Raw genomic sequence first — 46553 nt, 5'->3', positions numbered from 1 at the left:
GGAGAGGAGGGAGGGGAGGAGGAGGTAGTTTGCGGAGGGGAGGAGGGAGAGGAGGAGGATACGGTGGAGGAGACAGGTGGGGGGGTATAAATGCGCTGTTCGAGTTGGTCGAGTTGTTGGAGGAGGATTTGGGTATTTTCCGGGCGATCGCGGTATAATCTCGCCATCAGTTGTTCTAAAAAGGCAATTAAGTCCGGGTGGATATTCTCAGTTTGTTCTTGCCATTGCAGTTGGGAGGTATAGGGATCATACATATCCAGGGGATGTTTCCCGGTGAGGAGATGCACAAAGGTGCGGCCTAGGGCGAAAAAGTCGGACTGGGGGACAGTGTGGCCGTTTTCTTGTTCAATAGGGGCATATCCTCTGGAAAATAAGACCGTTCCCCGTTCGTTTTGACTGGCTAAAAAGGTGGCGGTAATTTCTTTGACCGTGCCAAAGTCAATGAGGGCTAACTGTCCATCGGGACGTAACATGATGTTGGAGGGTTTGATGTCCCGATGAAAGAAGTTCTTTTGGTGGACTTCTTGTAAGATATTCACTAATTGCCGTAACCATTTGAGGGCGAGTTTTTGGCTAATAGGTCGATTCCCCCGTTTCTCTAGCCATTCTTCGAGGTTTTCCCCTTCAATTTTCTCCATGACGATACAGTGTACCGGGTCGGGGGTATCTCTGGGGGTGTAAGTGAAATATCCTTCTGCATCGACGTTGGGGATACCGGGATGGTTGAGTTGTTGGAGGACTTCGGCTTCTTGTTTGAAAAGCGCGATCGCTTTATCATTATTCAACGTCAACACCTTCAACACCTCCGCCACCCCATCCTCCTCCACTTCATAGGTCGTCGCAAACCCCCCAGTCCCCAACGGTTGCACCACCCGAAACTGTCCTTCAATCAATAACTCTGAACCACAGGCTTGACAAAAAATCGTATTATCCGGATTGGTGGGGTTTGAACAGTTGGGGTTGATACAATAACTCATGGGGAAAAAGAGTTTATAGTTGATGGTTGAGCGTTGATAGTTGATAGTTTAACCACAAAGACACAAAGGACACAAAGGGGAGATGGGAGTCGGGAGTCGGGAGTCGGGAGTCGGGAGATGGGGGAGATAGGGGAGATGGGGAGTAACAACTGTTTACTGTTCCCAGTTCCGGAGTTCCCTGTTCCCTTTGTCACAAACAACAAACCACAAACAACAAACCACAAACAACAAAATTACTCATTCCCCTTAACCCCTTTCCCAAAAAACTTGGGGGGTTCTTTCAGGGTGTAGATCATATCCGCTTCTGCAATGGCTTTGCGGACATAAGCGGGGGTTTGTAGGAGTCCTAAGAGACTAATCCCATCTATGAGTTTAAACCCTCCTGTCGTCTTTTCTGCCAATAATGCGTCGATTTCTTCGGGTTCAGGACGGGTATTGATGGAAGTATCGGACGCTAACGCAAACCCCCACGGGACTGCATAGGTGGGAACAGGGGACGCATAGGAGGTAACATGGGGAAATACAGTGCGCAGCGTTTTCACTAAACGGGCATGAAGTTGAATTTCTGCAATAGCTGTGGGGCCCGCTTGCACTACAAAAAAGCCGCCTGATGCTAATACTCCTTTAATTTGCTGAAAATACTCTTGGGTAAATAACTGAAATGACGGGCCTTCCTCAATGGGGTCTGATAAGTCCGAGATAATAATATCCCATTTCTCTTTTGTGTCTGCCAAATATTGCAACGCATCCCCAATGACCAATTCTAACCGAGAATCCTCAAAGGCCCCTTGGTGCATTTCTGGGAGGTGTTCCTTACACGCATCCACGACTTCCCCATCAATATCTACCATCACGACTCGTTCGATGGTCGTCCAGCGCAGAATTTCCCGGACGGTGGCCCCTTCTCCTCCCCCTAAAATTAAAGCGGTTTTCGGGGCTTGGTGGGCTATCATGGCAGGGTGAACGAGGGGTTCATGGTAGAGAAATTCATCCCCGGTACAAGATTGCCATTTCCCGTCTAAAACTAAGGCTTTCCCATAGGCCCCTGTCTCCACAATATACATTTCTTGAAATTGGGTGCGCTTATAGGCTAAAAGCCGCTTAATCCCGTGTTCATAGACATCCCAAGGTGTAATATATTCTTTAATCCACGCATCGGCTTTTACTTCACTTCCGGCCATGGTTCACCCTCCTCAACAATGAAAAGTCTTGTCTCATTCAGAATTATTGCATTACGGGGATAGGTTAGGACAGCGCGATCGCTGGAAAACTCCAAGATGAGAAGATTCTCTCTGTCAAGACTCGGAGTGACGGGGGTTTCCCCCAACGCAGTCATTTTTTTGTTAAATTATATTAAAGTCTTGATTCAAATGGGCAAAGTTATGCAACAGACTCCAACCTCTCCCCCCGATTGGGAAATTAAATTGCTTTATGATGGGGAATGTCCCCTCTGTGTCCGAGAAGTGAACTTTTTACAACGACGGGATGCAGGCCGAGGTAGCGTGAAATTTATTGATATTAGTGACGATAGTTACACTCCAGAGGACAACGCAGGAATTGATTTTGCGGCGGCCATGGGACGCATTCATGGAATATTGCCCGATGGCTCAATTGTACGAGATTTAGAGGTATTTCGGCGCGTTTATGAGATTTTGGGGATGGGTTGGGTGTATGGGGTGACTCGTGTTCCGGTATTCGGGACTATTGCCGATCAATTTTATAAGATTTGGGCTAAATTACGCCTCAAATTAACGGGAAGACCGGACTTAGAGACCATTATTGCCCAACGAGAGGAACGGTTAGCTCAGTCTTCTGCGGCCAGATGTCGATAAACGCTGGAGTAATTATTCCCTCCCTACTTAGAAGTCATAGTCCAAACACCATCCCATTCTCCTTCAGGTGGGGCCATAAGGAAATGCTGACAGCGATTAATATACAAATAAGCCGCCTTATCCTTGGGATTGAGTTCTAAAATAGTCGCAAAATACGGAATAGCTAAGGCAAAATTCTTCTTCAAATAATAATCCCGTCCTTTGCCATAGAGTTCGATAATTTGTTCGGTTTGCGGGGGAATTTCCGCATTAACTTGCTCAACTAACTCATACACCCCAACAGGTTGCGTTTTCCCTTTCACGCGGATGCGGTCTAATTCTCGGACAATGATATGTTCGGAACATTGGCGATAGGTGTTCTCGCTGATGACAATATCACACCCATATTGCTTACTTGCTCCCTCTAAACGGGAACTCAAGTTCACCCCATCCCCAATGGCGGTAAACTCCATCCGCTTACTTGACCCAATATTCCCACTAATCACATAATCGGAGTTTAAACCAATGCCAATGCGAATGGCCTCTTTGCCATCTAAAGCGCGTTTGGCGTTAAATTCCCGTAAGCGGTGACGCATATCGAGCGCACTTTGCACTGACTTCCAAGCGTGGTCTTTCAGGGGGAAAGGAGTCCCAAACACCGCCATGATGGCATCCCCAATATATTTATCGAGAATGCCTTTATGAGCAAAAATTGCTTCCACCATGCTCTCAAAATACTCGTTGAGCATCCCCACCACTTCTTCCGCTTGCAGTTTCTCGGTTAAGCTGGTGTAACTGCGGATGTCGGAGAATAAGACAGAGACTTCCCGACGTTCTCCCCCTAACTCTAAATCACCTTTTTCTAATAACTGTTCCGCTAACTCTTGGTTCATGTAGCGGTACATGGTGCTTTTGAGCCGTTTTTCGTCGCTGATGTCGTCCATCACGACTAGGGCCCCGTAAACGTTGGTAATATCCGCCGCATCGGAGATGGAGTTAATGGAGAGGTTGACGCTGTGTTCTTCTCCGGCTGCGGAGATAATGGTTTGGTCGGGGTAATATTGCTCTCGTTCTTTTTTATCACGGGGATGTAGGGCGCGATCGAACCATTCAGAAAATTCCCCTTTCTTCGCTGCGTCGGTTTTGTCGGTGATATCTTTACTTTTGATTTCCACCAACTCACTCATCATCTGCCCTTCGATGGGGTTGGACTCATCAAACCCTAACAAGTCTTTGGCTTTTTCATTGGCGGCCAAAATAACCCCGTTTTTATCGGTGGAGATCACCCCATTGGTGAGACTGCGCAAGATATCACGCTGCATTTGCTCTTGCTGCTTCACCTTGGCGAATAATTTGGCGTTTTGGAGGGCTACACCCGCTTGGATGTTAAACGCCTTCATAAATTCTTGGTCGCTGCGGTTGAAGCTGGCTTTCCAGCGTTCGGGGGCTTGCGGCCAGGTTTCGGGGTCGTATTCGGGATGTTCGCCTTTTTTCAGTTTATTAACTAACTGTGTCACTCCGATGAGATGGCCGTCGGAGTTATAGACGGGCATACAGAGCAAGCTACAAGTCCGATAACCTGTTCTTTGGTCGGTTTCTTTCGATTTACTAGAGTCGGGGTGGTCGTAGAGGTCAAAGCCAATATTAAGGGTTTGTCCGGTTTCTCCCACTCGCCCTGCGTATCCGACTCCCATGGGGACGCGCAGTTCTAAGTTTTCGCCGTTGTCGAGGGGGATTTTGGTCCAGAGGTCGTTTTTGTCGTGGTCGATGAGCCAGAGGGTACTGCGATCGGCGTTCATGAGCTTTTTCGCCGCATCCATCACCGTTTTTAAGGTCGCGTCGAGGTCGAGGTTGCCGCGACTGAGGGAGTTGGTGGCTTCGATTAAGGCGTTGGCGGCCCGTTGCCGTTGGGTGGCTTTGTAGAAAGACCGAGAGGACTCTAACAGCAGACGAATGGAGGGGGCGAAGTTTTCAAAAACTTCTAGGTCTTCGGAGGTGAACCCGTCATGGGTGATCCGTTCATTGAGGGTGGCGTTGGGATCATAGTTGGGTTTGAGTTTATTGATGAGTTGTACAACGGCCACCAGTTCCCCTTCTTCGCTGAGGAGGGGTAAGGCCAACATGGTGTAGGTGCGGTAGTTGTTGCGCTTGTCGAATTTTTTGGCGGCTTCCGATCGCGGGTCTTCATAAAAATCAAAGGGAATATTGACAACGCGCTTAAATTGTGCTACCTCTCCCGCAATCCCTTTCCCTACGGGGATACGAATTTCAATGGGTTTGCCGTCGCTGCCTTTGGCGACAATGGACCAGAGTTCGTCTTGGTCATCGTCTAATAGGTAAATGGTGGTACGATCTGCGGCGAGGAGTTCCCCGGTTTTCAGGGTAATCGACCGCAACATCTCATCTAAAATGGCATCAAACCCTTGGCTGTCTAAGACACTATCGAGGAGTCCTAGGGTTTGATTGACGACCTTGAGCTTGTCTTCAACATCGTTAACGACATCTTGAAAGCTCTCTTTACTCAGAGGGGCCAGAAAGTTAGAAAATGTTCCTTTGGCCGAGACTAATGCACTAGATGAGCCGTTGGGTTTCGCGCCATTTTTTTCCGTCCCATTTTGGGGGTTGTCTTGCTGAGTGGAGACATCAATGGTTTGGCCGGTGTAGTCCCTTTGGGTAGAGTTAGGAGATGCAGCAGTCATATCGCTTTACAAAGTTTGAGGTTCTCTTACGTAAGAGGTGGGTTGGGCTGGGAACAGATACGTCTATCTTAACGATTTCGTCTCAGGTAGAAAAAACTTTTGTGAACACCATAGCAATTTTCCTTAGTTTATGGTCTTATTTCTTTTTTTTCATTAATCTCCCATTAATAAAAGTTTATGTTTTGGGGATGGGGGTGTCGGGTGTCGGGTGTCGGGTGTCGGGAGATGGGGGAGTTGAGAGTTGAGAGTGGATAGTTGACGGTTGAACCACAAAGACACAACCACAAAGACACAAAGGACACAAAGGGGAGATGGGAGTGGGGAGTCGGGAGTGGGGAGTTGGGGGAGATAGAGGAGATGGGGGAGATGGGGGAGAACAAAGAACCAACTATTCCCTGTTCCGGAGTTCCCTTGTTTACAAACAACCAATTACCAATTACCCATTAGCCATTCCCCAATCTTCGATTTGACGCTTGGGTGAGGAGGGATTCGGCGAAAGCGATCGCATCTTGAGCCGAATGACCGCCGGCCAGTTGGGCTAGTTCGTTTCTGCGGCTTTCATGGTGTTTTAAGGGGGTGACTCGCACAAGGGTTCTCGGTTCAGGGTGGAGTTGGGTTTGCCCATTTTGCCCCGTTGGGGAGTCCGGAGTGGGATCATCAATGACTTCTTTATCCACCCGAAAATGGGTGTCCGCGAGGGCGGCGATGAGGGGTTGGTGGGTGACACAGAGGATTTGATGGGGGGTGCTGAGTTGGTGCAGTTTTTCGGCGATGGCCTGGGCGACTTTTCCTGAGACTCCGGTGTCAATTTCGTCAAATATCAGGGTTTTCTGACTTGTTGGGAATTCGGTGTCGGAAAAACAGGCTTTGAGAGCCAGTAAGAAACGGCTCATTTCTCCCCCAGAGGCGGTTTCTGAGAGGGGTTGTAAGGGTTCGCCGGGGTTGGGACTCCAGTAGAATTCTACCCGGTCTGCGCCGCTATTGGTGGGGGGAATGGGGGTGAGGCGACATTCAAATTGGACTTTTTCGAGGGCGAGGGGTTTGAGGGCTTGGATCAGTTGGTGTTCTAGGGTTTTGGCGGCGCGTTTGCGCTGTTTGCTGAGGGCTTGACAGGCTTGGGTGAGTCGGGTTTGTTGGTGGTGGTAGAGGTCTTCGAGGTAGTCTAGGGATTGTTCGCTGTCGGTGAGTTCGGCTAGTTCGGCTTGGAGGTTTTGGTAATGAGCGATCGCATCTTTTAATTCCGGCCCGTATTTCCGACAGAGTTGTTTTAAACTACGGATGCGCTCTTCGACTTCCGTTAACCGTTCGGGGTCCGATTCGAGATTGTCTCCGTAGCGGTTAATTTGTTGTCCTGCTTCCACCACTTGCGCGATCGCACCTTGGATCATTTCTAACAAGGGTTCAAGTTGCCCATCATACTGGGTCATATCCGCCAACAGGTTTTCTGCTTCCCCTAGTAAGTCAGCAATGGCGGTATTTTCTTCACTTTGATACAACAACTGATAGGCTTGATAACTGAGGTTTTGTAACTCGACGACATGGGAGAGGCGATCGCGTTCTTGTTCTAACTCCGTTAACTCGTCAGGATCATCTAACTCTGCCCCGTCCAACTCTTGAATTTGAAAATTGAGTAAATCCAACCGTTGCCAGCGTTCCTGTTCCGACTGTCTCCGCTTCTCTAAGGCTTCCTGAGCCGCTTTAAACTCCCCATAGGCTTCTAGTACCGTTGCCTTGGTTGCCAGGAGCTTCTCGCCCCCGTAAGCGTCCAGATATTCCCGTTGTAGATGGGGGACGAGTAACTGCATGGTTTGGCCTTGGGCGGTAATTTCCACGAGGCGATCGCGCAATTGCCCCATAATTTTCCGATTCACTAAAACCCCATTGACGCGAGAGCGCGATCTCAGATTCCCCTGTTTCGTCACCATCTCCCGACTACAAATGACACTAGCCTCATCAAGTAAATCAATTTCCTGGTCTCTCAGCCAACGGGCAATAGCCTCATTTAACTGAAACGTCGCCTCCACCACCGCCCGCGCTTTCCCCGTGCGAATAAAACGGCTACTGGCCTTCCCCCCTAACGCAATATCAATGGCATCCAATACAATTGATTTCCCAGCCCCCGTCTCCCCCGTTAACACCGTCAACCCCGAACTTAACTCCAATTCCAACTGATCAATCAACGCAAAATTTTCAATCCGCAAGGACAGCAGCATAGAGTCCCCCTCGCCATATAAGATTCATCTTTCTATATAGCAGGTTTTGGGGGGTTTGCGGGAGTTGGGAGTTGGGAGTTGGGAGTTGGGAGTTGGGAGTTGGGAGATAGGGGAGATGGGGGAGATGGGGGAGATGGAGAAAACAGAAAATATCTTATTACCTGTTCCCTATTCCCTATTCCCTGTTCCCTATTCCCTGTTTTCTTGTTTACAAAGAACAAACAACCAATAACTGAGAGACTCTTGTTACAATACTTAATGAAATATAAAAATGTCTATTTTTTGACTAAACCTGAAATAGCAGCAAGCCATTGAGCAGGAGAGAAAATCGTGATAACAGCTAACGCCCCAGGGGAAAAGCGCACCGCTAAAGAAAAAGGCCAAGTGTCTAAGAAAGCGGCTTTAAATGCAGACATTCTCACCGATAAGGAAATCGGGCATTATGACCCCGATTTAATCATGTCTTACTACCGACGGAGACCCTTGCGGGTGTTGAGTCGTTTAGTCTCGATTATCTTTCCCTTCCTCTCCTTTGCGTTGGGACTCTGGTGGGATAAATTCCAAGGCAAAATCCAGAAAAATGAACAGAAACGGGCCATCCAACTGCGGGAGGTTTTAACAGAACTCGGCCCCACCTACATCAAAATTGGACAAGCCCTATCGACTCGTCCTGACCTTGTTCCTAATTTGTACATGGATGAGTTGTCGGAATTGCAAGACCAACTCCCGCCCTTCCCCAATGACGTAGCGTTTCAGTTTATTGCAGAGGAGTTAGGAGAACGTCCAGAAAACTTATATGCAGAACTGACTGCTGATCCCGTGGCCGCCGCGTCTTTAGGTCAAGTCTATAAAGGGAAACTCAAAACCGGGGAAGATGTTGCGGTGAAAGTCCAACGGCCTGACTTAATCCGCCGCATTACCTTAGATATTTTTATTATGCGGTCTCTGGCCGGGTGGGCGCAAAATAATATTAAACGAGTTAGTAGTGATGTTCTCGCCATTGTGGATGAGTTCGCAGCGCGGATTTTTGAGGAGATGGACTATGTACAAGAGGGACGCAATGCGGAGGAGTTTGCCCAACTCTATAACTATTTACCCGAAATTTATGTGCCTTGTATTTACTGGGAATACACGGAACGACGGGTTTTGACCATGGAATGGGTTGAGGGGACGAAACTCACCAAACCGGAAAAAATTCAAGCACAAGGCATTGAGGCCACCCATTTAGTAGAGGTGGGGGTGTCTTGTTCTCTGCGGCAATTACTGGAACACGGATTTTTCCACGCTGATCCCCACCCCGGAAACCTGTTAGCGACTCCCGATGGACGGTTAGTCTATTTGGATTTTGGGATGATGAGTCGCATTAAACCCTATCAACGCTATGGGTTAATTGAAGCGGTGGTGCATTTGGTCAATCGGGATTTTGAGGCGTTGGCCCAAGATTATATTAAGTTGGAGTTTTTAGACCCGGATACGGATGTAAGACCGATTATCCCGGCTTTGTCCAATGTGTTTAATAATGCTTTGGGGGCGAGTGTTGCGGAGTTAAACTTTAAGAGTATTACCGACCAGATGTCGGAAATTATGTACGAGTTCCCGTTTCGTGTTCCGGCGTATTATGCTTTAATTATCCGGTCTCTGGTAACGTTGGAGGGGATTGCGATTGGGATTGACCCCAATTTTAAGGTTCTCAGTAAAGCCTATCCTTACATTGCTAAACGCTTGCTGACTGATCCTTCTCCTGAATTGCGGTCTTCGTTGCGGGATTTATTGTTCCGAGATGGCCAGTTTCGTTGGAATCGTTTAGAGAATTTACTTCGTAATGCTAAGGACTCGGAAGATTATGATTTTGAAAAAGCGGTGAATCAAGCGATCGAGTTCCTTTTTTCGGAACGAGGGGCGTTTATTCGGGAGAAGTTAACCGATGAAGTGGTGAAAGCGATTGATGTCTATGGACGACAAACCTTTCATAATTTCTCTAGTTCTGTCCGTCAACGAGTGGGGATGGAAGCGGGGACTCCTCCCAGTGATTTACCTCAAAATACCTCGAATGAAACGGTGGAACATCTCCGCAATATCATTAATATTCTTCAAGAGACGGATGGTTTTGATCCTATGACGATTTTACCCCTTGTTCCTCAGTTGCTTTCTAAACCGGAAACCCAGCAAATGGGGCAAAAAATTGCCAATGGTCTGGCGCAACGCTTGGCAGCCCGTCTGATTCGTAATATGTTGTTAGAGGCGGAAAATCGGCAAAATAATAATGGGAATGGCAAAGGCCGGGTGATTCCTGCTCCTCAATTATCGCTTCCCCAACCAGCGGCCTTCCGGTAATCGGTATTTTTACTGATTTTCTAGGGAAGAAAGAGGTAAAAGTTCATTTTTCAAGAATTGAGCTATTTAGCAGTTGAAAGTTAATAATGCTATGGTAGTGAGGAAAGGGTATCGTGATCCCTTTCTTTTTATTTTTGGAAAAACTTAAATTTCCATTTACGCTATTTTAGGTTGCTCTTATTGTTTAATTCGCTTTCTCTAAAAGTCAATTGTAGAAATCTTGACTCTTGTCAATGCCAAAAATTCTTATTATTGAAGATAATAGTACGCTAAGAAACCTTCTTTTGGATGTACTACAAGAAAATAATTTTGCAGTGATTGAAGCCAATGATGGACTGGAAGGGATTACCAAAGCGAGTCTGCATCGTCCCGATTTAATTATCTGTGATGTGATGATGCCCAATTTGGATGGGTATGGAGTTCTTGAAGAACTACAAAAACATTCTGAAACGGCAACGATTCCTTTTATTTTTTTAACGGCCAAAGAAACTCAAGATTCCCTCCGGTATGGGATGGAACTGGGGGCTGATGATTATTTAACGAAACCGTTTGCGATTGAGGATTTGTTAAAGGCGATTAATACTCGTTTAGCCAAAAAACAACATTTTCATAAGCTCTCTCAGCAAAAATTAGATGAACTGCGTCAAAGTTTGATTTCTTCTTTGCCTCATGAGTTACTCACCCCTTTACACGGGATTTTAGGGTTTACGGAAGTTCTCAAGTTATCGGCCAATTCTTTAGGGTCTTCGGAGGTGATGGACATTGCCAATGAGATTGAATTATCGGCTCAACGTCTCCAACATTTAGTCCAAAATTTTTTACTGTTGGCCCGTCTCGAACTCGCTCAACAAAATACAGCGTTACGAGAGGAGTTTTTGACGGGAACAACGATGAGTTTATGGGAAATTATGTCGAGTTCTGCCAAGGAACGGTCTCAGTTTTATGAGCGTCCTGATGAGATTAAGATTGAATTAGAGGATGTGTTGCTCACGTTGGGAGATCAGTGGTTACAAAAAATAGCGACTGAGTTGATTGATAACGCGCTCAAGTTTTCAGATGCGGGGACTCTTGTTGAGGTGAGGGGGGAGGTACAGGGGGATCGGTTTGTGTTGTCAGTTTGCGATCGCGGTTTCGGGATGACTGCCGAACAGGTGGCGAATATTGGGGCATATATGCAGTTTGAGCGCAAGTTATACGAGCAACAGGGGTCAGGGTTAGGATTAAGTTTAGTCCAGCGATTAACGGAATTAGCAGGGGGGAACTTTTCTCTTGAAAGTACCCCCAAACAAGGGACAGAAGTTACCCTGTCTCTCCCATTGGGTGATTCGGATAATTTCCTGCTATAACCAACAGGGGAAACGCCCTCCGGCTGAATGCTTAGGTCTATCAACCCGTTTTAACGGGTTTCACTTATTAGCCTTGGGTTTTAACCCAAGGCAGATAAAGGTCGCATTACCTGAATACTGACCTAAGACCCTTCTTCAAGTCGTCGTTGCCACTCTTGATCAATTTTGTCCGATTGCTCTAATTCTTGCTCAATTAAATCTCGTTCGGTGGAGTAGGCTAAATCTTGCTCCCCAATGATTTTTTGTTGGGCAAATTGTCGGGCATGACTCATTTTTTGCTGGAGTTCCGGGCTAGGAGGTGCAATTTGATCCGCCCATTCTTCCCGTTGGGCATTCCGTTGATTGAGTTTTTCATTGCGGTTTTGAATCCAGAAGTAGCGAATTAAGGGAATGCCTAAAAAGGCGATGCCATAGGCCAGTAAAATCCAATAAATGGAGGCTACAAAGGCGACAAATCCGCCAATCTGTGCGGCAATGGTCCCATCTCGTAACAGCGATCCCAAAATTAAGGCCCCTGTAATATTCACCGCACCGAGGCCAATGGCCCCCATAATTTGCCCACTTCCTGCATGACTAAAGCGGTAAGGAATCTCCCGTAAATAATTGGGGATAGGTTGTTTTTGTTGTTTGTTAGCCGTAACTTGTAAGTCGGGGAAATAATAGACAATTTCTCCGGTGTCTGTAACTTCTGGATAACCGTTAAAGCGGGTTAAAACGGGTAACATATAGTTTTCTTCTTCGGCGGAAATGCGGTCAATTTGATCCATATAAGGGGCAATTTGTTCGGCAATTACGGCCCCTTGATTGTTGCGAATGACGGCCCCAATGGTTTGCCACCGTCTCTCGTCTAAGTCTGCGTTGGGGTTGCCGTCTCCAAAGAGGAAGGAAAACACCGCTTCAAGAAAGTTCATGTCCTTCTTGTTGCTTTGGCGTTTTTGCTGACGAGAGTGGGAGTAGTCTCGGTAACTATATCCGGGATCAAATATCCAAAAGAAGTCTGGCCAAAAGAAGAAACGGGGGAAGAAGAAAAAGCCGCCTCCTCCTGAATCTCCCCCTCCTTCGTTGTCATCACTGGAGGATTGCAGGGCAATGATGATGATGAAAATGGCGACAAAGATTAAAACAATGGAGACAATGAGAAAAATCCCGAAAGAAATACGAATGAGGTAAAAGAGGACATTCCAAATTTTCTCCCAGGCTTCTTTGAAGCGTAGTTTCCAATATTTGTTGCGGAGAATTGCGCGAAAATTGCGGGGGAATAGATAGGCAATATCCCCAGACTCCGCAACTTGCAAGTTGGCCCCGGTTTCCGAGGCCAACGCTATAATTCCTTGTTGTGTGGTATTGACATCTAAGCCAGCTTTTGTTGCAACATCGCCAACTGTAACTCGATAGTCCAGTTGTTCGACGGATTGCATTATTGCAGGATTCGGAGTCATGGCCTGCCCTCATCTTTTGGAGTTCTTAACTATCTCTAGTATAAAGTTGAGGACAGGGGGTTGACTTGGTGTGAATGGAAAAACTCCGAATTGCGGGACTCCTCACGGTTAATCGGAAGTTTCAGTGAACATTCTGTTAAAATTGGGCGAGGTGGCTTTAATACGCTAAGGTTTCTAAGGTTTCTCGGAGATAGGTCTGGACTTGTTCGTCTAAGGATTCGGAAACCGGGGCATCGCTATAGCGACGCTGAATTTGCCACCGTTGAAATCCGGAACTGTTAGCGATCGCATCTTTGAGATTACCCCAGACGGCTTGATCACTGGCAAATTGGGCAGATGCGGCTGTTGTATTGGCCATTTATAAATACCTCTCTCTTTACATTACGTTACTTTTATTTTAAGAATACCCGCTTTTCTATTTCTATTATGCTGCAAATTACACCAAATTCCTATGGACTTGGGAACTGCTGAAACAGTTGTTCCATTCACTATGAGGGAAGGGAATAGGAAAGGGGGTGAGGGTGGCCTACTTTTGGGAGTCGGCCTCACTCTCTGAGATTTCTTGATTTTCTGTTACGGTTGGAGGTTCAGGGGGAGTTTCTGTTGTCTCTCCCGTCTCAGGACTTTCTGTTGGAGTTTCAGGGGAAGTTTCTACTGTCTCTCCCGTCTCAGGACTTTCTGTTGGAGTTTCAGGGGGAATTTCTACTGTCTCTCCCGTCTCAGGACTTTCTGTTGGAGTTTCAGGGGAAGTTTCTACTGTCTCTCCCGTCTCAGGACTTTCTGTTGGAGTTTCAGGGGGAGTTTCTGTTGTCTCTCCCGTCTCAGGACTTTCTGTGGGGGGTTCAGGGGTTTCCTCTTGTTTTGCGGGAGGTTGTTCAGTTTCTGGGAGAGTGGGTAAAAATTGACCGATGGGAAACCCAACTAGGGTAAAATCTTGGGAGATTTGTTGGGGGTCGTAGGGGTCAGTATTATTAAATTGAGAGGTTGGGGTGAGTAACACCGAGAGGACACTGACCGGGACTTGGATAAATAGATTGCTGAGTAAAAAGGCGATCGCAGCAACCCCCAATCCTAGAATATGCCACCGAGGAGAAATCGGCGTTGCTGTCGCTGCCAGGGGGGCCCACTGATACAATTGCCACAACACCCACACCATAAACAAGGCCGTCGGAATACTTAAAACCCGCAACTTCCAACTTTTAAAGAGGCTGAGGATTTTCCGTTGGGTGGTGGTGAGTTCTTTAGGTTGGACGGCCACCAATAAAAAGCTGTAAATTTCAAAAGGCCGCGTCCACTGCATCCAGAGAATCGGTAATAGTCCCACAATGACTAAAATCACTGTTTCAAAGCTATAAGAAATCAATGGACTCCCTGCTGCAATGCCTAACCAAACCAGCAGTAACCAAATGGGTAAAACGGCTAAACCAGCTAAATGTAACCAGAGATAAGGGTCTAAACGAAAGTTCATTGGTGTTATTGGGTAATGGGTGATTGGTAATTGGTGATTAACTATCAACTGTCAACTATCAACTATCACCTGTCAACTATTCTTCTAACTCCTCTAACCCCCGTCGTTTGATATAATCTCGTAGGGCTTCCGAGAGTTCGGTGTCGTTGGACGCGCATCTTGCACCTGCTTCGGCTGCCCATTGTTTTAAATCTTCGATGCGATCGCGGGCTATAGCGGCCAAAGGAACAGTCTCCTCAATAGCCCGTAAAATATCTTCGGTGGTAAAGTCTCGCCGTTGTCCATTAATTAACGTTCCAAAGGCCAAATACATGGCATCAAAAATCACCTGTTCAATTTCTGCCCCACTAAAATCCTTAGTTTGTTTCGCCAATAAGGGGATATTAAAATTACGAACCCGTGAAGGCCGCAACCGTTGTAAGTGAACCTTAAAAATGTCTTGTCGTTCTTTTTCCGTGGGGAGACTCAAGAAAAAGATTTCATCAAAACGACCTTTCCGCAATAACTCGGCGGGTAAAATCTCCACATTATTGGCCGTCGCTACAATAAACACGGGGGCGGTTTTTTCCTGCATCCAGGTGATCAGCGACCCAAACACCCGCCGAGAAGTCCCAGAGTCCCCGTCATACCCGCCAGAGAGGTTGCCAAAGGCTTTGTCAATTTCATCGATCCAAAGTACACAAGGTGCGATCGCTTCGGTAATTTGAATCATCTGGCGGACTTTCCCCTCACTTTCCCCCACCAGGCCCCCAAATAAGCGGCCCGTGTCCAACCGCAGCAAGGGTAAACGCCACTCATGGGCGATGGTTTTCGCGGAGAGAGATTTCCCGGTCCCTTGTATTCCCACCAATAACACCCCTTTGGGGTTAGGGATACCGTAGCGTCTCGCTTCCTCGGTAAAGGCATCCTGACGCATTCTCACCCATTGTTTCAGATTCTCCAAGCCGCCGACATTTTTCAGGGATTCTTGGGCGGTGTAAAATTCCAATGTCCCGGACTGACGAATGGCTTGTTTTTTCTCCTCTAAAACGCGATCGATGTCCGTTTCATTAATTTGTTCTTTGGCCGCCAACGCCTTGGCTAAAACCCGTTGAATGCGGACACGACTCAACCCCTGACAGGCTTTCACCAGTTGTTCTCTGGCCAGTCCCTCTAGTTTTAATTGATCGGCGTTGATGCGGTCAATAAAGCGGTTAATTTCCTCATTATCCGGTAACGGGAAATCCATCACCGTCATGTCTTCACTAATTTCTGGGGGGACTTCGAGGGTGTGACTGGTGAGGATGAGGGTGTGGCGACTGTGTTTTAATTCTTGGGCGAGGTTTTTTAACTCTCGAATGACGGGGGCATTTTGGGAGATGTGCGGCGATCGTAAAATATAATGCAGGTCTTTTAACACAAAGATAGTCGGTTCCGCCTCCTCCTGCTTACGAATGCGGTCTAAGGCCCCCATCACCGAATTGCGGTTGGTCCCGTGGTCATCCCATCCCCGCACAATATTCCACTGCAAGAGACGACGTTGGGGGACCCCTTGCAAGGCCACCTGTTGTAAAATCTGCATTACAGGTTCTTCCTCTGCCGCCACAATATACAACAGAGGATATTTCGCCCGAATCATTAAATTCAGGTCTTCAATAAACCGTTGATCAGCCTGCGTCGGTTGATAGGGGGATAGGGAGTTGGCGATTAAATTGACTGTCATAAAAACCAGTTTAAATCTTGATGGCCGTTATTTTAAGTTAAATAATATAAATAACCGCCGTAGGGTGGGCAGGCAGTTAAACTTAGATTAAACGTTGAAAGTTATAAATTTTGCCCATCCTACAACTTGGATTTTAACCCAAGGATTACTGCCACTGACTCAATAACCATGCCCCCACTTGACCATGATCACTTTCACAGGTTTGCCGGAGGGCAGATTCTAGGATAGAAAGGTCTAAATTGGGTAAAACTTGCGAAACCGCAATTCTGCGACTGCCGTTATTCTCTATTTGAAACGCTAGAATGCGCGTATTTTGTACATCAACAATCCAATATTCTGCAATGTCTAGACTTTCGTACAATAAGCGTTTTTCTCCTTGGTCATCGGCCAGAGAACTTTTAGCAATTTCGACCACTAAATTAGGCGGAGGGTAGTGGTTTAGATCGATAATCCCTGTTGCGTTAGAAATCACTTCAGTTGCCGCCCCAACATAATAGGATAAATCGGGGTGAAATCCCAACATTTGAGGTTGACGATAGGTTAAGTTGTCAAGTCCAATTAAAGGGATTTGGTTCAGGGCAGCATAAAGATTAATGGCATAATGAATAATTGAATGATCGCTACCGTGTTCATATCCTACCGGAGTCATTTCAATTCTAATTTTCCCTTGATGATAATAAAATTTTGCCTTGTCATAATCGGGATTTTCCGAGAGTTGCAGATACTCCTCCCAAGTCGCTGCCACCCACGTTTCCGGTTTAATTTTGGTTGACAAATTGCTCATTTTATGGTTTTAATTCCCTTCCGGTTTCCATTGTTCTAAGGACTCTTGAATATAATTTAATTCCTGTTTATATTGCGATAATTCTTCTGCTTGCGCTTCTAATGTTTCTAAAATTTGCTCAACTTCTGCTTCTCGATTTTCTCGTTCTTGGACTAAACGATCAAACTCTACTAAAAAGCGGTGAATATAGTCATTAATTTGTTGTTCTGCGTGTTGAAAGTCATCGGAAATCTGTTTTTTAATGACTCGTTCGACAACCTCTAAACTACCTAGGGTTTGTGCGTCAATTTGCCGTAAAATAGCATTAATGGTGAGACGCATATCAATTTCATAATAAGAGCGACGGTCATCAACTTGAATATCAACTTCGTAGTCTCGACAAAATGCCTGTTTGCGTTCCCTAGTCCAACGGGTATAGTTTTCGGTTTGTTGTTGAACTTGTGCGTCAATTCCTTGAAAGTCAAAGACTAACATCTGAATGGGGTTGATATTCATGTTCACTTCTAATGCGTCCCCTAAATATTCTGAAAGTTCATTAGAAATGGTTTGAATATTGTCCTGAATTTGGGAGACTAATTCTTGGCGAATAATAGTCCCTTCTCTGGAGAGTTTATCTTGAGTGTCTGTCCACCAATCTTTAATTAAAATCGAACAAAAGTGATTAATATCTTGTTTAATTTGTTCGACTTCTTCTTCTGTTCCACAATGGATAATATAGGGGTTATCTGAATATTGTAAAAGGTTGCCTATGGCTTTCTTGAGGGAATTTTGCAGTTTTTGGGGAACGTGAAACTCAGACCCAGCGGACTGTTCCTTAGAGTCTTTGACATCTTCATCGGTGGCTTTTTCTTCTGGGGTTTCTGAGTCGTCAGTTTCCAGCTTTTCTGTTTCGGCAAAGTCTTCAAACTGGGACTCGTTGTTATCGGACTCATGGACTTGCACAAACCGTTCAAATTCTTCATGAATGGTCTGTTTTGCCCGTTCGGCAAAGTCGGTAATTTCTCGTTTAAATTGGGCGATTAATTTCTGTTCTTGTTGTTCGACTAATTGTTTAACTTCCCGAATTTGGATAATGGCGTTTTTGGCCAGTTGTTTATAGGCTTCCATCCGTTGGCGGAGGGGTTTTATCTCCATCTGCCAACCGCGAATTCTGGCGTTTAAAATGTCTTCGACGCTTTTGACTCCTTTATCCAGTTTCGCGCTGACATCGCGCAATAAGTTCCAACCTGCATTGGTGAGTAGGTCGCCGATAACGGCTTGTTCAATGATGGGAATTAAACTTTCTTCTAAGGCTTGGGGGGCGATTTTTTTGGGGGAGGGAATAATTAAGTCTCCGTCTTCGGTTTCCCGCGCATATCGACCACTGAAGAAGCGTTTAAAGTTCTTCATGTGGTTTTCGGTGGCGGTGTCTCCGTCGATGAGTTTGGCGAGGAGTCCTTGCCAGGCGCTGACGGGGTATATGAGGGGGTTGGGGATGCCGAATTCTTGGATGGTGCGTCGTAAGTCGTCGATGACGTGCTGAATGGGGCGGTCTTCTTCGGTTTTTCGGTCTATTTTGTTGAGGATGAAGTAAATGGCCCGGCGGGACCGTCGTAGGAAGTCGCTGCGTTGTTCGATGAGTTCTTGCAGTAATTCGGAGTTGGTGCTGTCTTTAAAGGAGGAGTAGTCGAGAATGAAGAGGATGACATCGCAGTTGCGTAGGGCATCGAAGGCGGTTTCTTTGAGGGCGATGGTGTCGAAGGTGGTGTCTTTCCACTCGTTGGGGCCTGGGGTATCGACGAGGGTAAACCCTTTTAGGGGGGGGAGGTTACGGATGGCTGCAATGGGGTGTTTGAGTTGGAAACGGACGGTGCGATCGCGGTTGGCACTTGCTCGTATAATATGGGTACGTTCGAGAAAATATTGGCGAATTAAGGAGGCATTCCCTTCTGCAATAACCACGGGGTCTGTTTTATTTTCCCGATATTCTAGGAGTTGGGATTGACTCGCATCCGCTACGGGGAGGATATCGGTTCGACAAACGGTACAAGACTCGGTTTCACTGGCCAAGACATCGGCCCCGATAAGGGCGTTGAGAAAGGTGCTTTTACCCGCTTTCATGGCCGCCACGACGGCCACCTGATATTTTTGGTTAGAAAGGGCGTAGAGGGCTTTGAGAACGTCCCCTTCGATGCTGCGTAAGGCTTCGGTGTCGTCTCCCTCGCTGAGTTGTTGGGCGTGTATCCTTTGCAGATACTGGAGGAGTCTCGGCCCCGTATCTGCAAGACTTTCATAGGTTTTTTGGAACAGTTGAGAAGACATACACCGGAATACACATTAAAAGATTCAGTAAGCAAGTATCCGCTACTAGCTTACCTTAAAAAAAGCGAAATTCTCTCTGGAGAAGCTGCGATCGCAACCTAGAGAGTCACTTCTTTATTATGGTATGCCAGTCGGGAGCAATGTCAATCTTTTAACAGTCTGAGTCGGGTTTTCCTTGGAGTCGTCACGTTGTTTACGGGATTGTTTCTAATGGAAAAATCTGGCAATTGGGCAAATTAGAAGGCAATTCATTCACCCAGCATAAAGAGTTTTATACGATTCAATCCCTTGACAAACTCGTAGCGGCGATTAATTTTATTTTTCGCCAGTGTGAACAACAATTACAGTCCCTCTTGGCCGCTTAAATAGATAAAATCATTACTTAACTCTCCGACTGCCCCATAAGGCCACACCTCCCAAACCACAACCGATCACATAATAAAAAAAGTCAGCTTTCGCAAAAGTTGTCCCTAAGATCATTTTACCGAGAAAGGTCGCCCGAATTGCCTGTAACCAGTCCGGTTGCCACAGTTGCAGAAACTCTAAACCACAGGTGACGAGAAAAACCGCGAGGGGAATCCGCCAAACGGCTTTAGGGGTGGGGAATACACTATAAAATAAAAAACACCAAGCCATTTCATAGAACACCGCACCCAAAGAATTATTCACCCATTGGCTGGCGATTCCAGAATATGCCTTGGAATACAAGCCAATGGGAATGAGTACAATTAACCCTAACACAGCCAAGAGGCGGGATTTTTGGGTTTTCGATGGCCTGACCATGACGGGGAGGGAAATTATTTAGAGGGGAAATGGGTCATTTTGGCGATCGCGTGTAACCGTAAAGACCCCCCTCGTACTTCCAAACTCTGCACCCGTAAGGAAATTCCCCGCATCTCAAAATTCCGTAAACTTAGCACCTCTCGCGCTTTATTCACTAAAATATCTGTCAACTCCGAGGACGGGGGTTTCCCTTGGGTATATTCCACCTGAGTTAACGTTACCTCTCCCGTTTGGGGGGTAATCTTGGGTTTGGCCTCCAATGTCACCGTTGGCGACTCTCCCGCCGACCTATGATGGAGAGATGCCTCAATTTGCAGTTTGCCACTGTCGAGTAGGTGACAATGGACTGATTCTAGCTTAACGCCTAACAGGGAAGCGCGATCGCTTAAACATTGAGTATTAAAAGCGCGGTTAAAATCTGCCTTCGTCAATACCACACAAGCGGTCCCCCGTGTCGGTTCAATGAGTTCAATATTCCCCATCAACGCTTTAAAGGGACTCACCGCAATATCTCGCATCTGTAACTGCATCTGCTGCATCCGCAGATTTTTATGGCTGACTAACCCTTCCCCATCAATACTCAAAGAGGCTAACTTCCCTTGGGCCAAGAGATTAGGGTCAGTTTTCACTTTAACGCGCAACTGTTTTGCGTCATTAAACTGACTGTACAAGGCCATCTCGGCAATCTTATTCAGTGCCTGTTCGCCTAGGTTATTCTGGTTTAGTAATAGCATTTTTTAAAAAATAAGTTATGACTTCCTAGTATATATAGAAATATTAAAAAATGGTCAGAAGTTTTAAGATATTTTTCCGTATTTTTCCGGAGAAGCAAACTGAGGCGGCCAAAAAGCCCCTCTACCCCATCCCTCCATCCAGCCAATCTTCCATAAAATTAAGGGTCAACCACTGTTGACCCCCCTATTTGATCCTAATCAGCTGCTGGAGAGGAAATACTCTATACAAAAATTAGTCCCAGTTCACCTGTCCAAACCATGAACCCGTAACCCTTAGCCATTGCCATTAGCCGGCCCGAAGACTCTCGGTTGCTCCACCGAGTCCCGAAACCGTTCCACGTTTTCATTAAAGTCCACCGGAAGGACTGCCACTACATTGTGATGGGGCCGGGGAATAATCACCCAAGTTTCCAATGTCCCCCCTGGGGTATTTTTGGCGGCCTCAATTCCGGCATCCATGGCGGCTTTCACTTCCGAAACGTCCCCACGGATATTCACGGTAAACCGCGCACTCCCGACGCGGATATAACCCACTAGGGTGACTCGTCCTGCTTTTACCATCGCATCGGCGGCGGCGAGGACGGGGGGAAAGCCTTTGGTTTCAAGTGATCCAACTGCCTCTGGCATAAGTCGTTCTCCTCAATTAATCTCGCGGTGTGTAGAAAATCCCAGGCTCATTGTACGGGGGTTTGGGTGGGAAAGAAATGGGTTAGCGGAAGCGTTCGACGGCTTCTGTATATTCAAGGGGTAAAACTGTGATGACGTTTTCGGGGGGATTGGGTACGATGTAATGGGTAATCACTTCTGCACCGTAGGTGGCTGCTCCGGCAGCGAGTCCCGCTTCCTGGGCTTGTTTGACCTCGGAAACGGGGCCGCGGATGGCAACCACAAAGCGACCACTTTCGGCGCGATCGCACCATACAATTGTCACTCGTCCGGCCTTCACCATCGCATCGGCAGCGGCCAAAATACCAGGAAAACCCAACGTTTCAATAACACCAACAGCGTCTGGCATAATTCTCCTTAACCCAAACTCCAACAACCTGAAATTTTCACAGGTAACGCTCCATTTTATAACGCTTGGGCCGACTCAGCCAAGCGTTACTTAAAAAGGAAAAGGGAACACACAATTTTTGGCTTCACTTTAATGAGAACTGAAAATATGTCGAGCAAACCAACGCACTAAGGTAAAACCGAGAGCCAGTTTCACCACTTCTAGGGCCCAATAACTCACCTGCATTTGTAGCATCGATCCCGACATCAGCGTTGCCTGATTCGGCTCAAGCCAGCTTAACTCGATGCCTAAACCACTCATGTTCGGGGTGAGGATATAAGTATAAATGAGGGCAATTCCTAACAAAAGGGTGGCGGCGAAAACCGACGCTTGTTCGTTTCCTTGAGCAAAATAATGAGAACGGTGTAGCACGAGACAGCCTGTGATGACTAGGGCGGCACAAAGTAATTCTAAATGATTAAAAAGACCAAACAAGACGTAACCTGCACTAGCAAACCCGTCTTGTGCCATCATTCCGGTGGCCGAGAGACTAGGTAAAATCAGGACATCAATCAGTAAACTCCCACTGAGCCAGAAACCGAGGGTACAGAAGACAATTCCCGGCCAGTTGAGCGCGTTTTCTTGGTTAGGACGGGTGAAAAATAAATTCATAACGTTCCTTGGCAAAGTTGCTTATTTTTAGCTTAACGAATTTCTAGGGTTTCAAATATCAAAAAACATGAAGGAACGTTACATAGCTTTAGAATTTTTGAGCAGGATAGAGAACTCTGGCCTTGTCTCCTCCGTCCCACCCAAAATGTTAATTTTTACGAGCATTTTTGGGCTAATTTCTAAACTTTTGTAAAATAACCTTTACGATTCCCAAAAAGTATGAATTGTCTCCCATTCTTGGGGGGTGAGGGGTTGACAATCCAAAGTCATTCCCCATTGTTGCGCGAGGGTAGCAGAGAGGGTGTCAATAACCCGCTTCATGGTAATCTCTGGGGGAAGCCTAACGGGGTGAGTCGCTTCCCCAAACACCCGTTGATAGAAGTCCGGGCTTTGCTGCAAAATCATCGACCCGTGTTGTAAGATTGCCTTACCTTGGCGGAGTTGTGCGCTACCGATTAACTTGGCTCCGGTTGGGGTGACTAAATCGGCGGCGGTGGCGGTCCCAAAACAGCTAGGATTGTGAATATAACCGCGTTTGGCTGTGCCATACTCTAGGGGAATGCCCAATTTTTGCCAACCGTCGAGGAGAAATTGACAGAGGGTTTGGTAAACTTGCGATCGCTTCCCACTCAACCCCGATGTCACCAGCATATAAGTTAAATCCCCCTGATGCAGCACGGCCCGTCCTCCGGTAGGCCGTCGCACCACCTCCACAGGTTGGCCCTCCCAGGTTAAATGATGCCATTCTGCGGGATAGTGTCGTTGATGATAGCCCAAAGAAATCGCCACAGGCGACCAAGTATAAAATCGTAGGGTAGGCGGATGTTGGCCCAGCCGATGTTCTTTCAGCAACCAACGATCAATCGCCATCTGCACCACCCCAGATGCACAAATCGGAGGAATATAACGCCAAGTTGTCACTTTTTTTTGTTATTTGTTATTTGTTGTTTGTGAAAAAGGGAACTGGGAATAGGGAACTCCGGAACTGGGAATAGGGAATCGGGAATAGGGAATCGGGAATAATATATATATTTTTGTTTTCCCCATCTCCCCCATCTCCCCTTTGTGTCCTTTGTGTCTTTGTGGTTCAACCGTCAACTATCCATTATCCATTATCAACTATCAACTATCCTGAAGCCAATGCCCAAACTCCTGAGCAAACGTCCCTTGTAGAATCGCCTGACGAATCTCTTGGGTAAAGCGGATTAACTCATTAATATTATGGAGAGAAAGCAAAATAAAGCCTAACATCTCCTTGGCCTTAATCAAATGATTAAGATAAGCGCGGCTAAAATTTTGACAGCAATAACAGGGACAAGTTTCATCTAAGGGGCGATAATCTTCTCGAAAAGGCGCGTTTTTCAAATTCCACCGTTCTCCCTGTACATAGGCGGTCCCGTGGCGGCCTAAACGAGTCGGAATTACACAGTCAAACAGATCAATTCCGGCAGCAATGGCTCTGGCCATTTCTCGATATGTTCCGACTCCCATTAAATAGCGGGGTTTGTGGACGGGGAGTAAGGGTGCGATCGCATCAACAATCGGGTGCATCAATTCCGGGGGTTCTCCCACACTCACCCCCCCAATGGCATATCCGGGCAAGTCAAACTGTAATAACTGTTCCGCCGCTTTCTGCCGTAAGTCTAAATAGGTCCCCCCTTGAATAATGCCAAAGAGGGCTTGCTCTTGGGGTCTCTGATGGGCTTCAATACAACGGGCTAACCAGCGTTCCGTCCGTTCGACTGCCGCTAAAACTTGGGAATGTTCGGCGGGATAGGGGGGGCATTCATCAAAGGCCATAATGACATCTGCACCGAGGGCATTTTGAACGGCGATCGCCCGTTCCGGGGTAAAATGAATAGTCCGACCATCTCGAGGCGACTTAAACGTAACGCCCTCCTCCTCAATCTGGCGCAGGTCACTCAAGCTAAACACCTGAAACCCCCCAGAATCGGTCAAAATGGGCTGATTCCACCCCATAAACCCATGTAACCCCCCAGCGGCCTTGACAATGGCTTCACCAGGTTGTAGATGCAAATGATAAGTATTGGCCAGAATCATCTGGGCCCCGGTTTCCTGTAACTGAATAGGTAAAATCCCCTTAACTGTTCCCACGGTCCCTACAGGCATAAAACGGGGCGTTTCTACAATGCCATGAGGGGTATGAAACACCCCCACTCTTGCCTTGGTGTGGGGACAGGTGGCCTGGACTTGAAAGGAAAAATGATCTGGATGACCTGGCCAGAGAGAGGGGGGGGACTTTCCCTCCGTTGACCTAACTTCCCCTTGACTCGACGTTTCGGGTCTCTCCTTATTGTCATCCATTTTTGTTGTAATTTTAGAACCTGACTGAGCAAAATTTGAGGTTAGAACGTATCTTTCTCTCCCCCAAGATATTTCCCCCTTTAAGGAAAGGGGGAAATGAGGAAATTCGCTTGCTTACCCATGGGAATGTTTAAAAAGGATAGTCCTCGTCATCGAGTTGTACATCCCATTTGGCCGATAAAACTTGGTTCAGCATTGCTTCTAAGGCTACTTCATCTAAATTGTGACCCATATCGGGTTCTTGATCCGCATAATTAATGGGAATAAGACGTAGATGACGATTTTCTTGGACTAAATCCAAATAGGTCAACTGTTCTGGAGTTTGCTGCATTTCCAGATAATCAAAGCTATGAACGTTGAGAAATAAAGTCCCGTTAGCAACAATGGTTGCTTGTTGGGGATCAGAAAAAATTTCGAGGACGAAACCTTCCCCTTGACGTTGGACTTGGCCATCGAGGGTGTAAATATAGCGCACCTGACTCAAGGAACTGAGTAAACGCCGGATATCCTCTTTATTGACGAGAATGCCTGTATCAATAATACAGGGAGCGGGTAATGATTGTGAATATTGATTATGACTCATGGGAAAAAGTCGTTGATGCGAGATGAGCCTACATTGCCATAATTTAATGAGCAACATAGTATAGTAGGGTGTTACCCTACATTTTGACCCTCTAATGGGGGACCCTCTAATGGGGTTAAATTAGGCTGGGGTTAAATTAGGCTGTCAACTTACCACACTGAACAGTCAAAAGTTTATCTTGCAAAACTTGATCTGGCAAAATTTGATCTGGCAAAATTTGCTCTTGAAAGTTGACACATTAATATTAATCACTTTAATATCAATCGAGTCAATCCAAGCCGATCAATTGGCTTTTTGTGTGGCTTACTTGGCCAGCACTTGCTATTGACTAGGGTTTGAGTCATCCTTCCAAGTCGTTTTTCCAGGATTCTGATTGAATCTCAGAGATTTAAACTCGACTTTAAATTCCGATCTCTCACCCCATACTAACTTATTCTTTATCAACTGCCTCGTTCTCAGTGTAACAAGAGATGCGGCGATTTAAACCATTTCATACGCTTAGACAGTTAACTTCATTAAATCTTCACATATTGCGCTCGCTCTCCGGAGCAATTACCTTTTATACTTGTCTTCCCCTACCGCTTTGGTGGCCTCAAGAATTTAAGCGCATTGCCCGCTTCGCGCCTCTAGTGGGGGTTTTTGTAGGGGTGGGGTTATGGGGGGTGGATGTGGGTCTGATGTCCCTCGGAATGCCGCCTTTAACCCGCAGTAGTCTCATCGTGGCCTTATGGTTGGCGGTGACAGGGGGGTTACATTTAGATGGGGCCATGGATACGGCGGATGGGTTAGCGGTGCTTGATCCCCAAAGACGGTTAACGGTGATGCAAGATAGTGTAACGGGGGCGTTTGGGGCGATGACGGCTGGGATTATTTTATTGTTGAAAGTAACCGCGTTAACGGAATTAAGCCCAGATTGGGGGGTAGTGTATGCCCTAGGCTGGGGGAGATGGGGCCAAGTGGCGGCGATCGCATTTTATCCCTACCTCAAACCCCAAGGCAAAGGCGCGTTTCACAAGCAAAATCTCCGTCTCCCCCAAGATATCCTAGTGGGATTCGTGGTTCTCTGGGGACTTACCGGACTGCAAATTCTCTACCATCCCCATCAATGGCTTTTTCCTCTCTGGGCAAGTCTTTTGGGGGGAGTGATCAGTGTCTGTGTCGGTGGGTGGTTTTATCGCCAATTGGGGGGACAAACCGGAGACACCTATGGCGCAATAGTTGAATGGACAGAAGCCCTAATCTTGTGCGGATTAACGCTAGTTAACAGTTAGAGGTTTCCTGGCCTGGGTTAGTTGCTTGGCTTGTCTATAGTAATCGGGGTAGGGTTCATCCCTGGGGATGATATACTCAGCAATGATAGAGCAACTGTTGACATCTGACTTTCTTGATGCAGACCAATCTTTACGCTCCCGTAGGGCGTAATTCCAGACTGTTCGGCAAACATCAATGATGTTTTCGATGATTGCCACCTGTGCGTGGGCTGGGTTTAATTTTAAAAATGTAAGTCAGTGTCAACAGAGTTGACGGGATAGATTATTCTTGTAAATCTGTTAACCAAAAGTGTCGCCATTCATCCCGTCGCTGAAAGCGAAGGTCTTCTTGCGACGCTAAGATAACAGATCAGGATTGGGTCTTTCTTGATAGTTTTATTTTTCCTCTGAGTTGTTTCGTTTTCCCCATGATGCAGTTGTCCTCCACCCCGCACGATCGCGCTTCTGAAATGAATGGTGCTAACCCCACCTATCGACATCCCTCCCGTCGCACCAAAATTGTGGCCACCGTCGGCCCGGCCACCCTCAAACCCGATTTACTCCGCCATCTCATTGAAGCGGGAGCAACTACTTTACGTCTCAATTTTTCCCACGGGACTCACGAAGACCATCATCGGGCTATTCGCCTCATTCGTCAGACGGCCTTTGAACTGGATCAACCCGTGGGGATTTTACAAGATTTACAGGGGCCGAAAATTCGCCTCGGTCAATTTGAACAAGGGCCCATTGTCTTGGCCAAAGGCGATCGCTATATTCTCACCTCCCGTCCCGTCCCCTGTAACACAGAACGGGGCTACGTGAGTTACAAAAAACTCGCCCAAGACATCCCCCCAGGGGCCACCATTCTCCTCGACGACGGCAAAGTGGAAATGGTCGTGGACCGAGTAGACCGAGACCAGGAAGAACTCCACTGTCGCACCGTAGTCGGCGGCAAACTCTCCAACAACAAAGGCGTAAACTTCCCCAACGTCTCCCTCTCCATTAAAGCCCTCACCGAAAAAGACCGTCGAGACTTAATGTTCGGCCTCGACCAAGGAGTGGACTGGGTAGCCCTCAGCTTTGTCTGTAACCCCCAAGATATCCTCGAAATCAAAGAACTCATCGCCAGTACCGGGAAATCCGTCCCCGTCATCGCTAAAATTGAAAAACACGAAGCGATCGAGCAAATGGATGCCATCCTCTCCCTCTGTGACGGAGTAATGGTCGCCCGGGGCGACTTAGGCGTAGAACTCCCCGCCGAACAAGTCCCCCTCCTACAAAAACGCCTCATCGCCACCGCCAACCAACTGGGCATCCCTGTCATCACCGCCACCCAGATGTTAGACAGTATGCTCAACAGTCCCCGCCCCACTCGCGCCGAAGTCTCCGACGTAGCCAACGCCATCTTAGATGGCACAGATGCCGTCATGCTGTCCAACGAAACCGCCGTCGGAGACTTCCCCGTAGAAGCCGTGGCCACCATGACCAAAATTGCCGCCTGTGTCGAACAAGACATCCCCAACGACCGCCGCCTCGGCACTAACACCCATTCTATCCCCAACGCCATCTCCGAAGCCGTCAGTCACATTGCCCACCAACTCGACGCAGCGGCCATCATGACCCTCACCAAAACCGGGGCCACCGCCCGCAACGTCTCCAAATTCCGCCCCCAAACCCCCATCTTAGCCATCACCCCCCATGTGGATGTCGCCCGACAATTACAACTGGTGTGGGGAGTGAAACCCCTCCTCGTCCTAGACCTCCCCTCCACCACGCAAACCTTCCAAGCAGCCATCAATGTCGCCCAAGAAAAACAACTCCTGGTAGATGGCGATATTGTCATTCTCACCGCCGGAACATTACAAGGCGTTTCCGGTTCAACGGATTTAATCAAAGTGGAAGTCGTCACCGCCATCTTAGGCCACGGCATTGGCATTGGCGAAGGGTCAACGACAGGCCGGGCCCGAGTCGTCCAAAGTGCGCAAGACATTAATCATTTTGAGTCCGGCGATATTCTCGTCGCCCCCTCCACCAATGCCGACTACGTGGACACTATTCGCAAAGCTGGAGGCATTATTACCGAAGAACCCAGTCTCTCCAGTCATGCGGCAGTCATTGGTTTACGGTTAGGTGTTCCCGTCATTGTCGGGTTAAACAATGCCACGGAAGTCATCCGCGATAGTTCCATTTTGACCATCGACTCTCAACGGGGATTAGTCTATTTTGGCACTCATCCAGGCACTCAAGGCCGCAGTCCCCATGTTCAAGCCTCTATGTTATAAAAGGCGGACAAGTCCCTCTCGTTCTATACCCTTTATTCCTGATTAGACACAATGCTATTAGTCACAGGTGCAGCAGGCTTTATTGGCTTCCATCTCAGTCAAAACCTTTTATCCCAAGGCCAGTCTGTGATTGGTTTAGATAATTTAAGTCCTTACTATGATGTGTCGCTGAAAGAAGCACGAATTGCGGAGTTAAATCAATATGAAAACTTCCAATTTTACGCCCTAGATTTGGCAGACCGAGAGGGGATGAAACAGTTTTTTCAAGAACATTCCTTTAACATTATTGTTCATTTGGCCGCCCAAGCGGGAGTCCGCTATTCCTTAGAAAATCCTGATGCTTATGTAGATAGTAATTTGGTGGGATTTCTGAACATTTTAGAAGGATGTCGTCATGGCCAAGTGAAACATTTAGTTTTTGCGTCTTCTAGTTCCGTCTATGGGGCTAATCGAAAAGTCCCTTTTGAGGTGACAGATAATGTGGACTATCCCGTAAGTTTATATGCAGCCACGAAGAAATCTAATGAATTAATGGCCCATTGTTATAGTCACTTGTATAAAATCCCTATGACGGGATTACGCTTTTTTACAGTTTATGGCCCCTGGGGTCGCCCGGATATGGCGTACTGGAAATTCACCAAAGCAATCTTATCCGGTCAGCCTATTGATGTGTATAACCACGGGAAAATGCGGCGTGATTTTACCTATGTGGACGATGTGGTAGAGGGAATTATTCGGGTGATGGATACGATTCCTGAGTCTATTGAAGTGAGTGATGCACAATACAAAATTTATAATATCGGCAATAATAAACCCATCGAGTTAATGACGATGATTGAGGTATTAGAGGATTGTTTGGGGAAAAAGGCCGAAAAGAATATGTTACCGATGCAACCGGGAGATGTAGTACAAACTTACGCAGATGTGGACCCCTTGATGAAAGATGTGGGGTTTTCTCCCAGTACCCCCATTGAGGTGGGGTTAAAGCATTTTGTGGACTGGTATCGGGGATATTTTCAAGTTTAATTTTGTTCTGGGGTAGAATAGGGGCAATAACCTACTTCCTTCTGAGTGTTAGGTTTAAGCTGACAGCTGATGGCTGATAGCTCAATGCTTACCGTTGTCATCGAAAAAAGGGGATTTCCCATGAAGCAGCATTTATGGAAAAAAACTATCCTTGTTTGGCTGAATCTAGGGATAGTGTTGCTATTCTTATCTCAGGCTGTACTGAATAATACATATATTCAAAAAAACACTCAAGACTTTAATAATTATTTAGCACAACTGTCCGAAGAATTCCCTCAAGAAGACCCCAACTCCGCGGCCTTAGAATTACAAAAACTAGCCCTCCCTTTAGGAATGGATATAGCCGTTATCCCCCCTCGTCAGGAGGTTAGCATTCCGCCCCAAAACAAGGAAGAATGGCAAAAAGTAGATTCTCAACTCTATGATTACTTAGACACTGTAGTAACTTCTCAAGAAGATACAATTCCTCCACTCTCCCAAGACCTGCAAAATTATTTGCATGATCACCGAGAAGATTTAGATAAAATTCGTCAAAAAGTTCTTCAAGTTGAACATATTAATTGGGGAAGAAACTATGACTTTTTAACCGTCAATCATGACAGTCCTCTTCCTAAGTTTTGGGGATTAATCCAATTGTTACGCCTTCTCATTGTAGAGGCAATTGAGCGTAACTTAGAGGGAGATTTTCAAACTGCATTCACCAATCTTGAGGTAGTTTTTAAGCTCAATCAATCAATCCGAAATCAACCTGAACTCTATGCTCAAATAACGTCTTTAGTCGCTGATCGTTACCTAGCCGCAGTATTCCGAAAATCTGCTAATTTACCTCAAATATCACAAAAAGAACTTCTAACATTAAAACGATTTTCTATCCTGAAATCTTTAAAAATAGATACAGCAATACGGCATTATTTTGATTTAGCGAATCCGTCTTATCCGGCCAGAATGAGGCTTTCTAATAATCCTTTGATTGATCGCTTTTTATTTATCTTTTATAAACCTTATTTACGCTTCGCTTTAATAGAGTCGTGGCAAAGTAGTAATCGGGCTTTAAATAAACTCGAAAAAGCAGATTTTTGTACAATTCAACTGAACCAACAAGAGTTCGCCGATCTTCCTGAGTTACAACGTCTTTGGTGGATTACCCACCATTATGATTTCCATTCCCACAAATATAATGTGTGGCTTAAATTTGCACGCTTGAAGCTAGAATGGGAACTAACGGAGAAAGTGCAAAAAATTAAAACTGTGGCTCAAAAACAGGGGCAATTTCCCGATGAAATTGTAGGGATTGAACAGTCCATGTGTGATGAAAGTCGCTGGGTTTATGAAGTCGATGCTCAGGGAAAAGCCTCTATTCACTTAGAAGGAATTCCCCCCGCGATTCGTGAACGGGATGCTCGTGATGAAGATGAAGTGCCACTGGCTTATAATTTTTAGAATTAGAGAGTCTAACTGAGCTAACTGTCTTGTCATCTATGAAATCCGCTTGATTGGTATAAAATCAATTGATTACAGATTTTTGGCGTAGGGGCAATTCATGAATTGCCCCTACAGTTCGGTTTTAATCATGATTAACTGTATTTCCTATTAGGAATGACGCTGTAAAAAGATGGTTAATCCCCATCCTGTAATTCCTCCTACGAAAACCCAGGTAATCCCTAAACCAATGACATCCCCTAAAAAGAGATGAGTCACTCCCCGTAAGAGTCCCCCGAAAGACCAACCCACGGCTAAACTAATTCCCCAACATAAGGCACTCAACACCACCCACCAACGCGCTAACGGGACTTGTCGATGTAATACCCACCATTGAGCAATTCCGAGGATTAATCCGCCTAGAATGCCTAAAAACATCCCGTAAAATAAGCGGACTACCCACACTTCTGTCCGAGGAGTCACCCAACCAATTGCACCGACTCCCCCCAAAGTCATCACTCCCCACGCAATGGCATTTACCCATACCCATTGACGGACGCGCTGCAATTTTCCCCGCAATAAGACTGCTTGGACTCCCCCAATTAGTAATCCTCCTAAACTCCCTTGCCAACTGGCCACATCGGGACGTTCCCCAATTTCAATCACCCATAAACTCAAGAGAAACCCCAGTACCGTCATTACTATCCACCCCATCCAAAAGCGTTGTTTGGGGAGAGAGGGAAGGGAAAATGGGAAAAAACGCATACACTCTACACGGAAGACAAGGAAAAGACGTTAAGTTACAAATAAAGGTAAAGGGAAAAGTGGGTCATTAGGAGCAACAGACGGCACACTGAAAGTGGAATGTTGGGTAACGAACATTATGAAACTGGACTGTATCTATTTTTACCTCAATGATGCTCAACAGTGGCGAGATTGGTTTGTCACCGTTCTGGGGTTTGTTCCGTTGGGAATGGAGCAAACTCCCGATACAGTAACCGCATGGGTGAGGAGTGCTGAGATTGTTTTCGCGCTTTCTTCTCCTCTTTCCCCTCGCAGTCGGGTGGCCCAATATCTGCAAGAGCATCCGGAAGGGGTGGGGGAGGTGGTGTTTGCGGTGTCCCATTTGGATGCTCTCCTGGACAGGGTACAACAACTTGGGGGGGAATTGCTTTCCCCGGTTTGGGAATTGCCGCACCAACGGGGGTGTCAAATCCGCAGTATCACGGGATTGACTCATAGGCTTTTAGAATACAAGGTGCGGTGGCCGCTGGTGGATTCGTTTCCCCCGACTCCGTTTACTGGGGTGGATCATTTGGTGCTGAATGTGGCTGCGGGGGAGTTGGAGGAGACGGTACGTTGGTATGAGCAGGTGTTTGGGTTTGAACGTCAGCAGACGTTTGCCATTGCGACGGAGGAGTCGGGGTTATATTCTCAGGTGATGGTGCATCCGGAGACGGGGTTACAGTTTCCGGTGAATGAACCGACGACGGAGAATTCCCAAATTCAGGAGTTTTTGGAGGTGAATGGGGGGGCTGGGATTCAACATATTGCGCTGAACACTGTGCCTCTGATTTCGACGATTCAGGGATTACGGGATCGGGGGGTGGATTTTCTGGATGTGCCGGAGTTATATTATCAGCGTTTGCGAGAGGATTCTCCGACTCTCAATTTAACGGATGCTGAATGGGAGGCGATCGCAACCCAAAACATCCTCGTCGATCACCAAACGGACACTTCCCTCCTGCTACAAATCTTCACACAACCGATTTTTGAGCAACCGAGCTTCTTTTTTGAACTGATCGAACGTCGTCAACAGGCCGAGGGGTTTGGGGAGGGAAATTTCCGCGCCTTATTCGAGGCCATGGAAGCACAGCAACGGCAACGGGGAACTTTAGTGCGAGCGTAACCAGGGGAGCCGATAGCAGTTATGATGAAAAGGCAACAACACTCTCGGTCGTGACCTGCTATACAGTTTTCTTGTACATTGAGGGAGAGGTTCGAGCAGGTCAAGTGCCAGAACACCTCCTGATTAAACATTTATCTCATTGATTACTGATTACTGTTAACTGTTATAAGTCCTATGTCTCATTTTTCAACTATCAAAGTCCAAATTAAAAACGGTGAAATTCTCAACGAAGTTTTAACGGAGTTGGGACATAATGTGGAGCGTAACACCCAAGTGCGCGGGTATCGCGGCAACACCACCCAGGCCGATTATGTGATCCGTCGTCCAAACCGCTACGATCTCGGATTTCGCTGGAATGGGGAAAGTTATGACCTCGTTGCTGATTTTTGGGGAGCGAATATTGACCAGAAGGAGTTTGTAAACTCCATTAACCAACAATATGCTCATAAAACCCTTCTCTCTACTGTCCAAGAACAGGGGTTGGCGCTGGAAGAACAGGAAACCATGGAAGATGGAACGATGCGAGTTGTGGTGGGTCGTTGGGTATAAAATGGGGGAGCGTTGCTCTGTCTGGTGATGCTGCTCTGGTGTTCAAAACGTTGACAGTCTTTGATGAAGCTACAAAAGACAACTTGGGTTTTATTGGTCATTGCCTTACTTTTAGGAGGAGGGGTTTATTTTTATGAGATGGTGGCTAAACCCCAACAAGAGGAGGTCAAAGCGCAACAAAGCCGTATTTTTGATGTGACGGAAGACGAGGTGACGGGGTTGATCATTGAACGGGAGGAGGAGGAGACGCTGGAGTTACAGCGCACCCCTGATGAGGAGATTCCGTGGCAAATGACCCAACCGGAGGAACGGCCAGCGAGTCCAGGGACGGTGACGTTTTTGTTAAATTTGTTGGAGGAGGGAGAGCGCGATCGCACCTTCCTCATTGCTCCCGATGAACAAGACGATTATGGCCTAGAAGACCCTTTCGCCGAAATCACCATCTTTGTCCGAGAGCAGAGTGATCCCTATCGCATTGTCATCGGGGATGAGAACTTTGAGGGAAAATTAGTTTACGCACTCATTAACCCCGAACAAAGCGAAACCCAAGAGTTAGAAGTGATGCTCATCCCCATTGATTTTAAATACGCAGTAGACCGAGAATTAGAAGAATGGCAACAGGCCAATAATGAGTAGAGTTAGGATAAAATACTCTCTTGACAGCGTTTCAAAATTTGCAAAACCGTATAAAACTCGTTTTGTAACGGTAAATGGGAAAACACCCGTGACACATCATATTGCGGTGTTCCCTGACAAGTTAGTTTTAAAAAAACAAATTCTCCCCCATTCGTCACCATGCCAAAAACCGAGTTGGCCGATTGGGGATTAGCCATCATATAAGCTAGCGTTTGGGGGATGGCATTTTCTAAATTTAATTCCGTTCCCTTCGACTCCAACACCACCACCCACAATGCTTCAGACACCACCAAAAAATCAATCCGTCCTCGTAACGTTTCCGTTTCCACTTCATCCATAGGACGGGAAATTGTCACTTCAACCGGGACTTCTCCTCGCACCCGAAATGGAGGGTCATAAAATCCCGCTAATTCGAGAATAGGAGAGACAATCATTAAATTAACAACTCCTTCGGCCAATTGTCCACTCGCTCGATGATAGCGATATCTGGCTTTAATTCGGTCTAATTCTGCTCTTTCCGTATCCGTCAGTGGGGATAAATCCCGTTGCCATTCTGGAAAAAAGTCCGGATCGACAGTACGGACTAAATTAAATTGTTGTTCCGCATCTTGTAAGGTGACAATGCGTTGGGTGATGGCCGTAGGAGACATAAGACAAATTAAGGAGACAGTCGCGCTTTTTTCGCACGATTTTCTAGATACCAGTTAGCAATTTCGGGAGTCCAGTTTTGAAAATGCTCAAAGAGTAACTCACAAAACTTTTGTGCTTCGAGTTGAGCATCTTTTTTCCAGCGTAAATCAAGCAAGTGCATTAAAGAGCGTAAATTCCCACTAAGAACAAAATGCTGTCTTGCATCAAAAGGAATAATCCCCCTCGCGTGTTCTTCTGCCATTCCTTGATCAATACGCTGTTTATACCGTTTACACGCTTCTAAACACCAGTTTAGATCTTCTTGCCGTTGTTCTTCGGTGTAATCATATTTTTTCCCCTGACGGTTGGTATAACTTCCCACAGGCCGCAAGTAAAAAACTTCTTCAATATTTCGTTTTCCTTCCACAACATCCATGATACGCCGTCCTGAGTACCTAAAACTTTGTACATCCATTGAGATATGGCGATGAGTCCGAATTTGCTGCATCATAGAGTGGGGAAAAAAGCCAACATTCAACACAATTTGTGGATGTTCTAAGGGTCCATAATGGCCTTTATTTCCAGAGAGTAAATGTTTAATGACTAATTCTCCAGCTTTGGTTTCATCGGGGACTTTTTCTCGACTATCCCAAACAAAACCTTCGGAATAGTCTTGGTGCATGGCTAACCAAATTAATTGTTGGGGGTTAACGGTAGCGTTGAGGAGTTCGACTCGAAATTTATCCATAAAAACCTTGAATTTTACTTTATTTTGTGCTAATTAAACCTTGGAAAAAATAACTTTTTCTGGTTGGTCTTGATATTTGCCTTGTCGCTTTTGATAACTGGTCTCGCAGGGTTCTCCTTCTAGGAACAAAAGCTGCACAACTCCTTCATTAGCGTAGATACGACAATCGGCACTGGATGAGTTAGAAAATTCGAGAGTTAAATGCCCGCGCCATCCGGCTTCGGCGGGCGTTAAATTGGCAATTAATCCGCAATTGTGGACAAAAACACCAGATTCGAGCGCAAAGTTTCCTGCTTCTGGAACAGTCAAACAATATACATCATGAGTCCCTGGAACATCCCGAACGGCAACCACTTTATGATTTTTAAATTTTTGTCCTCGAAACTCGTGTAAAACTTCTGGAAATCGCCGAAATACGGAGCGATCGCAATTCAGTAATCGAGCGGCCCCTCGAATTGAACCTGTTTGATCCAACGCAGTACGCACCACATCGGCGGTAATATCGTGACGAGTTCTCGTTGAATCTGCTAGGGACTTCATAATTTGTGATTGTTTTGCTCGTCTCGTGCCATTATCCGCATCCCATGCTTGCTTGGACTGTTTGGCAGTTAAGGCTCTGGCTTGTTCAGATTGATAATAACGTAACATCGCCTCCCGATGAGCTTGGCGCGTTGAGTCTGAACAATTACGACGACGTTCTAGTAACGCTTCACGGGTTGCTGCATATTCTGGATTATGCCAAAAATTAACCGCCCTTTGACGTTGTTGTTCAGAAAACCTTTCTCGCCATTGAGGATCGTCTTTTAAAGTGGCGATCGCTTGTTTAATAGACTCACTATGTTCATCGGGATCAAAATCAGCCCCATAATTGATCTTATTGTGTAATCGAATATGCTCCGATTCATTCATCCGTATAATATTCCACGGACAATTATTAAGGCGATCATGATCGATATGATGGCGATGGGTGTTGGGTTCATCTTGATAAATAAGATGGCGAAGATTCCACTCATCACTGAGGCGATGAGTTGGATAAAGATAGCCATTAAGGGGTTGATACACCATTTCATACCCTCGCTCTAATTGCCGATAAAGTGGCATTAGAGAATCCGATGGCTTTAAGTCTTGTGCCGCAACCATTCTGCCATCTCGTCTCATAAATTGATGGTCTGGGGTACAGAAAATAGACTCATTATTATCTAAGACGACTTCGACTAAGGAATCTCTGCCGATATAACGAGGATTTTCCAGTAAGGTGACAATTAAACGACCATGAGGCCCAATACTATATCCCCAAAACTGTTCTCCTTGTTCTGCACGTTTGGCCATTTCTTCTAGGGTGGGTGCAGTGCCATCCACTAAAGCAACTCGTGTATCCCCCCGAAAACATCTTGCATAAGTCGATTTCCCAATACAAAGTACCGTAATATTATCAGGAACATCAAGCCGTTCTAAGGCGACTCCTAAACCATAAGAATGGGCTGGTAAAATGAAGAAACTGCCGTTTTCATCGTGATGTAATTGTACGGGGTCTAAATTGGCCGGGGTGAAATTCTTGGGATCGACAACCGTTCCCGGAATATGGCGAAAAATACGAAATTCTGCGGTTGATAAACGAATATCATAGCCGAAGCTACTCAAACCGTAGGAAATTACGTGGGAGTCTTCAATGCGTCGTACTAAGGTGGACTCAAATGGCGTTATCATGCCTTGTTGCGCCATTGCTTTGATCCAGATGTCGTTTTGAATCACGGCTTGTACTCTCTGACCTCGAAACACTAGGATATCAAGATGGGACACAAATTGAATATTTTTTTTGACTGAGACAATTGAGTGAGAAAAATGGTTCTCTTGGGTGAGGACATTTTAGAGAAAGTCCTATTTTTGATCGGGGTGTCAGGAATGGGTGCAATGAGACGAGAATAGAAGTAATGTTGAGTTAGAGAGAATTGCTGGTGAGGATTATTTTATTAGGTGGCCCGGGTTCGGGGAAGGGGACGCAGTTACGACGGTTGAGTGAAGCGTTGCAGTTGCCGAGTATCGCGGTGGGGGATGTTCTTCGGGATGCGATCGCGCAACAAACTCGACTGGGAACTAGCGCACAACCCTATGTAGAAAAAGGGGAACTTGTTCCCGATAATGTCATGATTCAGTTTATGCGCTTACGGTTGTTACAGGAGGATGTGAACCAAGGGTGGATGATGGAAGGATACCCCCGCACAGCCTTTCAAGCAGAGGAGTTGGATTTTGTTCTCAGTGACTTTGGCCAATATCTCACCACTGCGGTATATCTGGAGGTGAGTGAAGAAGTGATGCGGGAACGTTCCAAAGCGCGATTCTCCTCCGGAGACGCTACGCGATCGCGGGCCGATGACACCCCCGACATCCTCCAACGTCGCATCCAACATTTCCGCGATCGCACCATCCCCATCCTCGAATATTATGGCGCAAGAGGAAAACTACTTAAAATCAACGCAGAACACCCCCCAGACACCATCACCCAAGAAATCTTGCAAAAACTTAAATCTTAACCCGATCTTCTGAGTTGCCCAGTATCCTGATTACAGCGCATTTAATTGAATCTTAAACCATGACTTGGCAACGTCCCGATGGTCGTCAGCAGACCCAACTCCGTCCCATCCACTTTGAAAAAAACTTTACCCAATTTGCCGCAGGATCGGTTTTAGCCCATTGTGGCAATACCAAAGTCCTCTGTACTGTCAGCATTACCCCAGGTGTCCCTAACTTCCTGCTAGGGACCGATCAGGGATGGCTAACTGCCGAATATCGGATGCTTCCCAGTGCCACCCCCCAACGGAAAGCGAGGGAGGTGTTAAAACTCTCTGGACGTACCCAAGAAATTCAACGGTTGATTGGCCGCAGTCTGCGGGCCTCCTTGGATTTAACCGCTATTGGCGACAATACCATTACGGTGGATACCGATGTCTTACAAGCGGATGCAGGGACCCGCACCACTGCCATTACTGGGGGATATGTGGCCCTAGCATTAGCGTTACAAAAGCTCGTAGAAAAGGGAGAATTACCCCAATCTCCCATCCGTTATCCGGTGGCTGCGGTTTCGGTTGGTATTCTTGAAGGGGAGGTTTTTCTCGATTTAAGTTATCCCGAAGATGTGGCCGCGGAGGTGGATTTTAATGTGGTAATGACCGGAAATTTAGACATTATCGAAGTTCAGGGGACGGCAGAATCGGAAAGTTTTAGTCGTCAGCAACTGGATGAACTGTTGGATGTCTCTCAACAGGGGATTCAAGAGCTTTTAATTGCTCAACAAGAAGCCTTAAAAACCTGAGTGAGTATTCTTTATTATGTTAGTTGACGCATGAAAAGTCCTTTATCTCCTAATTTAAAGCCCGCCTATGGCAAAATTGCCACCATTTTAGGATTGATTCTCATTCTAGGGTTGGGGGTGGTGTTAGATTATGGGGTGGCTTGGGAGGAAGGGACTGCGATCGCAATTACCAAATATAATCTAGAACGCATTATTTCGGGTCAACCGATTCCGGCAGATTTTCGCTATCAGGGGGTTTGGTTTAATCTCCTCTCGGAATTCGTCTTTCAGATTAAAGAATTTATTACCGAAGGAGTCGCCCACAATCCGAGGGATTTATTACAATTTTCCGATAATAATTCAACTTTAGGACTACTCGGTGACGCTTCAGAGCAAACCATTGTCACCCAAGAAATTTATCAACGCATCCAAATTAAACATATTCTCACCTTTTTAAGCTCTCTAGTTGCTTATGCTTCTCTGGTGGGAATTGTGAGTCTTTTAGCGGGCATTCATTATGCGTGGTTTGCTCCTATTATTTTAGCATTATTTCCCCGCTTTTGGGCGCATTCCTTTTATGATTCTCCGCAAATTCTGTTAGCCGCTTTATTCACCCTTGGCACATTATTAAGCACATTATTGGTTCACTTTTATCTCACCCATTCCCCTTATCAAAATAAAACAATATTTATAAAAACTACCCTATATTCTCTAGGATATGGCTGTTTTTTAGGACTCCTAACCGGAGCAAAAATAAGCGGCATTTTATTGATTCTTTTTGTCATTATTGCTCATCTCATTACCCGCTTTCACTTAGAAAAAATCGAGGAAGATTGTTATCGCTATAGTCTCTTTTATCTCCTCATTATTTTAGCATGGTTTATAACATCTCTGCTGCTCCATCCCGCCGCTTGGTCTAACCCAACAGACTGGTTTACAGCAGCCTTTCCCTCTATTTTAGAGGAAAATTGGGCAAGAATGAACCTTTTTCGAGGAGAGTTGATTAAACCCCAAGATGTCCCTTGGTATTATCTCCCCGTCTGGCTATTTTTAACCCTTCCCTCTCTCTGGCAAGGGGCGTTTTTACTAGGGTTAATATTTATGATCAGTAATTATAATATTTTTAGTGATAAACAGCGTATTTGTACCCTTTTAATCCTCTTACAAATTGGCGGCTTTTTAGGGTTAGGAATGTTTGGGGATATCCCTCTTTATCACGGAATGCACCAATTTTTGGTCATTCTTCCCGCCATAGCGGCCATTGTAGCCGTTGCTCTCATTTGGGGCTATCAAAAACTTTACAGCACGTTTTGGCAGTTTATTTCGATTACCCTTTTTGTCTTCCTCCTCACCCCCATTTGTCTCGATATGGTGACATTACATCCCTATCAAGGGGTTTATTTTAACCGTCTCTCTGGAGGACTTCCTAATGCGTATGGGGAATACGACACCGACTATGAAGGAGTAAGTTTACAAGCGGGAATTGAGTGGTTAAATGAGCAAACTTTCAACCAGTCAGAAATTGTATTAGGGGGACCTCAGTATATTGGAGAAATTTTACTTAACCCTGATTTAACGCTGTTAGATTTAGAAATCTTAGAGGAAGATCAGCAACCAGATTACTATTTAGCGATGCCTTATTTGAATTTACAACAATTATACCCTGACTGTCCGATCATTTATTCAGTCACTCGGCAAGGTGTTCCTTTATCTATTGTTAAAAAATGTCAACTATAAAATAATCCTTGGGTTAAAACCCAAGGCTAAGAGCTTAAACCCGTATCATGTCTTTAATGTCAATAAAATATTATAAAATTTTACATTAATTATAATGGTAAATACTGAACTTAATTCACTAAATCTTCTATATCTCCAGCTTTAGCAATGATCTCTAAGCTGTTGATCTCATATTGTTAAAACTAGAAAAATCGTTAAACTTAATCCTCATTTAGCATAGGAGATTTGGGCGTGGAGAAGTGGCCGAGAGTGGCCAGAGGAGGGCTTGCCGGATTCTAAGCCAATGCTATAGTGATAAATACTTAATCGCTCCCTGGTAGAATTGCGACAAAATGTGGCCAATATTTAAGAATTATTGCGATCGCAATCTTAAAGAAACCTAAAAACAACCCAAAAATTGCCCATCAACAGAGCGTTTCCCGACTTCCCCTCCGAAAACCATCCGCATTTTTTCCTATCCCCAATTCTGAATAGGTCTGAGACAATGCCTTACCAGTGCAGAACTATAGATTAATCAGCATTATTAACTTGCTGGAGGCTTAGACTTTATGAAATTGGCTTATTGGATGTACGCCGGCCCGGCCCATATTGGTACGCTACGGATTGCCAGTTCTTTTAAACGGGTACACGCGATTATGCACGCTCCCCTCGGCGATGATTATTTTAATGTGATGCGCTCTATGTTAGAACGGGAGCAGGATTTTACCCCTGTAACGGCCAGTATTGTCGATCGCAAGGTATTGGCCCGAGGATCACAAGAAAAGGTTGTCGATAATATTACCCGCAAGGATCAGGAAGAATCCCCCGATCTGATTGTATTGACCCCCACTTGCACATCGAGTATTTTACAAGAAGATTTACAGAACTTTGTGGATCGCGCTCAGTTAGATTCTAAGGGAGATGTCCTCCTGGCCGATGTAAATCATTATCGGGTGAATGAACTGCAAGCCGCCGATCGCACCCTACAACAAATTGTGCGGTTTTACCTGGAGAAAGCTCGCAAAAAAGAGCAGTTACCGGAAGGAAAAACCGAAAAACCCTCAGCGAATATTATCGGCATTTCTACCCTCGGTTTCCACAATCAACATGATTGTACGGAGTTAAAACGGTTATTGACGGATTTAGGCATTGAAATTAATGCGGTGATTCCCGAAGGGGCCACGGTGGATCAGTTGCAGGATTTGCCGAAAGCCTGGTTTAATTTAGTGCCTTATCGGGAATTGGGGTTAATGGCCGCCAAATATTTACAAGAGGAGTTTGCCATGCCTTATGTGGATATTACCCCCATGGGAGTGGTAGAGACGGCCCGGTGTATCCGCAAGATACAGCAGGTGGTGAATTCCCAAGGGGGAGAGGTGGACTATGAAGGGTATATCGATCACCAAACCCGTCATGTTTCCCAGGCCGCTTGGTTTTCTCGGTCCATTGACTGTCAAAATTTAACGGGGAAAAAGGCGGTTGTGTTTGGGGATAATACCCATGCGGCAGCCATGACGAAGATTCTGGCCCGGGAAATGGGGATTCATGTGGTGTTAGCGGGGACTTATTGCAAGTATGATGCGGATTGGTTTCGGGAGCAAGTGAGCGAGTATTGTGATGAGGTGTTGATTAGTGAGGATAATGGCGAAGTGGGGGATGCGATCGCGCGAATTGAACCTGCGGCCATTTTCGGCACACAAATGGAACGCCACGTGGGGAAACGGCTTAATATTCCCTGTGGGGTGATTGCTGCGCCGATTCATATTCAAGATTTCCCTGTGGGGTATCGGCCTTTCTTGGGGTATGAAGGGACAAATCAGATGGCGGATTTGGTTTATAATTCCTTTACTTTAGGGATGGAAGACCATCTGTTAGAAATTTTTGGCGGTCACGACACCAAGGAAGTGATTACCAAGGGAATTTCGGCGGAATCGGATTTAGAATGGGCGAAGGATGCGTTAACTACGCTGCAACAGGTTCCCGGTTTTGTGCGCGGGAAGGTGAAGCGCAATACGGAGAAATTTGCCCGCGATCGCGGCATTACTCAAATTACGCTCGAAGTCTTCTATGCAGCTAAAGAAGCGGTTGGAGCGTAATTGGTAATTGGTAATTGGTGATCACTGATTACTGTTTACTGAATCATCTCCTCTTAAAAATGCTGCATCTAACTCTGGAATCGAGGGATTAATATTAATTCCGGCAGCAATTTCAAACCCCGCAGGAGTCGTAAACCGGGGTTTGATTTGACAATACCAGTGGACTTGGGGTTCTTCGGCCCGATATCTAGCTGCCGTATTAATGACATAATTGTAATCGGGATTATTTAACTTAAAATATAACTTCCGTAGCATCTGCTGAAGGATGGCCGCAAAATCCCCTTTTTCATCCTCAGAAATACTGCCAAAATCCCCTTGATGACGCTTCGGCATAATCCAAGTTTCAAAAGGAACATCGGCAGCATAGGGGACTAATGCGACAAAAGAATGGTTTTCTAAAACGATGCGATCGCCCTCATCCAATTCATGTTTCAAGATATCACAATATAAACAATTTGCCCATTTATCATAATACCGTTGGGCTTCTTGTTCTTGCCATCTAAAATGCTGAGGGACAATTCCCGTCCCAATAATTTGTGAGTGAGGATGACGTAAAGAAGCCCCGGCTTTCTTCCCATGATTCCGAAACAAAATGACCATCATATTAGTATTAGTTGCCATTAACTCCAAATACCGTTGATGGTAGGTTTCAATCACAATTTCTAAGGCTTCCAATGGCATTGTTGCCGGGGTTTCATTATGCTTAGGACTCTCAATAATCACATCATGAGTCCCATAGCCCTGCATGGCAATATACATCCCCTTAGTACATCTCATGGTACTGTGTTCTGGGGTTAAAATGGGGAATTTATTCGGAACAACTCGCGTTTGCCATCCCGTATGGGTGGCATTGGCAATTTCAATAATACGAGGTTCTAAGGTCTCATTATTAATCGGACAAAAAGGACAGTTAGGGTCTTCTTCCGGTGCATCTTCCTGTTGTTCCGGTTGGCGAAAGTCTTGGGGACGTTTTCGCCGAGCCGGGGCATAAATAACCCATTCTTGGGTCACGGGGTTAAGACGAATTTGACCAGAGTTCATTGTTTAGTAATGGATAATGGATAATAGATAATTTTTTGATCTGTTCTCTGTTTTTGCCGATCACCCAAAACAAATCACCAATCACTAATATAAACTTAGGCGGCTATTGCTAAGGCTTCAATGTAACTTTTCTTTAACTCTAAACCCCGCTTAAAAATTTCTTCAATGGGTAACATTTCTCCAGCTTCGGTCATAAATTTATGATCTGGGGTAGCGCGAATAGTTGAACCATCTTCTAGGGTATATTCAAACACCTCTTGCTGGCCCCGTTGATGCCATTGGGCAATGGGTTGGGTGTAAACAAACCCATTGGAGTCCACACTATAAACAGTACAATCTAACTGATCCTCTACCACTTTTCCAATGGCAATTGGCCCATACTCAACTGTGAGAATTTTTGTATCATAACTGAGGCAATATTCCGCAAACTTGACCATCTGCTCGAACAAATGTTCTGCTAATCTTTGATCAATGCCATTTTTAGTCGCCCCATCAATAAATAATTCCCGGTGTTTCTGCATTTCGGCAATTTTCTTTTTCCCCATAGCCCGACGTAATAAGTCGGCTTGGCCCAAGGAGTATCCGGCTAAGTCTTGGGCGGTTTTCATGATCTGTTCTTGATAGACTAAAATCCCATAAGTCTCATTAAGAATGGTACTTAATAAAGGATGTTCATATTCAATTTTTTCATCCCCATGTTTCCGGTTAATAAACTTAGGAATGAGTCCCGCATCTAAGGGGCCGGGTCGATAGAGGGCTAAAATTGAGGAAATATCTTCAATTCCAGAGGGTTTTAAATCTCGGACAATTTGCCGCATTCCGTCTGATTCTAGCTGGAAAATGCCTTCTAAGTTGCCCTGTTTAAATAAATCATGGGTGTTTTGAATATCCGGCGGGAGTTTCTTGGCTGTTCCTTTTTTGAGGATATCAAGGGCTTTTCGTTCTTCTAAGGGCAATGTATCTAGATTCAGATCAATATTTCGATTGTGTTTCACTAAATCAGCGGCCCGTTGTAAGGTGGTGAGATTTTTTAAGCCCAAAAAGTCCATTTTTAAGAGTCCCAATGACTCTAATTGATCCATAGAATATTGGGTAATCACTGCCCCTTCATTGTTCTTTTGTAGGGGGACTACTTCATCGAGGGGGAGAGAAGAAATAACCACTCCCGCAGCATGAACCCCGAAGGTTTTATTTGTTCCTTCGATGCGGACGGCCATATCAACCCAGCGTTTCACTTTGGGGTCTGTGTCGTATCTTTCCTTAAACTCTTTACAGGGAGTATCATCGGAGATCATGACCTTTAATTTCGTGGGTTTTCCCCTTGCGACGGGGATTAATTTTGCCATACGGTCTGATTCTGAGTAGGGAATATCTAAGACTCTGGCCACATCTTTTAACACCGCTTTGGAGGTCATGCGGTTAAAGGTAATAATTTGGGCAACGTTGCCTTCTCCATATTTACGGGTGACATATTTAATAATTTCATCCCGTTTTTCAATACAAAAGTCGGTGTCAATATCCGGCATGGAGTTCCGTTCGGGGTTTAAGAAGCGTTCAAACAGAAGACCATGATGGACGGGATCAACATTAGTAATTTTTAAGGAATACGCGACTAATGAACCCGCAGCAGACCCTCGACCTGGGCCGACTGGAATATGATTATCTCTGGCGTATTTAATATAGTCCCAAACTACAAGAAAGTAGGTCGAAAACCCCATCCGTTGCATCATTTTCAGTTCGTAGTCCAGACGGTCTTTATAGTCGGGACTCACTTCGGACCGAGACCGGAGTTTGAGACGGTCTAGGAGTCCTTGCCAGGTGACTTCTTCCAGGTAGCTGTCGGGGGTGTATCCTGCGGGGATGGGGTAGTCGGGGATGCGGGGTTCACCGAGAATTTTGTAAGGTTCGACTTTTTCTGCAACTTCTAGGGTATTTGCGATCGCAGTTTGAATAATATCATCCGGTAAATGATCCCGGAACAAGGCCATCATTTCTTCTGCCGTTTTTAGATATTCCGTCCCACTGTAACGGAGTCGCTTATCCTCAGTGAGGAGTTTTTTAGTTTGGATACACAATAAAGCATCATGGGCTTCTACATCATTACAAGAGATAAAATGAGAGTCATTAGTGGCAATGATTTTAATATCTAACTCTTGGGCAATTTTAACAATTTCAATATTAACAATTCGGTCTTCTGGCGAACCGTGGTCTTGAATTTCTAAATAATAATCATCCCCAAATAAATTCTTATACCATTTTGCCACATCTTTTGCCCGTTCTAAGTCATTTTTGAGGATACATTGAGGGATTTCTCCCCCTAAACAAGCACTGGTGACAATTAACCCTTCGTGATATTGTTCTAATAATTCTTTATTAATACAAGGACGAGAAAAAATCCCTTGACCTTGAATCCCTTGCAGGTGGGAAACGGTGGTTAATTTGGTTAAATTACGATAGCCTTGAGTATTCTTCGCTAATACAACTTGGTGATAGCGTTTGTAGCGTTTTTTTCGGTCTGTAATATCCCCATTAATGACATACATTTCATTGCCAATAATGGGTTTAACGCCCTGACTTCGACATAATTTTAATAATTCGATCGCACCATACATCACCCCATGATCCGTCAAAGCAATAGCGGGCATTCCCAACTCTGCCGCCCGATTAACTAATGCAGGTAATTGGGACGCACCATCTAGTAAACTATAATCGCTGTGAATATGTAAGCCAACAAAAGACATAATGGGTAATGGGTAATGGGTAATAGGGGAGATGGAGGAGATAGGGGAGATAGGGG

General features: G+C 45.8%; 42 protein-coding genes. 15 read left to right on the top strand and 27 right to left on the bottom strand.

Translation table 11 applies throughout. The annotated features are described in order from the left end of the window. From PN462_RS19010 to PN462_RS19000, 3 genes are all read right to left on the bottom strand, one after another. A partial coding sequence (locus tag PN462_RS19010) for a serine/threonine protein kinase (protein WP_272130406.1) occupies nucleotides 1-977 on the bottom strand: 977 nt, incomplete at its 3' end. Nucleotides 978-1210: 233 nt separating this feature from the next. Further along, the gene (speE, locus tag PN462_RS19005; RefSeq protein WP_272130405.1) at nucleotides 1211-2158 is read right to left on the bottom strand and encodes a polyamine aminopropyltransferase; all 948 of its coding nucleotides are present in this window, start codon (nucleotides 2156-2158) and stop codon (nucleotides 1211-1213) included. Continuing rightward, on the bottom strand, nucleotides 2140-2313 hold the full coding sequence (locus tag PN462_RS19000; protein WP_272130404.1) for a hypothetical protein: 174 nt from the start codon (nucleotides 2311-2313) through the stop codon (nucleotides 2140-2142). Before PN462_RS19000 ends, speE begins: the two co-directional genes overlap by 19 nt. 46 nt (nucleotides 2314-2359) lie before the next feature. On the opposite strand from PN462_RS19000, the gene PN462_RS18995 reads away from it, so the two are divergent. Next, nucleotides 2360-2809 carry a thiol-disulfide oxidoreductase DCC family protein gene (locus tag PN462_RS18995; RefSeq protein ID WP_272130403.1) on the top strand — a complete coding sequence of 150 codons (450 nt, stop codon included), beginning with the start codon at nucleotides 2360-2362 and terminating at the stop codon, nucleotides 2807-2809. A 23-nt stretch (nucleotides 2810-2832) separates the two neighbouring features. Here the strand turns inward: PN462_RS18995 and PN462_RS18990 are convergent, their stop codons facing one another. The 3 genes from PN462_RS18990 to recN form a co-directional block, all read right to left on the bottom strand. After that, the gene (locus tag PN462_RS18990) at nucleotides 2833-5487 is read right to left on the bottom strand and encodes a GAF domain-containing protein (protein ID WP_272130402.1); all 2655 of its coding nucleotides are present in this window, start codon (nucleotides 5485-5487) and stop codon (nucleotides 2833-2835) included. Nucleotides 5488-5640: 153 nt separating this feature from the next. Then, a complete protein-coding gene (locus tag PN462_RS18985; RefSeq protein ID WP_272130401.1) occupies nucleotides 5641-5916 on the bottom strand; it encodes a hypothetical protein in 276 nt (91 codons plus the stop codon). Nucleotides 5917-5930: 14 nt separating this feature from the next. Continuing rightward, the gene (recN, locus tag PN462_RS18980; protein WP_272130400.1) at nucleotides 5931-7700 is read right to left on the bottom strand and encodes a DNA repair protein RecN; all 1770 of its coding nucleotides are present in this window, start codon (nucleotides 7698-7700) and stop codon (nucleotides 5931-5933) included. A gap of 384 nt (nucleotides 7701-8084) precedes the next feature. On the opposite strand from recN, the gene PN462_RS18975 reads away from it, so the two are divergent. Together PN462_RS18975 and PN462_RS18970 are read left to right on the top strand one after the other, a co-directional pair. After that, complete coding sequence (locus PN462_RS18975) at nucleotides 8085-10034, top strand: ABC1 kinase family protein (RefSeq protein WP_443029226.1); 1950 nt, start codon at nucleotides 8085-8087, stop codon at nucleotides 10032-10034. A gap of 233 nt (nucleotides 10035-10267) precedes the next feature. Next, entirely contained in the window at nucleotides 10268-11380 is a 1113-nt protein-coding gene (locus tag PN462_RS18970) for a hybrid sensor histidine kinase/response regulator (protein WP_272130398.1), read from the top strand. Between the two features lie 122 nt (nucleotides 11381-11502). Here the strand turns inward: PN462_RS18970 and PN462_RS18965 are convergent, their stop codons facing one another. From PN462_RS18965 to PN462_RS18940, 6 genes are all read right to left on the bottom strand, one after another. Next, complete coding sequence (locus PN462_RS18965; RefSeq protein WP_272130397.1) at nucleotides 11503-12819, bottom strand: hypothetical protein; 1317 nt, start codon at nucleotides 12817-12819, stop codon at nucleotides 11503-11505. A gap of 157 nt (nucleotides 12820-12976) precedes the next feature. Then, nucleotides 12977-13177 (bottom strand): hypothetical protein, encoded by a 201-nt coding sequence (locus tag PN462_RS18960; protein WP_272130396.1) that lies wholly within the window; start codon nucleotides 13175-13177, stop codon nucleotides 12977-12979. A 168-nt stretch (nucleotides 13178-13345) separates the two neighbouring features. Next, entirely contained in the window at nucleotides 13346-14287 is a 942-nt protein-coding gene (locus tag PN462_RS18955) for a low-complexity tail membrane protein (protein ID WP_272130395.1), read from the bottom strand. A gap of 76 nt (nucleotides 14288-14363) precedes the next feature. Further along, on the bottom strand, nucleotides 14364-15989 hold the full coding sequence (locus PN462_RS18950) for an AAA family ATPase (RefSeq protein WP_272130394.1): 1626 nt from the start codon (nucleotides 15987-15989) through the stop codon (nucleotides 14364-14366). Between the two features lie 145 nt (nucleotides 15990-16134). Then, the gene (locus tag PN462_RS18945) at nucleotides 16135-16773 is read right to left on the bottom strand and encodes a Uma2 family endonuclease (protein ID WP_272130393.1); all 639 of its coding nucleotides are present in this window, start codon (nucleotides 16771-16773) and stop codon (nucleotides 16135-16137) included. A 9-nt stretch (nucleotides 16774-16782) separates the two neighbouring features. Continuing rightward, nucleotides 16783-19074 carry a dynamin family protein gene (locus PN462_RS18940; protein WP_272130392.1) on the bottom strand — a complete coding sequence of 764 codons (2292 nt, stop codon included), beginning with the start codon at nucleotides 19072-19074 and terminating at the stop codon, nucleotides 16783-16785. 227 nt (nucleotides 19075-19301) lie between these two features. On the opposite strand from PN462_RS18940, the gene PN462_RS18935 reads away from it, so the two are divergent. Beyond that, nucleotides 19302-19439, top strand: coding sequence for a hypothetical protein (locus PN462_RS18935; protein WP_272130391.1), 138 nt, complete (start codon nucleotides 19302-19304; stop codon nucleotides 19437-19439). A 13-nt stretch (nucleotides 19440-19452) separates the two neighbouring features. Here the strand turns inward: PN462_RS18935 and PN462_RS18930 are convergent, their stop codons facing one another. From PN462_RS18930 to PN462_RS18895, 8 genes are all read right to left on the bottom strand, one after another. After that, nucleotides 19453-19857: a ribosomal maturation YjgA family protein gene (locus tag PN462_RS18930; protein WP_272130390.1), complete on the bottom strand. Its 405-nt coding sequence runs from the start codon at nucleotides 19855-19857 to the stop codon at nucleotides 19453-19455. A 14-nt stretch (nucleotides 19858-19871) separates the two neighbouring features. Further along, entirely contained in the window at nucleotides 19872-20591 is a 720-nt protein-coding gene (locus PN462_RS18925) for an LmeA family phospholipid-binding protein (protein WP_272130389.1), read from the bottom strand. A 273-nt stretch (nucleotides 20592-20864) separates the two neighbouring features. Further along, nucleotides 20865-21218, bottom strand: coding sequence for a carbon dioxide-concentrating mechanism protein CcmK (locus tag PN462_RS18920; protein ID WP_272130388.1), 354 nt, complete (start codon nucleotides 21216-21218; stop codon nucleotides 20865-20867). Nucleotides 21219-21300: 82 nt separating this feature from the next. Next, nucleotides 21301-21606, bottom strand: a complete 306-nt coding sequence (locus PN462_RS18915; RefSeq protein ID WP_272130387.1) for a carbon dioxide-concentrating mechanism protein CcmK — start codon at nucleotides 21604-21606, stop codon at nucleotides 21301-21303. A 129-nt stretch (nucleotides 21607-21735) separates the two neighbouring features. Beyond that, a complete protein-coding gene (locus PN462_RS18910) occupies nucleotides 21736-22257 on the bottom strand; it encodes a hypothetical protein (RefSeq protein ID WP_272130386.1) in 522 nt (173 codons plus the stop codon). Between the two features lie 201 nt (nucleotides 22258-22458). Next, nucleotides 22459-23127: a lipoate--protein ligase family protein gene (locus PN462_RS18905; protein WP_443029225.1), complete on the bottom strand. Its 669-nt coding sequence runs from the start codon at nucleotides 23125-23127 to the stop codon at nucleotides 22459-22461. A gap of 252 nt (nucleotides 23128-23379) precedes the next feature. Further along, entirely contained in the window at nucleotides 23380-24582 is a 1203-nt protein-coding gene (tgt, locus tag PN462_RS18900) for a tRNA guanosine(34) transglycosylase Tgt (RefSeq protein ID WP_272130384.1), read from the bottom strand. Between the two features lie 130 nt (nucleotides 24583-24712). Then, nucleotides 24713-25165, bottom strand: a complete 453-nt coding sequence (locus PN462_RS18895) for a hypothetical protein (protein ID WP_272130383.1) — start codon at nucleotides 25163-25165, stop codon at nucleotides 24713-24715. Between the two features lie 530 nt (nucleotides 25166-25695). On the opposite strand from PN462_RS18895, the gene cobS reads away from it, so the two are divergent. Continuing rightward, the gene (gene cobS / locus PN462_RS18890; protein ID WP_272130382.1) at nucleotides 25696-26436 is read left to right on the top strand and encodes an adenosylcobinamide-GDP ribazoletransferase; all 741 of its coding nucleotides are present in this window, start codon (nucleotides 25696-25698) and stop codon (nucleotides 26434-26436) included. Here the strand turns inward: cobS and PN462_RS18885 are convergent. Further along, the gene (locus PN462_RS18885) at nucleotides 26422-26634 is read right to left on the bottom strand and encodes a helix-turn-helix domain-containing protein (protein WP_443029222.1); all 213 of its coding nucleotides are present in this window, start codon (nucleotides 26632-26634) and stop codon (nucleotides 26422-26424) included. The genes cobS and PN462_RS18885 overlap by 15 nt on opposite strands. Nucleotides 26635-26885: 251 nt before the next feature. Between PN462_RS18885 and pyk the strand changes: the two genes are divergently transcribed. The 3 genes from pyk to PN462_RS18870 all read left to right on the top strand — a co-directional run bounded on the left by pyk (nucleotide 26886) and on the right by PN462_RS18870 (nucleotide 31163). Then, entirely contained in the window at nucleotides 26886-28697 is a 1812-nt protein-coding gene (pyk, locus tag PN462_RS18880) for a pyruvate kinase (protein WP_443029224.1), read from the top strand. Nucleotides 28698-28748: 51 nt separating this feature from the next. Continuing rightward, nucleotides 28749-29723: an NAD-dependent epimerase gene (locus PN462_RS18875; RefSeq protein ID WP_272130380.1), complete on the top strand. Its 975-nt coding sequence runs from the start codon at nucleotides 28749-28751 to the stop codon at nucleotides 29721-29723. Between the two features lie 120 nt (nucleotides 29724-29843). After that, on the top strand, nucleotides 29844-31163 hold the full coding sequence (locus PN462_RS18870) for a hypothetical protein (RefSeq protein WP_272130379.1): 1320 nt from the start codon (nucleotides 29844-29846) through the stop codon (nucleotides 31161-31163). Between the two features lie 150 nt (nucleotides 31164-31313). Here PN462_RS18870 and PN462_RS18865 read toward each other — a convergent pair whose 3' ends face one another. Further along, nucleotides 31314-31907 (bottom strand): hypothetical protein, encoded by a 594-nt coding sequence (locus PN462_RS18865; protein ID WP_272130378.1) that lies wholly within the window; start codon nucleotides 31905-31907, stop codon nucleotides 31314-31316. Nucleotides 31908-32025: 118 nt separating this feature from the next. On the opposite strand from PN462_RS18865, the gene hppD reads away from it, so the two are divergent. The 3 genes from hppD (at nucleotide 32026) to PN462_RS18850 (ending at nucleotide 34236) form a co-directional block, all read left to right on the top strand. After that, nucleotides 32026-33051 (top strand): 4-hydroxyphenylpyruvate dioxygenase, encoded by a 1026-nt coding sequence (gene hppD / locus PN462_RS18860; RefSeq protein WP_272130377.1) that lies wholly within the window; start codon nucleotides 32026-32028, stop codon nucleotides 33049-33051. A gap of 174 nt (nucleotides 33052-33225) precedes the next feature. Continuing rightward, complete coding sequence (locus PN462_RS18855) at nucleotides 33226-33600, top strand: DUF1257 domain-containing protein (protein ID WP_272130376.1); 375 nt, start codon at nucleotides 33226-33228, stop codon at nucleotides 33598-33600. A 63-nt stretch (nucleotides 33601-33663) separates the two neighbouring features. Continuing rightward, nucleotides 33664-34236, top strand: coding sequence for a DUF4340 domain-containing protein (locus tag PN462_RS18850; protein ID WP_272130375.1), 573 nt, complete (start codon nucleotides 33664-33666; stop codon nucleotides 34234-34236). 2 nt (nucleotides 34237-34238) lie between these two features. Here PN462_RS18850 and PN462_RS18845 read toward each other — a convergent pair whose 3' ends face one another. Genes PN462_RS18845 through PN462_RS18835 form a run of 3 tightly spaced genes read right to left on the bottom strand, consistent with a single transcriptional unit; the run spans nucleotide 34239 to nucleotide 37366 of the window. Next, entirely contained in the window at nucleotides 34239-34886 is a 648-nt protein-coding gene (locus tag PN462_RS18845) for a restriction endonuclease subunit R (RefSeq protein WP_272130374.1), read from the bottom strand. A gap of 8 nt (nucleotides 34887-34894) precedes the next feature. Further along, nucleotides 34895-35614: an FAD-dependent thymidylate synthase gene (thyX, locus tag PN462_RS18840; protein ID WP_272130373.1), complete on the bottom strand. Its 720-nt coding sequence runs from the start codon at nucleotides 35612-35614 to the stop codon at nucleotides 34895-34897. 33 nt (nucleotides 35615-35647) lie between these two features. Continuing rightward, nucleotides 35648-37366, bottom strand: a complete 1719-nt coding sequence (locus PN462_RS18835) for a dCTP deaminase domain-containing protein (RefSeq protein ID WP_272130372.1) — start codon at nucleotides 37364-37366, stop codon at nucleotides 35648-35650. Between the two features lie 203 nt (nucleotides 37367-37569). Between PN462_RS18835 and PN462_RS18830 the strand changes: the two genes are divergently transcribed. The 4 genes from PN462_RS18830 to bchB all read left to right on the top strand — a co-directional run bounded on the left by PN462_RS18830 (nucleotide 37570) and on the right by bchB (nucleotide 42715). After that, entirely contained in the window at nucleotides 37570-38145 is a 576-nt protein-coding gene (locus PN462_RS18830) for an adenylate kinase family protein (RefSeq protein WP_272130371.1), read from the top strand. Between the two features lie 59 nt (nucleotides 38146-38204). After that, complete coding sequence (rph, locus tag PN462_RS18825; protein ID WP_272130370.1) at nucleotides 38205-38924, top strand: ribonuclease PH; 720 nt, start codon at nucleotides 38205-38207, stop codon at nucleotides 38922-38924. Nucleotides 38925-38954: 30 nt separating this feature from the next. Beyond that, nucleotides 38955-40640, top strand: coding sequence for a hypothetical protein (locus PN462_RS18820; protein ID WP_272130369.1), 1686 nt, complete (start codon nucleotides 38955-38957; stop codon nucleotides 40638-40640). Nucleotides 40641-41188: 548 nt separating this feature from the next. Then, the gene (gene bchB, locus PN462_RS18815; protein ID WP_272130368.1) at nucleotides 41189-42715 is read left to right on the top strand and encodes a ferredoxin:protochlorophyllide reductase (ATP-dependent) subunit B; all 1527 of its coding nucleotides are present in this window, start codon (nucleotides 41189-41191) and stop codon (nucleotides 42713-42715) included. 21 nt (nucleotides 42716-42736) lie between these two features. On the opposite strand, the gene galT is transcribed toward bchB, so the two are convergent. Together galT and PN462_RS18805 are read right to left on the bottom strand one after the other, a co-directional pair. Continuing rightward, nucleotides 42737-43756, bottom strand: coding sequence for a galactose-1-phosphate uridylyltransferase (gene galT, locus PN462_RS18810; protein ID WP_272130367.1), 1020 nt, complete (start codon nucleotides 43754-43756; stop codon nucleotides 42737-42739). A 95-nt stretch (nucleotides 43757-43851) separates the two neighbouring features. After that, on the bottom strand, nucleotides 43852-46497 hold the full coding sequence (locus PN462_RS18805) for a DNA polymerase III subunit alpha (protein ID WP_443029223.1): 2646 nt from the start codon (nucleotides 46495-46497) through the stop codon (nucleotides 43852-43854). Nucleotides 46498-46553: the final 56 nt, after the last annotated feature.

This window comes from Spirulina sp. CS-785/01, from assembly GCF_028330525.1.
Classification (GTDB): domain Bacteria; phylum Cyanobacteriota; class Cyanobacteriia; order Cyanobacteriales; family Spirulinaceae; genus JAQMSD01.
This window is presented reverse-complemented; position numbering and strand designations above follow the sequence as displayed.

What these genes read in the sequence shown, in the direction of transcription:
- PN462_RS18965 (WP_272130397.1), bottom strand. Translation starts at nt 12,819, where the DNA reads ATGACTCCGAATCCTGCAATAATGCAATCCGTCGAACAACTGGACTAT.
- PN462_RS18870 (WP_272130379.1), top strand. Translation starts at nt 29,844, where the DNA reads ATGAAGCAGCATTTATGGAAAAAAACTATCCTTGTTTGGCTGAATCTA.
- pyk (WP_443029224.1), top strand. Translation starts at nt 26,886, where the DNA reads ATGAATGGTGCTAACCCCACCTATCGACATCCCTCCCGTCGCACCAAA.
- PN462_RS18905 (WP_443029225.1), bottom strand. Translation starts at nt 23,127, where the DNA reads ATGGCGATTGATCGTTGGTTGCTGAAAGAACATCGGCTGGGCCAACAT.
- bchB (WP_272130368.1), top strand. Translation starts at nt 41,189, where the DNA reads ATGAAATTGGCTTATTGGATGTACGCCGGCCCGGCCCATATTGGTACG.
- PN462_RS18930 (WP_272130390.1), bottom strand. Translation starts at nt 19,857, where the DNA reads ATGGTCAGGCCATCGAAAACCCAAAAATCCCGCCTCTTGGCTGTGTTA.
- PN462_RS19000 (WP_272130404.1), bottom strand. Translation starts at nt 2,313, where the DNA reads ATGACTGCGTTGGGGGAAACCCCCGTCACTCCGAGTCTTGACAGAGAG.
- PN462_RS18875 (WP_272130380.1), top strand. Translation starts at nt 28,749, where the DNA reads ATGCTATTAGTCACAGGTGCAGCAGGCTTTATTGGCTTCCATCTCAGT.
- PN462_RS18820 (WP_272130369.1), top strand. Translation starts at nt 38,955, where the DNA reads ATGAAAAGTCCTTTATCTCCTAATTTAAAGCCCGCCTATGGCAAAATT.
- PN462_RS18915 (WP_272130387.1), bottom strand. Translation starts at nt 21,606, where the DNA reads ATGCCAGACGCTGTTGGTGTTATTGAAACGTTGGGTTTTCCTGGTATT.
- hppD (WP_272130377.1), top strand. Translation starts at nt 32,026, where the DNA reads ATGAAACTGGACTGTATCTATTTTTACCTCAATGATGCTCAACAGTGG.
- PN462_RS18910 (WP_272130386.1), bottom strand. Translation starts at nt 22,257, where the DNA reads ATGAATTTATTTTTCACCCGTCCTAACCAAGAAAACGCGCTCAACTGG.
- PN462_RS18955 (WP_272130395.1), bottom strand. Translation starts at nt 14,287, where the DNA reads ATGAACTTTCGTTTAGACCCTTATCTCTGGTTACATTTAGCTGGTTTA.
- PN462_RS18940 (WP_272130392.1), bottom strand. Translation starts at nt 19,074, where the DNA reads ATGTCTTCTCAACTGTTCCAAAAAACCTATGAAAGTCTTGCAGATACG.
- PN462_RS18945 (WP_272130393.1), bottom strand. Translation starts at nt 16,773, where the DNA reads ATGAGCAATTTGTCAACCAAAATTAAACCGGAAACGTGGGTGGCAGCG.
- galT (WP_272130367.1), bottom strand. Translation starts at nt 43,756, where the DNA reads ATGAACTCTGGTCAAATTCGTCTTAACCCCGTGACCCAAGAATGGGTT.
- PN462_RS18920 (WP_272130388.1), bottom strand. Translation starts at nt 21,218, where the DNA reads ATGCCAGAGGCAGTTGGATCACTTGAAACCAAAGGCTTTCCCCCCGTC.
- PN462_RS18960 (WP_272130396.1), bottom strand. Translation starts at nt 13,177, where the DNA reads ATGGCCAATACAACAGCCGCATCTGCCCAATTTGCCAGTGATCAAGCC.
- PN462_RS18895 (WP_272130383.1), bottom strand. Translation starts at nt 25,165, where the DNA reads ATGAGTCATAATCAATATTCACAATCATTACCCGCTCCCTGTATTATT.
- PN462_RS18925 (WP_272130389.1), bottom strand. Translation starts at nt 20,591, where the DNA reads ATGCTATTACTAAACCAGAATAACCTAGGCGAACAGGCACTGAATAAG.
- speE (WP_272130405.1), bottom strand. Translation starts at nt 2,158, where the DNA reads ATGGCCGGAAGTGAAGTAAAAGCCGATGCGTGGATTAAAGAATATATT.
- rph (WP_272130370.1), top strand. Translation starts at nt 38,205, where the DNA reads ATGACTTGGCAACGTCCCGATGGTCGTCAGCAGACCCAACTCCGTCCC.
- recN (WP_272130400.1), bottom strand. Translation starts at nt 7,700, where the DNA reads ATGCTGCTGTCCTTGCGGATTGAAAATTTTGCGTTGATTGATCAGTTG.
- PN462_RS18845 (WP_272130374.1), bottom strand. Translation starts at nt 34,886, where the DNA reads ATGTCTCCTACGGCCATCACCCAACGCATTGTCACCTTACAAGATGCG.
- thyX (WP_272130373.1), bottom strand. Translation starts at nt 35,614, where the DNA reads ATGGATAAATTTCGAGTCGAACTCCTCAACGCTACCGTTAACCCCCAA.
- tgt (WP_272130384.1), bottom strand. Translation starts at nt 24,582, where the DNA reads ATGGATGACAATAAGGAGAGACCCGAAACGTCGAGTCAAGGGGAAGTT.
- PN462_RS18950 (WP_272130394.1), bottom strand. Translation starts at nt 15,989, where the DNA reads ATGACAGTCAATTTAATCGCCAACTCCCTATCCCCCTATCAACCGACG.
- PN462_RS18805 (WP_443029223.1), bottom strand. Translation starts at nt 46,497, where the DNA reads ATGTCTTTTGTTGGCTTACATATTCACAGCGATTATAGTTTACTAGAT.
- PN462_RS18970 (WP_272130398.1), top strand. Translation starts at nt 10,268, where the DNA reads ATGCCAAAAATTCTTATTATTGAAGATAATAGTACGCTAAGAAACCTT.
- PN462_RS18850 (WP_272130375.1), top strand. Translation starts at nt 33,664, where the DNA reads ATGAAGCTACAAAAGACAACTTGGGTTTTATTGGTCATTGCCTTACTT.
- PN462_RS18995 (WP_272130403.1), top strand. Translation starts at nt 2,360, where the DNA reads ATGCAACAGACTCCAACCTCTCCCCCCGATTGGGAAATTAAATTGCTT.
- PN462_RS18990 (WP_272130402.1), bottom strand. Translation starts at nt 5,487, where the DNA reads ATGACTGCTGCATCTCCTAACTCTACCCAAAGGGACTACACCGGCCAA.
- PN462_RS18865 (WP_272130378.1), bottom strand. Translation starts at nt 31,907, where the DNA reads ATGCGTTTTTTCCCATTTTCCCTTCCCTCTCTCCCCAAACAACGCTTT.
- PN462_RS18855 (WP_272130376.1), top strand. Translation starts at nt 33,226, where the DNA reads ATGTCTCATTTTTCAACTATCAAAGTCCAAATTAAAAACGGTGAAATT.